Below are 56,167 nucleotides of genomic sequence, written 5' to 3' on the forward strand. Positions count from 1 at the left end.
GTAAAGCCGATAGAGGCCGCCACATCGTCACTTTCGGCGCCGATGACGGGGGCAACCGCGGCAATGGCCGAGTTTCCGCAGATCGAATTTCCGCAGGCGACGAGCAAGGCCATGCGCGCGGGCAAATGAAGCAGGCGTCCGACCACGAAGCTTGCGGCAATGGCCAGCACCACTACCGCCGCGATGCCGAGCAGCAGGGCCGGTCCTGCCGCCAGGATCGTCGCGGCACTCACGGAAACGCCGAGCAGGACCACTGCCGCCTCCAGCAGGAACCGCGCGCTGAAGGCGATCCCCGCCTGCCAGCGCGGATCCGGCGTCCAGATGGAGCGCAAGCCCGTGCCGATCACGATCGCCAGCACGAGCGCCTCCAGCCAGGCTTCCCCCAGAAGCGCCTGCTCGGCGCGTTGGCAGAGGTAAGCCGCGCCAGTGACGGCCAGGCAAAGCGCAAGGCCGGGGATCAGGCGGATCGCTCGGGTGCGCAGGGTCGGTGTCACGGCTGTCTCCTTGGGTCAGGAAACAGATGCTCTGCGAAGACCGATCATACTAATGGCGAGTTCTTGTCATTCCAATCTGCCGGAGAGATCGATCGCGCGCCCTGGATTGGCGGTTCTGGCGGCCTAACGCTTGCGCGAGACGTTTAAGCTCGCCGGCGTCTCCATCGGTATGATCGCTTCCATCGATCAATCAGGGCTGCTCGCCGATCAGATGATCCAGTCGGGCTGCGCTTCGTGGTCGCGGATGATGTCGAGCAAGGCGTCGGCCGCCTTGCTGCGATAGCGCTCCTTCTGCCGCAGCCCGAAGAAAGGCCGACGGGGCAGGTGAAACGGCAGGGCATGAAGGGAGCGGGCCGCCAGCGCGGTATCGACGACCAGCTTGGAGAGGACGCCGTAACCCGCGCCGGTCAGAACGGCGGCGAGGACCGCTTCGTTCGACGGCAGCGTCAGCACCACGTCGAGCGCGCCGGGATCGAGACCGCGATCGCGGACCGCCGCTTCGAACGTCGAGCGGGTGCCCGAGCCTTCCTCGCGCATGACCCAGGGCGCTTTCGCAAGCCAGTCGTTGGTGACCGCCTCTACCGGCTCCCGGCCGACCATGACCATCTGGTCGGCGCCGATCGGCCAGCGTGCCAGCGCCGGATCGTCGACGGCGCCTTCGATGAAGCCCAGTTCGGCATCGCCCAGATGGACGGCGCGGGCGCTCGACTCGGTATTGGCGATGGCGACCGACAGCGCGATCCCCGGATAGCGGCGCTTGAATGCGGCAAGGCGCGCGGGCAGCCAGTAGCCGGCGATGGTCTGGCTGGCGACGAGGCGCAGTGTCCCGCGCTTGAGGCCGCCATATTCCGCCAGGGCCAGTTCGGCGCTGGCGGCACGGGCGACGACGGCGCGGGCTTCGTCCAGGAACATCCGGCCGGCGTCGGTAAGCTCGATCCCGCGTCCGACGCGGTTGAACAGCTTCACGTCGTGGCGGATTTCCAGCGCTGCAATCGCGCCGCTTGCGGCCGACTGGGTGACGTTGAGCGCCCTGGCCGCCCGAGTGACATGCTCCCGTTCGGCGACCGCGATGAAGATGCGCAGCTGTTCAAGCGTCATCCAGGCGATGTGCCCCGCGCCTTCGCCGTTGGCAAGGCGCGGGTGCAGGAAGGTGTTCGATATTCGGCGCGGCGGGGGATCGCTCCCCCGCCCGGTGTTCGCCAATGGCGATACTCAGTGATCAGGCGCTCGGTGATTATGGGCGCTCAATGATTGTGACGGGGCGTCTTTTCGGCGATGCGGCGGTATTTGACGGCCATCTCCATCACCGCGCCGTCGGCCATCTGTCCGGTCTTTTCGCGGAACAGTTCCTCCCACGGCGTATGGCTCTCGGGGATCGGCGGCGGCCCCTCGGCCTTGCGGGCGGCGATCTCGGCCTCGTCCACCAGGGCGTTGCAGGTGCCGGCGCGAATGTCGATGCGGATGGTGTCCCCGGTGCGCAGCCACGACAGCCCGCCCCCGGCGGCGCTCTCGGGCGAGCAGTTGAGGATCGAGGGGCTGTCCGAAGTGCCCGACTGGCGGCCGTCGCCCAGGGTCGGCAGCCACTGCACGCCCAGCTTGATCAGGGCATCTGGCGGCTGCATGTTGACGACTTCTGCCGAGCCGGGCCAGCCTTGCGGACCGGCGCCGCGCATGACGAGAATGCAGTCCGCATCGATCTGCAGCGCGGGATCGTTGATGCGGTGGTGGTAGTCCTCGCCCCCTTCGAATACGATTGCCCGCGCCTCGAACGCGCCTTCCGAGCCGGGGCGGGAGAGGTAGCGGTCGTGGAACTCGGCGCTGATCACCGAAGTCTTCATGATGCCGAAGTCGAACAGGTTGCCCGAAAGCACCAGGAAGCCGGCCTTTTCGCGCAAGGGCGAGGCGAAGGGCCGGATGACCTCGCGGTCTCGCGCTTCGCGGCCCTGGAGATTGTCGGCCAGGGTTTCGCCGGTCACGGTCAGGCACTGGTCGGCGAGGACGCCGGCCTGCTGCAGTTCCCACATGATCGCAGGGACGCCGCCGGCACGGTGGAACCGTTCGCCCAGGAAACGTCCGGCGGGCTGCATGTCGAGGATCAGCGGCAGGTCGTAGCCATGTTCGGTCCAGTCGGCCGCGGTCAATTCGACGTCGGCATGGCGGGCCATCGCCATGATGTGCGGCTGCGCATTGCTCGATCCGCCGATGGCGCTGACCACGCGGATGGCGTTGAGGAAGCTGTCGCGCGTCAGGATCCGCGAGGGGCGCAAGTCCTCGTGCGCCATTTCGACGATGCGGCGTCCGGTTTCATAGGCGTATTGCCCGCGTTCGCGATAGGGCGCCGGGATGGCCGCGCAGCCCGGCAGCGAGAGGCCGAGCGCCTCGGCGACGGCGTTCATCGTAGAGGCCGTGCCCATGGTGTTGCAGTGCCCGGCCGAAGGTGCGCTGTCGCAGGCACGCTGGAGGAATTCCTCCTCGTCGATATCGCCCGCCGCCAGCTTGCGGCGGCTGCGCCAGATGACGGTGCCGGAACCGACGAGATCGCCTTCGTGCCACCCGTCCAGCATCGGCCCGCCGGACAGGACGATGGCGGGAATGTCCACCGTGGAAGCGGCCATGACTTGCGAAGGCGTGGTCTTGTCGCAGCCGGTGGTCAGGACCACGGCGTCGATCGGATAGCCGTAGAGGATCTCCACCAGCCCCATGTAGGCCAGGTTGCGGTCAAGCGCGGCGGTCGGGCGGCGGCAATTCTCGAATATGGGATGGACGGGGAACTCCATCGCGATCCCGCCCGCATCGCGAATGCCGTCGCGCACTCGCTTCGCGAGGTCCAGGTGGATGCGGTTGCAGGGCGACAGGTCGCTGCCCGATTGCGCAATGCCGATGATCGGGCGGCCGGAGCGCAGTTCGGCGGGGGTGATGCCGTAGTTCATGAAGCGCTCGAGATAGAGAGCCACCATGTCCGACCGCGCAGGATCGGCGAACCAGTCCTGCGAGCGGAAACGGCGTTCGGGAATAGCGGTCATGGTCTTCATCCTCTCTCGGCACTGCCGCTGGACACCTAGCACATCCTGGCGGCCCCAATGCAAGGGCCCCGGCGACCGCGGGGCAAGAATGGACGATGACTTGCGGATGGCGGGCCTGCCGGGCCGCGTCGTTACGCGGCGGTCGAAGGCGTGGCCGCGCCGATGATGAGGCCGTCGCCGATCCATTTGCCCAGAAGGGCGGCGGCGCGGGCCATGCCGGGTTCCTCGCCCAGCGCCTCGACCAGCGACGCGCAGAGCGCCGTGAAATCCTGCCCCGCGGCGCAGAGGGCGATGGCCTGCTCTTCTACGGCATCGATGGTGCGAAAGGTGGGGGCGAAGTCCTGCCGCCACACCAGCAGCGCGGCGGCTTCCGGCAAGCGCGCGGCTGCGGGCGGCGTTTCGCCGGCAGCCAGAGCCGACCAGATCGCGGCCGCATTCGTCGTGGCGGGAAGGATCTGCAGGCTGGGCGCGAAGTGGAGGACGGCAGTGTCCCAGTCTACCGCCGCGAGATCGGTCAGCGGCATCGGCACGGCATCGGGCGCCGTGAACGCGCGGGACAGCGCCCATTCCAGCGCCGCCAGTTCGGACACTTCCGCATCACCGGGATAGAGCCGGGCCAGCGTCTCGGCAAAGCCGGCGGGATAGACGTCCAGCGTCCAGGCATGCGGAGGCACCGCGTCGATATGAGCGATGGAAGCAGCGAGAAACGCTTCGTCGCCCAGCCAGGCATGGGTGTGTCCCAGCGTTTCGGCCAGGCAGGTGACCAGCTGCGTGCGATAGTTGTTCTGATAGACCGACAGGCCGGGCCGGGCGGTCGGGCCGATGCGGCGCGCCGCATCCTCGGAAGCTTCGACCAGCCATCCGCGAAAATCGCCCTGAAGTGCCGCGAGGTTCATGCCGCCGCCTTTCGCCGGGCCGCCGTGCCAATGCGGCGCGCCGTCCCCAGTTCGGCCAGCAGTTCGTCCAGCGGGGGGATGGCGTCGTCCCGCTCGATCATCGTCGCCACCGGGCCGAGGCGGCTCATGGCATGTTCGTAAAGGGTCCAGACCGGGGTCGGGACGGGGCGGTCATGCGTGTCGATCAGCATGTCCTCGCCCTGGCTGTGCCCCGCGAGATGGACCTGGCGCACCCGTGCGGCAGGGATGCCGTCCAGATAGGCGATCGGATCGAAGCCGTGGTTCACGGCGCTGACGTGGATATTGTTGACGTCCAGCAGCAGGTGGCAGCCGGTGCGCTGGCACATGGCATCGATGAAGGCCCATTCACTCATCGTCGATCCGTCGAAGGCGACGTAGCTGGAGGGGTTCTCCACCAGCATCGCGCGGCCCAGCACATCCTGCGCCAGGCCGATGTTCGCGCAGACCACGTCGAGCGCTTCGGCGGTATAGGGCAGGGGGAGCAGGTCGTGGGAATTGAAGCCTTCGAAACGCGACCAGCTGAGGTGGTCGGACACGAACAGCGGCTCGATCTCGTCGACGAGTGCCTTCAGCCTTTCGAGATAGGCGCGGTCGWGGCCGTCGGCCGAGCCGATCGACATCGAAACGCCGTGCAGCGCCACCGGGTGGCGTTCCCGCACGCGCCGCAGGATGTCGCGCGGGCGGCCGCCATCGACCATGAAGTTTTCCGAGATCACTTCCACGAAATCGACGTCGATCTCGGTTTCAAGAAAGTCGCGGTAATGCTCCCTGCGAAGGCCGAGGCCATAGCCGGAGAAAGTCGGGACGGGTGCGTTCATGGTCATGCTCGCGGCAGGTTGGCGGGGGGGGGGGGGGAAGGCGGGCCCGGGCGGAACCGAAACCGCCCGGGCCCTCCTGCACCTTACTTGGCCTCGGTGGTGCGGCCGCCGGCAGCGGCGCAGGCCTTGGCGGTCATTTCCTTGAAGCCGTGGCCCTTGCACACGTTCATGCCCTTGCAGTCGTTCTGGGCGGTCTTGCAGTCCGAAGTGCCCTTGCAGCTGTTGACGCCATAGCAGTGGATGGCTTCGGCCTTCGCGTCCTGGGCGCTCGCGGGCACGGCATTGGCAGCGGCGCCGAGAGCGAGCAGGGCGGCCGTGGCGGCGAAAGTGATGCTGGTGGACTTGGCGTTCATGGATCGATCTCCCGATGGGTAGTGCCGGTTTGGCCCTTCCAGTTCGGCGCGGAGCGGGCCGGGGTTACAGCGCCGACAATTTCTTTTTACCAGCGCAGCACGCGAGGCCCCAGCAGGGCCCCGGCGCCCGCCGCCAGCGCGATGCCCAGCGTATACCACGTCAGCACGAAGATCGCCGAGACTTCCGGGCAGTGCAGGCAATAGAGGGTCGCCGCGCAGGACCCTGCGGCAAGCCCCGCCGCCGCCCCCGCCGCACGCAGCCGCGTGGGCGCCAGTCGGCGGAACGACCAGAGCAGACCGACGAAGATCGGCGCGGCTAGCATCAGCACCAGCGAAGAGCAGACCTTCCAGCTATGCCCCAGCCACATCGCCAGCCATTCCGCCTGCGGGACATGGGCCATCTCTACCACGCCGATAACGGCGAGCAGGCAGACCGGTACGGGCAGCAGCCATAGCCAGCGCGATGCGGACCTGCCCGGCCGCGCCAGCCGGGCGACCAGGATCAGCGCGCAGACCGCCAGCGAGAGCGTGTAGAGCCACTTCACCCAGAACGAATAGCCGCGCATCGCCAGACCCAGATCGGGCCGGATGCCCAGGCCGATGGCGATCAGGATGGCGGTGGCCGCGCCGCCCATCAGCAGGCCCAGCGCGATCCGCCGGGCTACCGCGTGGCGGCGCACCGGCTTCACGTCGGCCGAGAGCGTGTCGATGAGAGTCTCGACGTTCATCGCCGCTCTCCCGCGATACGGGCGGCCAGCGCCTTGAGACCCCGGTGGACCGAGACTTTCACGTCCGACGCGCCAAGGCCCGCGCGGTCGGCGGTTTCGGTGATGCTGAGGCCGTCGATCCGGGTGGCGCGGATGGATTCCGCCTGCTTGGGCGGCAGCTCCGCAAGCAGGCGGTCCAGGTCCATGCGGGCATTGCTGGCATCCTCGAAACCTTCGGCAACCAGGATTTCCTCCAATCCCTCGATCGGGCAATTGCGGCGGCGGAGCCGGAAGTGGTCGATCATCTTGTAGCGCGCGACCGCAAAGAGCCATGGGGTGAACAGGCGGTCACGGTCGTAAGTGGCGCGCCGGGTATGCACGGCGATCAGCGTTTCCTGCACGAGGTCCTCGATATCGTCTTCGCCGCCCTGCATGCGGCGGCGATAGAAAGCGCGGAGCAGGGGGACAAGCGCACGCAGCAACGCGGCATGAGACGGCGCGTGGCCATTCAGCCCGCCGATCATCATCGCCCTCAGTTCGTCTTCGCTTGCCTGCATCGATGCTCCTCACCCCCATTCGGGAAAGCGGCCGCAAAGGTTACAGGTCTGTCTAGAATAAATTTCGGCGCCGCGCACTGTAACCTTCGTCGGCATCGGTCCGAACTGGCTTTCATGAAGCGGCCGAATGACCGGCCTGCACGAAAGGTGACTTCCGCCATGAACAAGACCCCCGCCGCGCTCGCCGCCGCCCTTGCCCTGTCCGTCGCCGGCCATGCCGCCGCGGCGCCCGCCGCCCCCATGGAAAAGTGCTACGGCGTCTCGCTCGCCGGAAAGAACGATTGCAAGGCCGGTGCGGGCACCAGCTGCGCCGGCACTTCGAAGACCGATTACCAGGGCAATGCCTGGAAGCTGGTGAAGGCCGGTTCGTGCGAGAAGATCAAGACGCCCAAGGGCCACGGCTCGTTGACGCCCAAGGCCTGAGCCTTTCAGCGAACCCGTTCAGCCCGCATCCGGCCGGTGCTGTGATCGGCCCTGGCCGGATGCGGGCGCTCTTTCACGGAACACCGCGCCATGCCCAAGCTCCAAGCCATTTCCGATCGCGCCGCCGCGCTGGCGGCACGCCTCCTGCCCGAGGATCTGCTCCTGCTGATCGCCCGGCTGGGCATAGCGGCGGTCTTCTTCCAGTCCGGCCGCACCAAGGTGGAGGGCATCCTTACCATCACCCCCGGCACCTTCGAGCTGTTCCGCAGCGAATATGCGCTGCCGCTCGTATCGCCCGAATTCGCGGCCAGGGCGGCGGCCTATTCCGAACATGTCTTCCCGATCCGGCTGGTGCTGGGGCTGTGCACCCGGCCGGCCGCAGCTGCCCTGCTGGGCATGACCGCCGTCATCGAGATTTTCGTCTATCCCGATGCCTGGCCGACGCATCTCAGTTGGGCTGCGATCCTGCTGCCGCTCATCGCGCGCGGCGGCGGAGCATGGTCGCTCGATGCGCTGATCGGAAACATGCCGGGGGCGGGGCGGACGGTCAGTGCGCCGACATCGAGAAGGGCCTGAGCCCGCGACCTGAGCCCCAGGCCTTGTCGGGCCGGGCCTGCATCACGAAGCGAAGCGTGCCGCCGCCGCGTATTTCGGCATCGGAGATCCATGCGCGGTCGAGCGGGCGTCCGTTCAGTTCCACTTTGCCGACATAGGGATTGGCGTCGGAGAAGTTGTCGGTCTCGATGGTGAAGGTCTTGCCGCGGGGCAGCGTGATGGCGGCGTGGCGCACAAAGGGGCGGCCGATCACATACTGGTTGGATCCGGGCGTCACCGGATAGAAGCCAAGTCCCGTGAAGACCAGCCAGGCCGACATCTGGCCCAGGTCGTCGTTGCCGGACAGGCCGTCCGGCGTGGGCTTGTACTGGCTGTCGACGATCTGCTTCAACCGCTCCTGCGTGCGCCACGGCGCGCCGGCATGGGCGTAGAGGTAGGCGACGTGATGGCTCGGCTCGTTGCCGTGGATATATTGACCGATCAGGCCGGAAATGTTCTCGGCATGGCTATAGTCGAGTTTCGAATTGTCGAAGTCGAACATGGCGTCCAGCCGGGCGATGACCTTGCCGTCGCCGCCGAGCATGCGGAACAGCCCGGCCTGGTCCTGCGGCACGAACCAGCTATATTGCCAGGCGTTGCCCTCGGTATAGTCCGAACCGTAGTTGATCGCGGTGGGATCGAACGGCGTGCGGAAAGTGCCGTCGCTCTTGCGGGCGCGCAGCCAGCCGCTCTTCGCGTCGAAGGAATTGCGCCAGTATCCGGCGCGCTTTGCGAACCGCGCGGCCTGGTCCTTGCGGCCCATGGCCTGCGCCATGCGGGCGATCGTCCAGTCGTCGTAAGCGTATTCGACCGTCTTCGATGCCGCCTCGGGTTCCTTGTCGATCGGCACGTAGCCGCGCTGGATATATTCGGCCAGGCCGCCGTAGGGCGCATAGTCGGCGCTGGCGACCATCGCGTCGAGCGCCCTGGCCGCATCGAACCCGCCGAGGCCCTTGAGATAGGCATCGGCGATCACCGGCGCGGCATGATAGCCGATCATTGTCCAGGTTTCGCGCCCGGCGAATTGCCACACCGGCAGGATGCCCCAGGGACTGTGCTCGCGGCTGGCGACCAGCGAATTGACGATGTCGGACGTGGTCCTTTCCGGCTGTACCAGGGTCAGCAGCGGGTGCTCGGCGCGGAAAGTGTCCCAAAGCGAAAAGGTCGAGCGGAACGTGAAATCGCGTGCGATGTGGACCTGATCGTCAGGACCGCGATAGCGCCCGTCAGTGTCGCTCCATACGCTGGGTGCGAGCAGGCTGTGATAGAGCGCGGTATAGAGACTGGTCCGCATCTTCGGCGGTGCGTCCATGCTGAGCCGGGCCAGGGCTTCGCGCCACTGCCCCTCGGTGCGGCGGCGCACGGTATCGAAATCGGCGCCCTCGGCATCGAGATTGGCGATGGCGCCTTGCTCGTCCACCCCGGACAGCGCGACGCGCACTTCCAGCGGCCCGTCCAGCGAGCCGAAGTCCAGCCGGGCCTCCAGCGCCTTGCCCAGCTTCTCGGCCACGCCGTCCGCGCTCCGACCCGGCAGGGCCTGCGGTGCGCGGAAGCCCTTGTAGGGAACGTGCTCGTCACGGTCGATGAAGGCGTGGTCTTTCAACGGCGCGGAAAAGCGCATCGCGAAGAACAGCTTGCGGCCCGGCGCCCAGCCGCGCGTCTCGCGAAAGCCGGTGATCGTGCCGTCCTCGTGCACGTGCAGGCCCGACCACAGGATCTTGCCGGGATAATCGTAGAGGCTGCTGCGCAAGTCGATCACCAGGTGCGCGTCCGTTCCCTTGGGGAAAGCATAGCGATGGATGCCGACGCGGGTCCCGGCGGTCAGTTCCGCACGCACGCCGCTGTCGGCCAGGGTCACGGCATAGTAGCCCGCGCTGGCCACTTCGGTCCCGTGCGAGAAGCGCTGGCGATAGCCGGAACCGGGCCGGTCGGCGCTGCCGGGGTCGAGCTTCACGGCGCTGGCCGGGCCGATGGCGGGCATCACCAGCAGGTCGCCCAGGTCCGAGTGCCCGGCTCCTGAAAAGTGCGTGTGGCTGAAGCCCTGGATCGTGCTGTCGTGATAGCTGTAGCCGGCGGCATGGGCGTAGCAATCGCGTATCTGGCAGGTCGCGTCGGTATCGGGCGAGAGCTGCACCATGCCGAACGGCGCGCTGGCGCCCGGGAAGGTATGTCCTTCGGGGCCGGTGCCGATCATCGGGTCCACCCAGCGCAGCACGTCGTCGTCCGGCGCCGCGGCCAGCGGTTGCACGAGAAGGGCGCTGGTCAGCAGGGCGACCGAAAGGAGAAGTCTCATCGCCGCATGATAAGCCGAGCCATGACGGCTGTTCAACCGCGCGGCGAACCTTCCTGGACGGATTGCGAGGCGGTTCTGCTCATCGGCGGCGGTTCAGCAGGCAGGCGACCGCGCCGGTGGCCGCGATCGGCCCCATCCAGTCCACCCACTGATCGAGCTTCGGCCATACCCGCAGGTCCATCGGCGCCCACCACGGCATATTCGCCCTCAGCCCATGTCCGTAGACTTCGATCCAGCGATACTCCGCCTGCGCCACCTCACGCCCCAGGAAATAGGCCGAGGCCGCCAGGGCCCCGCTCCACCAGTTTCCGGTAAGAAACCGAAACAGGCCCTGGATCGCCAGGGCCGCGAGGGTGTGTTCGAGAAGGCTCATCCGAGCCGTCTAGACCGATCGGACGGCCTGCGCATACCGTTCTTGAGCGAAACAGCCGAGGCCGCAGGATGCACATGGCGCCAGTCTGGATCTATCCATGATCTCCCGGCCTTGGCCTTTGGTGGAATGCCGGTATAGCTTTCGAACCGGCAGCGGCCCAGGCTATGTGCCGTCTTCTCCTGCCATGCCGCCGGCCCGAGTGATCCGCAGACGCGTTAACGAAAAGCGAAACAACCCATAAGGAGTTCGACTTATGCTCGTGCTGGCCTTTCTGATCGGGATCGTTGCGGGCCTGCGGTCGATGACCGCTCCGGCCGCAGCCGCTTTCGCGGCGCGTTTCGGCGGCCTGCATGTGGCCGATACGCCGCTCGCGTTCATGGGCTACGCTTTCACGCCCTGGATCCTCGGCGTCCTGGCTCTCGGCGAACTCGTCACCGACAAGCTTCCCTCAACGCCCAGCCGCAAGGTGCCGGTGCAGTTCGGGGGCCGTATCCTGACCGGCGGGCTATCCGGGGCGACCATCGGCGCCGGCAGCGGTAGTCTGATCGCCGGGCTTCTGCTGGGCGCGCTCGGTGCCCTCGTCGGCACGCTTGGCGGCGCGGCGGCGCGCGGGGCGCTGGCAAGGGCCTTCGGAAGCGACCGCCCGGCGGCCCTTCTGGAAGATGTCGTGGCAATCGCGGCGGCCGTCATGATCGTGAGCCAGGCATGACCGAGCATTTCGACGCCATCATCGTCGGCGCCGGTCAGGCCGGTCCCGCGCTGGCGGGGCGCTTGACGGCTGCCGGAATGACCGTCGCGCTCATCGAGCGCCGCCATGTCGGGGGAACCTGCGTCAACACCGGCTGCAGACCCACCAAGACGATGGTGGCCAGTGCCTATGCCGCCCACCTCGCCCGCCGCGGTGCCGATTTCGGCGTGAGCAGCGGTGCGGTCTCGGTCGATATGGCCAAAGTGGCGGAGCGGGCACGCCGGATCATCCTCGATGCCCGTCACGGCAACGAGGATTGGCTTCAGGGCATGCCGGGGCTTGAGCTGGTTCGCGGCCATGCGGCCTTCCTCGGCCCGGGGCTCATGGCGGTGGGTGAGCGCCGTCTGTCGGCGCCCCGGATTTTCCTCAATGTCGGCGGCCGTCCGGCTATCCCCGATCTGCCGGGCGTCAAGGATGTCGCCTTCCTGACCAATGCCGATCTGATCGCGATCGACAATCTGCCCCAGCATCTCGTGGTCATCGGCGGCAGCTACATCGGCCTGGAATTCGCGCAAATGTTCCGCCGCTTCGGCAGCCGGGTCAGCGTGGTGGAAATGGGACCCCGCCTGATCGCCCGGGAGGACGAGGACGTTTCCGAGGAAATCCGCGGTATCCTTGAAGCCGAAGGTATCGAGGTGCGCACTTCGGCCACTTGCATCAGCCTGGCGCCGCACGAAACGGGCGTCTCCGTTGGGGTGGACTGCCAGACCGGCGCGCCGTCGATCCAGGGCAGCCATGTCCTGCTGGCCACCGGGCGGCGACCCAACACCGACGACCTCGGCCTCGACAAGGCGGGGATCGCCACCGACGCCCGCGGTTACATCACGGTCGACGATCAGCTCGCCACTACATGCGAAGGCGTCTGGGCCCTCGGCGACTGTAACGGCAAGGGGGCTTTCACTCACACCGCGTGGAACGATTACGAGATCGTCGCTGCCAATCTGCTCGACGGCGAGGCGCGCCGCGTCAGTGCGCGGATCCCTGGCTATGCGCTTTACATCGATCCGCCACTCGGCCGTGTCGGCATGACCGAGAGCCAGGCCCGCGCCAGCGGCCGATCGTTGCTCGTGGCCAAGCGTCCGATGTCCCGGGTCGGCCGCGCGGTGGAGAAGGCGGAAACGCTGGGCTTCATGAAGCTCGTCGCCGATGCCGAAACGCGTGAAATCCTCGGCGCCGCCATTTTGGGCACGTCGGGCGACGAGGCGATCAGCGGCGTGCTCGACCTGATGAACGCAGGCGCAACCATCGATACGCTGCGCTGGGCCGTGCCCATTCATCCCACGGTAGCCGAATTGCTCCCCACCCTTGCCCTGGACGCGAAGCCGGACGGCGGCGCGTCATGATCGCCAGGGCGCCGGCATGGGGGAAGGCCCTGGGGCGGGCAGGGGCGCGGAAGGACGGCTCCTGACGGAACCGTCCTTCCCATTCGATCAGGCTGGAGACCTGGGGCGGCCCCGGATCACAGGCTTGCGCGCAGAGATGCGGTGAAGGCCCGCGGCGAACCGTAGCGCGCGCTGCCGATGAACAGGCCCGAATAGTAGGTCTTGTCGAACAGGTTATCGAGATGCACCGCCAGCGACAGCCGCTGCGAGAAGCGATAGCTTGCCAGAAGATCGACAATCGCGAAGCTGCCTTGCGTATAGATCTCGCCGTTGGGGCCTTCGCCGTCTGTCGTCGTCTTGCCCTGCCACGTCAGGTTGCCGCCCAGCGTCAAGCCGTCGAGGTCGCCGGGCAGGCGATATGTCGTGAACATCTTGAAGCTGTTCTTCGCGACTTGCGGCAGCTGGCGCACGCCGTCGCGATCCTTCGCCCGGGCGTTGGCGAAACCGCCCGCCACGYGCCAGCCGGGCAGCACCTCGCCAGTGACTTCCAGTTCGAAGCCCTTTGACTTCATGCCCGACACCGCGTGATAGGCCGTGCTGCCGTCCGGCGCGAAAATGCCGGCGCCGTCGGCCAGGGCATAATTGTCCTGCTTCATGCGGAAGACCGCCGCACTGGCGCTCAGCTTGCCGTCGAGGAAATCGGCCTTGAGACCGGCCTCGTAAGTATTGCCTTCAAGCGGCGCGATGATGTCTCCGTCCACCGTGCGCTTGGTCTGCGGTTCGAACACGCTGGCGTAGCTGACATAGGCGGAGATGGTCTTCGTGAAGTCCAGCACGATACCCGCATAAGGCGTGAAGACGGCTTTCTCGTGCGTGCCGGGCGTCCAGATCCGGGCTGCGCCTTCGTCCTGCGAATAGCTGTCCTGCTTCCACCATGTCAGGCGTCCGCCGGCGATGATGGAGAGCGGCGCAATCGGCTTCAGCCGCGCCACGCCTGCCGCGCTGGTGGTCCGAACGCGATTGCCGCCAAGGGCGCCCGTCGCCGTCAGGTCGGGCTTGGGGTAGCTTCCGGTCTCGAAGAACTCGTAGGCGTTGATGGAGGAGTTCATGTATTCCGGGCCGTCCCACCAGCCGGGGTAGAGCGTCTGGTCGTCGTCGAACTCGGCGTGGCTCAGGTTCAGGGCGATATGCTGTTCCTGGCCGAGTACTTCGAAGCTGCCGCGCAAATTGGCATAGACGGCGTCCAGCGTCAGGTCCGATGCCCAGCGCGTGGAATAGAGCGTGCCGCCAAGGCCGGTATCCTTGTCGATCGACGAGCCGAAGAAGTACCCGATCGTCTCGTCGTAGGAGCCGGACTTGTGCTCGGCGCTGACCTGCAGATGCCAGTCGCTGCTGAAATCATGGGCCAAGGATGCGAAGAGATTGACGCTCTTGCGGTGGAAGTCCGACCAGTCCGTGCCGCCATTGGTCGACCGCGCGAAATGCGTCTTGGTGCCATCGGTGAAGTAGAGCGGGACCCCGCCGCGCGAGGCGGCTTCGTTGCGGAAGTTCTGGTATTCCACGCCGGCGGTAAGGAGCGTGTTGGGGGTGAGGTCCGCTTCCACCACGCCGTAGAGCGCCTGGCGCTTGACGTGTTCGCGGTCGATGAAAGTGTCGTTTTCCTGCAGGGCTCCGGCCACGCGGGCCCGCACTTTCCCGTCGGACGTCAGCGCTCCGCCAACGTCGCCCTCGACCCGGTACATGTCCCAGGAGCCGACCGTTGCGGCGGCGGTGGCGCGGGTGGTCGTGCCGGGGCGCTTGCGGACCATGTTGATCGCCGCGGAGGGCTGGCCGGTGCCGGTCATCATGCCTGCCGAACCGCGGATGACCTCTATCCGGTCGTAGGCGATCATGTCGGCCGTGTCTTCGGTGAAGCCATAGATATTGATGGGCCGGGCCACCCCGTCGACGAGGTAGTTCTGCACCGCGAAGCCGCGCGCGGTGTAGTTGGTGCCGTCCGTTCCCAAGGCGCTGGAGCGGTTGGACTGGATGCCGACGATCTGCTCCATCACTTCGGAGATGTCGTAAAGGCCCTGTTCTTCCATGCGGGCGCTGTCGAGAACCGTCACCGACTGCGGCGTCTCGCGAGAGGACAGGCTGAGACCGGTCGTTTCCGTGGCCCCGGTGACGACGATGGCGTCAGGTTCGGGATCTTCCGCAGTGTCTTCCGCACGGGCGGCGGTGGCGGTCAGCAGACCTATCACCAGCATGGATGGAACGGAATAACGGGCGCGGATCGTGCTTCGAACGGACATCTTTTAGCCTCCCCTGGCTATGGCTCAGGCGGGAAGCTCCCTGCCTCCCCATCTGCGGGCGGCGGACTAATGCGAATGAGTTGCAGATGCAATATCAGCTAAGCATTTATTTTGTAAGGGACAGGAAACCGTTGCGAAACGAAGAGGGTCGGCTTGTCGCCGGCTTTGCCGGGAATTGACGGACGCGCCGCTTGACTGGGACCGGTGTGACGACGTCAGCCTTCCGCGCCGGACTCGATCGTCAGGTAATCGACCAGCGCCGGAACCTCGCGCGTTGCCGGGCCTTCGAAAAAGCGGCGGAAGTCCGGGCTGTCCGAGTGCCGCAGATTGACCTCCATCGTGATCGCGCGGTTGCTACGGGCGTGCTTCACCAGCCCGGCGGCCGGGTGCACCGTCGCTGAAGTCCCGATGGCGATGAACAGGTTTGCGCGAGCCGACAGCTCTTCGCTGCGCTGCCGGTGATAGGGGGCTTCTCCGAAGAGGACGACGTCCGGTCGCAGCGCCGGTTCGTCGCAGGCCGGGCAATCTTCGCGAACGGCGAGACTGCCGGACCAGGGGAAGCTGCGGTGGCAGCTTTCGCACCGCGCCGCGTCCAATTCGCCGTGCATGTGCAGGACCTGCCGGCTTCCCGCACGCTCGTGGAGATTGTCGATGTTCTGCGTGATGAGCGTGAATTCACCCCGGTTCTCGCGCTGCCAGTGGCGTTCGAGGCGGGCGAGGGCGAGGTGGGCAGCATTGGGTTCCACTTGCGCCAGCTGGGCCCTTCTGGCGTCGTAGAGATCATGCGCTTTGTATCGGTCCGCCGCAAAGCCCTCGGCCGAACAAAGCGCTTCAAGTGCGCGATCGTCCCAGCGCGGGGTGGAGCTTCGAAACGTGGCAATGCCGCTCTCGGCGGAAATCCCGGCTCCCGTGAGGATGACGATGTTGGTCAAGCTGTCCCGCGCTGGTTTCGAGGTTCAGGTCGCTATCCGATCTGCCGCACGTCAGACGTGTGCGACTTCGACCGTCAGGTGTTGCAGCTCGTGAACCGGCACCAGCCGGCGACGGATTTCGGCGGCGTCGATGCCCGGCCTGGCCGCCACGCTGACGATCGCCGAGTGGGCTTCGGGGCCGACCTTCCAGACGTGGAGGTCGGTGATCTGCGCGTCGCCGGGCGTCTCGATCAGTTCCCGTGCTTCCTCTGCGACGTGATCGTCGGTCCGGTCGAGCAGGATCGTCGCCGTGTCGCGCATCAGCGACCACGACCATCGTGCGATCACGACCGCGCCGACGATGCCCATGACGGGGTCCATCCACACCCACCCCAGGTAGCGGCCAGCGAGAAGCGCTGCGATGGCCAGCACTGATGTCAGGGCGTCGGCGAGCACATGGACATAAGCCGAGCGCAAGTTGTTGTCGCCGCCGTGGCCATGATGCCCGTGCCCATGCCCATGCCCATGCCCGTGCTCATGGTGGTGGCCATGCCCGTGATGGTGACCATGATCATGACCGCCGGAAAGAAGGAAGGCGGAGGCGATGTTGACCGCGAGGCCGAGGACCGCGATCCACGTCGCTTCGGCAAATGCCACCGTGATCGGCTCGAACAGGCGCAGGAGCGATTCCGCGCCGATCGCAAAGGCGACAATGCCCAGCACGAGCGCCGAGGCGAAGCCAGCCAGGTCGCCCACTTTGCCGGTGCCGAAGCTGAAGGCGCTGCTGCGCGCGTGGCGCTTCGCGTAAGCATAGGCGGCGGCCGCCACGCCGAGCGCGCCGGCATGCGTGGCCATGTGGAAGCCGTCTGCCAGGAGCGCCATCGATCCGGTTGCGTAGCCGGCGATGATTTCGCCCACCATCATCGCCGCCGTGAGTGCCACCACCCAGCGCGTCCGCCGCGCATTCTCGTCATGCGCAGCGCCCAGGAAGACGTGCTCATGGGTGAGGTGCGTGAAATTGCCCAAGGGGGCGGCCATGGGGGATGCTTGTCCGCTCACTTCGTATACCTCCGGATCACGGTCGCCAGATCCTCCGCGCCCTTGTGACGCTCCTCCTCGGACAGGCCCGGCGCCGCGACATGCGCTTCGAGATGATCGACGATGACTTCGTCCAACAGGCCGTTCACGGCCCCGCGCACCGCAGCGACGACGTGGAGGACTTCGCTGCAGTCGGCGTCCCCGGCGATCGCCCGTTCCACCGCCGCAATCTGCCCGGCGATTCGCTTGACCCGTGCCAGCAGTGCGTCGCGGTTTTCGCTGATGTGAGCCATTTCTTCCTCAGGTTTCCACTTTGGCCACCGGAATCGTCGATCCGGTCATGGCGAGCCTAATAGCCTAGGGGGGTATGGTATACAAGCCCTCGGACCCGCTCCTGCGCTCGGCACGTCCGGTGGCCTTATCGGGCAAGAGGCCGAACCGGCTGCATTTCCCCGTCGCACCGGGCCGGACACTATGTTAGCTGTGCGGACTGAAAGGCGTTCATGACCTACAGCCACGCTCCCTCGCCGCAGTCCACGAATTCGCAGTCTTTTCTGATCGAGGCCAGCGAGCGCCTGGCGACGGCCCGGTCCATGGCCGCGGTTGTCGACATCCTGCGCGATACGGCGCGGAGTGCCGTGGGGGCCGAAGGGATCGCCGTCGTGCTGAAGGACGGTGATCTATGCCACTATGTGGCGGAGGACGCCGCTGCGCCTTTGTGGAGCGGCAACAGGTTCGATGCGAAGCTCTGTATCTCCGGCTGGGCGATGCAGCACGTCGAGACGGTGTCGATTGCCGATGTCCGCAACGATCCGCGCATTCCGCAGGCAGCTTATGCGCCGACGTTCGTTCGCAGCCTTGCGATAGCACCGATCGGCCGGCCCGAAGCCATCGCGGCGCTCGGCGCCTATTGGTCGAAACCGGAGCCGCCGGACGCGGCCAGCGTGGCGCGCCTGGAAAGCCTTGCCGCGCTGGCCGGGATTGCGGTCGAGAACGCGCGGCTGCTCGATCGCAACCGGGAAGACGCCCGCCTCAAGGCCATCATGCTGGCGGCGGGGCGAATGGGAACCTGGTCGTTCGACGTCGTTTCGGGCACGCTCGATGCTTCCGAAACCTGCCGCAAGAATTTCGGCCGCGATCCCGCCCTGCCATTCACGTACGAGGACCTCCATGCCTCGATCCACCCTGACGACAGCGCCTGGGTCAATGCCGCCATCGGCACGAGCCTGAAGACGGGCTGCGATTACGATGTCGAATACCGGGTCCTGACGCAGTCCGGCGAGACCCGCTGGATCGGCGTCCGGGGGCAGCCCGCGTTCCGGCCGGACGGCTCTCCCATCGGCCTGTCCGGCGTGTCGATCGACATCACCGAGCGCAAGCGCATGGAAGAAGCGCTGAAGACTTCGGCCGCCACGCTGGAGCACCTTGTCGAGGAGCGCACGCGGGAACTCGTCCGGACGCAGGAAGCCCTTCGCCAGTCGCAGAAACTGGAAGCGATGGGGCAACTGACCGGCGGCGTCGCGCATGACTTCAACAATCTGCTGACGCCGATCATCGGCAGCCTCGACATGCTGCATCGCCGGAAAGTCGGCGGCGAGCGCGAGCAGCGCCTGATCAATGGCGCCTTGCAGTCGGCGGACAAGGCCAGAACCCTCGTCCAACGCCTGCTGGCCTTCGCCCGGCGCCAGCCGTTGAAGCCCGAGCCGGTGGACATGACCGCGCTGATCATCGGGATGTCCGAGCTGATCGGCACGACGATGGGCCCGCAGATCCAGCTAAGGCTCGATCTGGCTGCGGATCTGCCGATGGCGAACGCCGATCCCCATCAGGTCGAGATGGCCTTGCTGAACCTGTCGGTCAACGCGCGCGATGCGATGCCCCAGGGCGGCGGGCTGGTCATCACCGCGCAGCTTTGCGATTCCGCGCAATCCGTGGCCGCGGGCATGGACGGCGCTGCCTATGTGGTGATCCGCGTCTCGGATTCGGGTCATGGCATGGACGAAGAGACCCAGCAGCGCGCGATCGAGCCGTTCTTCTCCACCAAGGGCGTAGGACAGGGAACCGGGCTGGGCCTGTCCATGGCGCATGGATTGGCGCGGCAACTGGGAGGCGCCCTCACGATCGACAGCGCGCTCGGCACCGGCACGACGATCGCGCTCTGGTTTCCGGCGACCTCGGCGCCGCAAGCGCCTCTCGATGCGGTGCCCGTGCGGCAGGTCCGCGCTGCCGGCGTTGCGCTTCTCGTCGACGATGAGGACCTGGTCCGGGCGAGCACGGCCGATATGCTCGTCGATCTCGGTTTCGAGGTCGTCGAGGCCGGTTCCGGGGCCGAAGCCCTGGCGCTCGTGCAAACGGACGCGCGGATATGCGTCATGGTGACCGATCACCTGATGCCGGCGATGACCGGCGTCGAACTGGCAAGAGCATGCCTGGCACTCAGGCCCCTGATGCCGGTGCTGATTACCTCCGGCTACTCCGATGCGGTGGGCCTTGCATCGGATCTGCCGCGGCTGGAAAAGCCTTTCCGGCAGGCCGAACTCTCCGAAGCGCTGGAAAAGATCATGCCGGCCATCGAAGCCGAACCGATCGCCTTCACCCTGATCGAGCCTCCCCCGGCCGAGTGATGGTTCGGTTCCTCGGGCGGCTCGGCAGGGCGCTCCGGTCCGCGCACCATGCTGCACCTACCCGCTTTCATCGATGGCGGCGCGAAGGGTGTCTTCGACACGCTGACTGTCGGATTGCGCGACGTTGAAGCGGAGATAGGGCGCGGCCGACTGGGACACGCTGAAGACGTTCCCCGGCGCCAGCACCACGCCCTTGCTCAGGCATCGGTTTGCAATATCCGCCGAATCCAGCCCGTCTGGAAGCCGGCACCAGAGATAGAAGCCGCCTCGCGGCATGGTCCAGGGCGTGATCCCAAGCCTGTCCAGCCGCGTCGCCGTCCGGTCCATGGACACGGCCAGCCGCTGGCGAAGCTCGCTCATGTGCTTGCGATAGCTGCCGCCGGCCAGCACACTGGCAATCAGTTCCGTCGCCACGGGGCTGGGGCCGCCAAAACTCGTCGCGACCTGAAGGTCGATCAACCGCTCGATCCAGTCCGCCCGCGCCGCAATGTAGCCGCAGCGGACCGACCCTGACAGCGTCTTGGAGAAGCTGCCAATTCGAATGACGCGGTCGAAACCGTCCAGCACGGCCAGCCTCGCCGAGGCAGAGGGCTCGAAATCGGTGAAGATGTCATCCTCGACCACGATCAGATCGTGCGCGGCCGCCGCGCTCAGAAGCCGGTGCGCCGTCTGCGGCGACATGGTCGCCCCGGTCGGGTTATGGAGGGTTGAATTGGTGATGTAGAGGCGGGGCTTGTACGCCTTCAGCGCGGCCTCGAACGCGGCCGTATCGGGGCCTGTATGGGTGTAGGGAACCCCCACCAGCTCGACCCGATGTGCGCGCAGCAAAGCCTGGAAATTGAAGTAGCCGGGGTCGTCCACCAGCACGGTGTCGCCCGGCCGCAGCAGAAAGCGGCAGATCAGGTCGATGGCCTGCGTTCCCGAGCCGGTAAGCAGCAGTTGATCGGCGCCCGCTTCGATCCCCTCATCGGCGAAGCGGCCGAGAAGCAGCCGTCGAAGCGCCAGCGATCCTCGCGTGCCGCCATAGTCCGTCAGAATGGAGGCCTGCCCGCGGGCGAGGCTGCGCAGCCCCTTGCGCAAGGCCTCGTTCGGCATCCAGTCGGCGGGGAGCCATCCGCAACCGGGCTTTGCCATGGTGTCATCGGCGTCCAGCGATTGCCGCGATACCCAGAAAGGATCGACGGCGCGATCGCGGCGCGGCCCGAGTTCGCCGATGGCGAGCGGCGGCATGTTCGATCCGGTGACGTAGAAGCCGGACCCCCGCTTTGCCCGGATCACGCCTTCGGCGGCGAGACGGTCGTATGCCTCCACGACCGTCGAAGGCGAAACGCCCATGGTGTCGGCAAAGCTGCGCACCGAAGGCAGGCGGTCGCCCGGGCCGAGCACCCGGCTCGCTATCCGTGTTCGAATGGCGTCCATCAGCCCTCGGGTGCGTGATCCTGCAAGCTGTCGTTCGATCGTATCGGACATTTGTATGGGCACCTTCAGGCATACAATTATGCCATTTTGTAAGGTTCTGTTCCTGTTTGAGCCAGCGAATTCGTTCTACCCGGATCGCGAAAGCGAGGGATCTATGGAACGCAGTACCGCCGGTTGGGGCAGTGGCCTTCTGGGCGTTATCATCTTCAGCGGTTCGCTGCCGGCCACGCGCGTGGCCGTATCGGATATGAGCCCCCTGTTCGTGACATCGGCGCGCGCGGTCATCGCCGCGCTGCTGGGCGCGTTCTTCCTGGTCGTCCTTCGTCAAAGCAGGCCCGCGCGGGAGGACGTGCCATCTCTCGCCATCGTCGCGACCGGCGTGGTCGCCGGCTTTCCGCTGCTGACGGGCCTGGCTCTCCAGCACATAACCGCGGCGCATTCCGTCGTCTTCGTCGGCATGTTGCCGCTTTCGACGGCGATCTTCGGCGTCCTGCGCGGCGGCGAACGGCCCAAGCCCGCCTTCTGGCTATTCTCCACGATGGGCGGGGCGGCGATAGCCGGTTTCGCGCTTCGCAGCGGTGGAGGCGGGTCCGGAACCGGTGACTTGCTGATGGTGGCCGCGATCGTGCTGTGCGGCCTGGGGTATGCGGAAGGGGCAAGGCTGGCGCGGCGGCTGGGCGGCTGGCAGGTCATCAGTTGGGCGCTGCTGATCGCGCTGCCGATCATGGCTCTCGTCGCTGTCGCGGCAAGACCGGCCAGTTGGTCCGGGATCGGCTTCAGCGCCTGGCTCGGCTTCGGCTATGTCGCTGTCTTCTCCATGATGCTGGGCTTCGTATTCTGGTATCGCGGGCTGGCGCTGGGCGGAATTGCTGGCGTCGGCCAACTTCAACTGCTCCAACCGTTCCTGGGCCTGGTCCTTGCAGGCGTGGTGCTGGGTGAGACGGTGGGCTGGCCCATGATTGCCTCCGCCGCGTTCGTCATTCTCTGTGTAGCCGGCGCAAAGCGGTTCGCCTGATTTCGATCGGGCTCTGGCCGGAGGGCCGTGACCTTGGCGATGCGAGCAGCGTCCCGGCTTGAACCGAACCCGGATTGCTACACAAACAGCGCTGCCTCAGCCGGTCATTGCCCTCCGAAGGGCGCCTCTCACTTGGCCGGGGGGCACTTCACGCGCGTCAAGGTGTAATCCGCGAAAGGCTGCTCGGCCTTCCTGGCTTCAAGCGCGACGATGCGCCAGTGGATGTGATCCGCCTGAACCTCCCAATGGTTCACGAATTGCGCATCCGCATAGGCATAAGTGATGTCGAAGCCGCCGACCTTGCTGGTGCCGGTTCCGGTCGACGTCATGGCGCCCCCGAAGCTGTCGGCCCAATAGCCCGTGATGTCGTCCCTGCTGCCGGGCAGCACCATCGTGCCGCCAAAAACGAGATGTGCAGCGTAGCGGTCGGCGGTATCGTCCTTGGCCGTGCTTTCCGTGTCGACGGAGAACATGGCGCCAAGGAGGATCGAGCGTCCCTCCAGCATGGTCTTGACGGGTTTTCCCATGACTTCGCCGGTGCCAGCCCAGCAGCCGGAAAGCGCCGTGACAGAGGGCGGCGCAGCGGGATCTCCAGTTTCGCCCGCCTGGGCAGTGCCTGTGGCGAGCGCCAGAGACGCGCCGATTGCGATCCAAAGTTGATGCACGATTTCCCCCCGACATGCCGATCCGCTGCCTGACCGAGCGCGGCCCATCCTGCAACTGGAAAGACGAATCGTGAGCCGATTCAAGGCGCCGGGAAAAGTCGCCCCCGGCCGGTCGGCATGGCTTCAGGATATCTACACAAGGTAGAGCGCATCCTTCCGCTGCATCAGTTTCAGGCCGAACAGGGCGCCGATCAGTTCGAGCGACTGGCGCGGGTTGTCCAGGCGGAAGCGGCCGCTGAACGTGAGGCTGGCGAATTTCGGATCGGCGATCCGTACGGGCGCGGGGCTGTAGCGGGCCAGGCGCTGGACGGCGAAGCCCAGCGGCATGGCGTCGGCGTCCAGCCAGTCGCTCTGCCAGTCGGGATGCGTGGCGGGATCGAACGAGCCGGTCGAGAAGGAGGCGCCGTGCACAAGGGCCCAGCGGTCGGCGGGCACCACGCGGGCGGCCTGGCCCGCCACGTCAAGGCGCACGCGGCCGGAAAAGACGCGCAGTTCGCTGGCTTCGGCCAGATGATCGACGCTGAAGCTGGTGCCCAGCGCGACCATGCCGGCATGCGGCGTGCGGACTTCGAAGGGCCGCAAGGGATCGTGGCGAACGTCGAAGCGCGCGGCGCCTTGTTCCAGGCGGACATGGCGGCGCCCTTCCGAGAAATCGACCGCCACCCGCGATGCCGCGTCCAGCAGCAGGCCGGACCCGTCGGGCAGTTGGAAGCGCAGCCGCTCGCCTGTGCGGGTGGCAAAGCGCAGGCTGGGGGACGTTTCCGCAGCCTGCTCTCTCGCGAACCAGAGACCAGCGAAGGGCAGGGCGAGGGCACCGGCAAGTCCGGCCGCAATGGCCTGACGTCGGCCGACCAGCGGTCCGCGCCGATCGGAGCGGCCGTGTCGGCGCGTTCCCGCGCCCGAACGCAGTTGCTGCAGCGGCGGCAAGTCCTGGATGGGGCTATCTTCGCCATCAAGCGCATCGATCAATGCGGGATCGCCCAGCAGCCGGCGCATCCGGGCAAAGGCGGCGGCATTCTTCGGCGTTTCTCCCAGCCAGCGCGCCAGTTCACGGCGCTCGTCGGCGGTCAATTCATCGAAGCGGTCAGCCCAGTCGGCGGCGAGTTCGAGCGTGGTCAGTTTGTCATCCATTGTTTTTTTGCCCCTCTCCGGCCGGGTCCAGATCGCCCTCCAAGGCTTGCGTCAGGTCCGCCATGGCGCGCACGAGGTGCTTCTTCACGGCCTCCAGGTTCAGCCCGAGCTCCGAGGCGATCTCCTGCCGGGATTTTCCATCGACATGGCGCAGGCGGAAGACCCTGCGCCGCATCGGGGTCAACCGGGCAAGCGCGGCTTCGAAGCGGGCGAAACGCTCCCGGTAGTCCAGCACCTCGTCCGCCAGCGGCATGTCGCAAACGAGTTCCAGCAGGTCGAGTTCGCCGCCCGGCCGGTTTGCCTGGCCGCTCTTGCGCACATCGGCGAGGATCACCGAATCCGCCACGCGAAAGGCATAGGCCAGCGGATGTTCGATGGCCTGCCGCTGTTCTTGTTCCATCACCCGGACAAGGGTTTCCTGCACAACGTCCTCCACACCGTCGGGATCGCGCATGCGCTTGCGCACATAGCTTTTCAACCGGCCTACCCCGGCCAGCAGCGGGCTGGTGGCATTGCTCATGAACATGCGCGGCATCCCGGTCGAAAGAAGCGCGGCCGAGAAAAACCGCCGCGCTCGAAGTGTAGAGGCATGAGAGTGCCCGGCGGGGACAGGAGCGATTTTTGCGTCATCAGAACGTGCAGCGCATGCCAAGCGAGAAGACCCGGCCTGAGCGGGTCCGCGCCAGCAGGCGTTTGGCCTCCCGGTCGGTATATTGCGTGATCGGCGCGTCAGTGAGGTTGCGGGCCTCGAACATGGCCTGCAGGTTCCCCGTGAGCTTGGCGTGAGCCGCGAAATCCAGCGTCATCGCGCCCTCGATCCATTCGCCGATGTTGCCGTTGTTGCCGATGTCGATGCGATAGGTGCCGCGCCATGCCGCTGCCACGCGGGCGTCCCAGGTCCGGCCGGTGTAGTAGAGCGTGGCATTGCCCGACCAGCGCGAGAGGTCGATCAACGGCAGCTCCATCGCGGTTCCGTCGTAGATCACCTCGCTGTGGCCCGCGGCATATGTCAGGTTGGCCTGGATACCCAGCCGGTCGAAGGGCGCGGGCAGGAAGCGCAAGTCGCGCTGGACCGCCGCTTCGGCGCCGACGATGGAGGCGCCCTGGCCGTTCAGGGGCCGCACCACGTTGTAGAGTGCCGATCCGTCCAGCCCGTCATAGAGGAAGGACAGCGGCAGCCCGGTCTCGGCATAAGCCATGACCGTGGTTTCGGAAGTGATGAAGAACGCCATGCGCTTGTAGAACAGGCCGAGCGAGGCATAGCCATCGTGCCCCATGTAGCGTTCCAGCGAGAGATCCAGCGCAGTCGCCGCGAAAGGCTTGAGTGCGGGGTTGCCTGTCTCGACCGTGCCGCCGAACGGGGTCGAGTTGACCGATGCAGCGGCGCGCACGTCGGCGACGTCGGGCTGGTTCAGGTTGCGGCTGGCGGAAAGGCGCAGGCGCACGTCGGGGGCGAGGTCAAGCCTCGCCTGGAGCGAGGGCAGCCACGCCGAATGGCGGCTGCGCTGCCCTACGGCGATCAGCGTCGTATCGTCGCTCGCTTCGCCCGAGGACAGGGTGTCCATCCGCAAGTACTGAAGGCCGAGTTCTGCCTCCACCGGGACCGTGCCCAGCGCGAAGTCGAACTGACCGAGGGCGAAGACGGCGTAGCCATTCTCGCGCACGCGGTAGGCCGTGCCGGGAAGGTTGGAGGTGGCGGTGAGGTCGCGCGCCTGGCCGAGCGCGGCGAAAGTGGCGTCAAGATCGGCGACGACGTAGCGCGCGAGAGAGCGCGCGTGGATCAGGGCGGTGGCGGCCTGTTCGGCCTCGCCGCGATAATCGGCGGTAACGCGGCGTTCGTAGCCGCTATTGCCGAAAAACCGGTAGCTGCCGCCCATGCGCAGTTCGACATGCGCGCCGAGCCGCCGAACCAGTTCGACCCGGGCCGTTGCATTCTGGTTGAGGATGGCATCCTCGCGCACATCGGCGCGCATGAGGTTCCAGTTCGCCGCTTCGGCAATGTCGAAGCCATAAGCATTTCGCGGATGCGCGCCAGTGGCGACATAGGCGAAATCCTGGCCCGGGGCTTCCAGGAACACCTTGTCGAACACCGGTTCCTCGAAGTCCGATCGGGCATAGCCGGCGCGAACCTCGATGCGGGTCGAAGCGCCGAGCGGGCGCTGCAGGGAAAGCACGGCCTGGTTGAAGTCGGTGTGATCCTCGGTGATCTTGCGCTCGGTCCGCATGTCGATGCCGCTGAAATCCGCTGCGACCATCGTGTTGCCGACGATCTTCACCGAATTGAGCACTTGCGTTCCGTCCACGGTGCCGCTTGTGAGGCCATTGGTGCCGGCCGCCGCCAGCGAATATTCGCCGCGGTGGTTGGACAGGCGCGCGTGGATCAGGTCGAGCGTGACATGCAGGCCATCGTCGCTCTCATGCTCCAGCGATCCGACAAGGTTCAGGCGGTCGAAGCGGTTGGTCCATGTCGAGTAGGTCTGGCCCCGCGACATGTAGACGGGATCGCCGTCGCCGGTCAGTCGCGCCCGGTCTGCGGCGCCGACGCCGGGGCCGATGTTGGCCGTCCCGAAGGCCACGGGCACCCAGTCCCAGTTGCGATAGCCGTATTCGGTCACCGCGTTGCGGCTGTAGGAGGCGGCGAACAGCGCGCCCCAATTGTCGCCCCGGCGAGAGATTTCGGCCGTGATCTGCGGGGTGACGGCGCTATCGTTCCCCGATGTGCGGCCCTGGACCGAAAGCAGGGTTACATCGCCCGGCCGGTCGAACGGCCGCAACGTGTGGAGCGCGACGGTACCGCCGATGCCTCCGGCGTCGAGATCGGCGGACCAGGTCTTGCGCACTTCCACCCCGGAAAACAGCCCGGCATCGAAAACCGAATAGTCGAAGCGCCGCTGGCGGCTGGCGGAGCCGCGATTGTCCATGCCGGAAGCGGTCGTTGCCAGCGCTTCGATCCCGTTCAGCGTGGTGCGGGTGAAGAGCGGGCCCAGCCCGCGCAGCGAGATCTGCCGCCCTTCGCCGTTGTCCCGGCTGATGGCGATGCCCGGCAGGCGCTGCAGGGCATCGGCGGCGTTGTGATCGGGAAAGGCGGCAATGTCCTCCGCGCGCGTCACTTCCAGGGTGGAGCGGGCGGCGCGTTTCACGGCGACGGCCTGGCGCAGGCTTTCGCGGTAGCCGGTGACGACGATCGGTTCTGCGGGAGGTTCCTGCACGACCAGCTGGCCTGGCCCCGGCAGGGGCACGGTGACGGGCAAGGGCGCGGGGGTCACCAGATAGCCGCCCGGCACTTGCCTGACCGTGACGGGCAGCCTGTCGGTCACTTGCCGGATCGCCTCGTCCACCCCGAAGCGCCCCCGCACCGGGTGCGTGGTGCGCAGGTCGGCGGGTACCGAGGTGACGATCTGCACGCCGGAGCGGCGCGAAATCTCCGCCAGGGCGTCGGCAAGGCGCAGCACCGGGACGTGGAGCGAAACTTGTGCTTCGCGCGCCTCGGCGGCCACCGGGACGATGGCAAGCACGAGGCATGAGGCAGCAAGGCGGCGCGACCGGGCACCGGGGAGGAGCGAAGACACGGGGAGCGCCCTTTCGAGGGCGCGCCTAGCGCGGCCAGATGACAGTCATGTGAAATGGATGTGACTGAAAACCGGGAAGCGAGGCCCGATGAAAGCCGGCCCGGACGCGGCGGCGTCCGGGCCGGAAACGACAGGCAGTTCCGGGTGAGCGGCCTGCCTGTCGGGTGGGCTGTTACAAGGATATAGCGATCAGAATTCGAAGCGCACGCCGCCCATGATCGTGGTGCCCGAACGGGTGTTGACGTAGAGCCGCTTGGTGCTGTCCGAGTATTGCCTCTCGTGCTGGTTGGTGAGGTTGATCGCGTCGAGCGTGAGCTGGACGCCCTCCATTACCTTGTAGTGAGCCGAGGCATCGACATAGATCGTCGCGGCATAGCCGGAGAGATCCTGGTCCAGGCCCAGCGTGCTGGTGATCGGCGCCGCGCTGTAGACGTAGCTGCTGCGATAGTTGGCCGATCCGCGAATGTCGAACTTGGTATCCTGGTAGTAGAGCGTGATATTGCCGTTATACTTGCTCAGGCCCTCCAGCGTGGTGTTGGCGCCGCCGGTGTACATCGTCGAATAGTCGTACTTCGAATTGACGTAGGTGAAGTTCATCGCCGTACCGAAGTGGTCGAAGGGCGCGGGCAGGAACGTGAAGTCGGTCTGCGCGGCCAGTTCCAGGCCCCAGAGGTCGGTCTTGCCCAGGTTCACCGGGCGCGCGAACGAGGTGACGACGGTGCTGCCCGTCACGCCCGAGACGAGGTCGGTCGAAAGTCCGGTCTCGCTGTAGGGCACGTCGTTGACGGTCTGGGTGGTGATGAAACCGTCCAGCGTCTTGTAGAACAGCGCCGCGCTGACCGATCCGACTTTGCCGAAGTAATATTCGAGCGAAAGGTCGAGGTCGGTGGACTTGTAGGGCCTCAGCGCCGGGTTGCCGACCGAGACGGACAGTTCGCCGTTGTCACCCACGGAAACGGTGCCATTGACCGCCAGCGAGCCGAGCGAAGGCCGGTTGATGTTGCGCGCGGCGGAGGCGCGGACCACGAGGTTCTTCGTCGCGTCGAAGATCAGGTTCATGGCGGGCAGGAAGCCCTGGTAGCTCGAAGAGACGGCGATCGGGGTATCGGTTCCGCCCACCGTGCCGATGCCCGCGGAAAGGATGTCGGTGTGGTAGTAACGGCCGCCGACATTGCCGCGGAACGGCAGGTTTCCGAGCATGTGGTTCCAGTCATACTGGACATAGCCGGCAGCAGTACGCTCTTCCACCGCAAAGACGCTGTTCCTGGTCGTCAGATAGTCGCTACGATCGATGCCGAGCACGTCGAGCGCCTTGTCGTAATCGACGATCACCCAGTCCTGGCCCTTGTAACCGGTATAGACCTTCGAATAATCGCTGATATCGGCGCTGACGGTGCCGTTTTTGAATGCGGTCAGCAGCGCGTCGTTGTAGGTGCGCTTGTAGCCCGAGTTCTTGAAGCGCCGCCATTCCCCGCCAATCGAGATCTTGTCGTCCGGGGTGATCTCATAGGCCAGCGCGCCCTTGACGTTGTCGAAGGCGGTGTCCTGGAAGCTCTGGTTCATGTCGATTTCGTGCGCGTGGTAATTCGCCGCGTCGCCCGTGTCCCAGCCATAAGTGTTGACCAGCGAATAGTTGCCGCCGCGATAGTCGGAGATCACGTCGCCATAGGCTTCGGTATAGAAGTGGTCGTCCACCGGCATGTCGTAGCTGGAGCGCTCGATGCCGCCCAGGAACGTGGCTTTCAGGCCGGGCACGATCTCGGCATCGCCGCTGAGGACAAGCTGCTTGAAGGTGTTGGTGGTCTTCTGGATGCGCGTTTCCGTGGCCGTCTGGGCGCCGGACACATCGAGGTAGGTCACCTCGTTCTGCTCGTTCCATTCGATGTCGTTGATGGTGGAGTTGGGGTAGGTCACGCCGGCGAAAGTCTGACCACCGCCGAGCCAGGTCGAACCGCCGCCGCCGCGCGAGGCGAGGTGGGTTTCGAAACGGTCGGCCTTGTACTTGCCGTAGAGGCCGTCCAGCGTCAGGTGGACGGTATCGGCCGGGTTCCACTGCGCCGACGCGGTCACGCCAAGGCGGTCCTGCGTGCTGTCCCAGACCGACTGGCGGTTGCCGCGCGCAAAGCGCAGCTCGCCGGAATTGATCTTGTCCTGCTCCTCCTGCGTCAGGGCCGAAATGTCCGAGCCGTTGGCCTTGTTCAGGCGCCAGCGATACGTGTCGACGCCGGTTTCGCGGGTCTGGCGGTGGCTATAGGCGGCCGAGACGAGGATGCCGAAATCGCCCCAGTTCTTGGAGACGAGGCCGGTGAGGCGCGGCTGGAAGTCCTTGGTCAGCGTATTGGTGCCGCCCGAGGCGGAGAAGGCGACCTTGGTGCCCGAATAGTCGAACGGACGCGCGGTATAGAGACCCACGGTGCCGGCCAGCCCGCCTTCGGTCTGCTCGGCCGAGAACGACTTGCGCACATCCACGCGGTTGAAGAGTTCGGCGGCGAAGATGTTGAAGTCGAACGCGCGGTCACGGGTGCCCTGGCCGCGGCTGTCCTGCGGGGAGTCGACGTTGCCCAGCACTTCCATGCCGTTCAGCTGGACGCGGGTGAAGTCCGGTCCCAGGCCGCGCAGGCTGACGCGGCGGCCTTCGCCGGCTTCGCGGTTGATGGCGACGCCCGGCAGGCGCTGGAGCGCTTCGGCGAGGTTGAGGTCAGGGAAAGCGGCGATGTCGTCGGCGACGATCGAGTCCTGGATGATCGTGGCATTGCGCTTCACGTCGCGGGCACCCTGGAGGCTGGCGCGGAAGCCGGTGACGACGATGCTGCCATCGTCCTGCGTGGGAGTGGTCGCCCCCGTTTCAGCCTCCGCCAGCGCGGGCTGCGCCGCGAAGGCGAGAGCTGTCGATACCAGCCAGAGACTGCGCCTGTTCCACATTGTCGTTTCCCTCATCTTCCATTGGTCGAAACCGCGGCCCGGATCGGGTCCGCAATCGAGGGTGAAGAGAGGGATGGGGTGGAGACGGGGACAAAAGAATTTTGTGAAAGTTCAGAGACTATTTATGACATTTCTATGAAATGAATAGAGATTTGATGTTGGCGGGGTGTGGCGGTTAAAAAATAAAATAGATTTTCTGAGTTGCTTAGATAAGTTAGTGGTCATTGCTAGAAACTATTTTGTAAAAATCCGCGTTTCGGCGGAAAAGAGCTTGACGAGAGATGGTTGAGCACTTCTCACTTCACCTGAGTAGATGGCGCCAATAAATGCCGACAGAACTGGCTCTGGGGTGATCGAGGAGCGTCCCCTGCCATCGGCAGATTCTGTCCGCCGAGCATCACACTCCATTGCCCGCTTCTGCGATTGTGTCCGATAGGGGGCCCAGCCTACATAGCGCCGGCGTTGCCGGCCCATGCGGTGCCGGGACTACAGGAAAACGGAGATCGCTCGAATGCTCGCGAAAAGGCTCGCGCTGATGTTCGTCATGTTTGCGCTATTGATGCCCGCCGCGGCCACGCCAGTTCTTGCGCAATCGGAGCCTCTGGCTGCGCTTTCGCAGGACCTTGCGGCGGCAGAGAGCGACATCCGGTCGGTCGACAGGTCGATGGATGCGCGCATGAGCGACAGCGATCAGAAGCTGGCCTGGGCCAAGGTTCTGGCCGCCAAGTCTTCAGCCACCGATACGAGCGCCAAGCTCCAGGAACAGATCACGCTGCTCGATGCCAAGCTCGAAGGGCTGGGGCCGCAGCCGAGCAGCGGAGAGGCCCCTGACATCCAGCGGCAGCGAGCGAGCCTGGCAAAGCAGCGCTCTGCCATCGACTCCGCGATCAAGCGCGGGAACCTGCTCGCCGTCGAGGCGCAGCAGCTTGCCGATGAGATTTCGGAGAGCCAGGCCCAGGAACTGGGCGAAAAGCTGTCTACACGCTCGCCTTCTCCGCTGGCGCCCGGTTTCTGGAGCGCGCTCGCTCACGCCTGGCCGCGTGACAGCAGGCGCGCCGCGATGTTCGTCCAGCAGGGACGGTCCCAGATTGCCTACAGTTTCGATCACGGCACGCCCTGGCTCGCGCTGCTGGGCCTGATCGTGGGATTCCTCATCCTGGTTCCTCTGCGTTCGTTCGTGCGAAGCACCGGGCGAAAGATGCTCACCGAAGGTTTCCCGGCACGCTCGGTCCGCCGCTCGGCCAATGCTTTGTGGCGGGTGCTGGTCGGCACCCTGGCGCCGCTGCTGGCGGGGCTCGCCTTCGTTCAGGGGCTGCGCTGGGCATCCATGGTTCCGCCGAGCTGGAATGCGCTGCTGGGCACTTTCGTTGCCGCAGCGGCGTTTTCTGGCTTCACCATGTCGGTCCTGGGCGCGCTGCTCATGCGCAGTCAGCCCTCATGGAGAATAGCTCGGCTGAGCGACCAGGCCGCTTCTCGGCTGCGGCCCTATACCATCGTGCTCGGGTGTCTTGCCTTCTGCGCGATCATGTCGAACGCGCTCAATCTGACGCTGGGTACGAGCGCGACGGCCACGGCCTGTACCCAGGCCATTCTCGCGCTCTGCCATATCCTCCTGATCGGGGCGAGCCTGGTCACGCTCGGCCGGCTTCGCTCCGCGCAGGCCAGCGAGGGGAGCGGGCAGGTCGCTGCCGGGCTGGGCCTTGTCAATCTGCTGGCCTGGGTGGCAGTTGGGGGCGCTTTCCTGGCCCTGCTCACCGGCTATTTCGGGTTCAGTCTGTTCGTGCTGCAGATGATCGCCTGGGCGGTCGTGCTGGGCGCCGGCGTCTACCTGCTGATGGCGGCGATCGACGATGTCGCCTCGACGGTGTTCGACCGTTCGAGTCCCTTCGGGGATGCGCTGGTTCGCAGCCTGGGCCTGCGCGGCAGTGCGATCGACCAGTTCGGCGTCCTGCTGTCAGGAATCCTGCGCGTCACGGTGGTGATCCTGGCACTCGGGATGCTGCTCTCGCCGTTCGGTGCGGGCAATGTCGACAGCCTGTTCGGGCGCCTTGGCCTTCTTGCGCAAGGTTTCGAAGTCGGCGGCGTCAGCGTTTCGCCCGGTGCGCTGGTGCGCGGAGGGCTGGTCCTGTTCGTCGGGCTGGCGCTTGTCAGGGCCTTCATGCGCTGGCTCGATCACCGATATCTGCCCGCCACGGATCTGGACGGAAGCGGGCGCAATTCGGTCAGCCTCGTCGCGCGCTATGTCGGCGTGGCTCTCGCGGTAATCTGGGGGCTGGCTTCGCTCGGGATCGGTGTCGAGCGCATTGCGATATTGCTTTCGGCGCTCTCGGTCGGGATCGGTTTCGGTCTTCAGGCGATCACGCAGAATTTCGTGTCGGGCCTCATCCTGCTGGCCGAGCGGCCCATAAAGATCGGCGATCTCGTCCGCGTCGGAACCGACGAGGGCGACGTCAAGCGGATCAGCGTCCGGTCGACCGAAATCGAACTGGCCGATCATTCCACCCTGATCGTGCCCAATTCCGAGCTGATCACGAAAACGGTCCTCAACAAGACACTGGCCAGCCCACTGGGCCGTTTGCAGATCCAGTTCTCCGTACCGATCGATGTCGACGCAGACGCAGTTCGCAAGATCGTGCTGGAAACTTACGCGGCCGAGGAAAGCGTGCTCAGCGAGCCCGCACCTTCCGTGTTCATCGATTCCATTGCCGATGGGCGGATATTCTTCAACAGTTTCGCCCACGTAGCCACGCCCCGCGCGGCCTACGGAGCGCGCAGCAATTCGTTCGCCACTCTCCTCCGCCGGTTCCGCCAGGACGGAATCGCGATCGGCACGGTCCCGCAGCGGCTCGAACTGGTAGGGGCTTTGCCCGGTGACAGAGATAGCTGACCGGCGACGGGAGAGGCAAGGCGGACCTTTCTGGCGCCGCGCGATCGGCGCTACCTGCCAGGGCAGGTGATCCGAAAATGCGCTCCGCGCTCCGAAGGGATGAGCTCCAGTTCGCCGCCGTACGCTTGGAGCAACGAACGCGCGATCGGCAGACCCAGTCCAGTGCCGCCCAGTTCGCGCTTGCTGGTGAAGAAAGGCGCGAAGATGCGCAGATGGTCCGCCTCGGGAATGCCCGGCCCGTCATCGACGAGATCGATGTGGACTGCGCCAGGCGCTGGGTGAAGGGCGATATCGAGGCGCCTGGCGCCTGCTTGCCGCGCATTTTCGGCCAGCGTGGTCAGCACGGTTTCCAGGGCATCGCCGTCGATGGAGACATGGGTTTCGTGGTCAGGCAGGTCCACGGCAATTGCGAAGTCTTCGGCCGAGAGTGCATCGGCCACCGCCATCAGCACGGCTCCGGGGCGGACCGCCGCATCGGCGGCACCTATCAGCACATCGGCGCGGGCGAGTTCCATCAACCGGCCGACCAGGCGGGACAGGCGCCGGGCATCGGCGGCCATGTTGGCCAGGAACCGTTCGCTCTCCGCGGATGACATCTGGGCTCCGTGATCCTGCAGCAGCTCGATGGCGCCGGAAATCCCGGCGAGCGGCGTCTTGAATTCGTGGCTCAGCGAGGAGGAGAAATCGCGCAGATAGCGGGAGCGTTTTTCAATCGCGTCTGCCATTTGCTCGAAATCTTCGTAAAGCGCTCGGATCTCGATGACTTGCAGGGTGGGTTGCGGCGCGGATATGCGCGCACCGGAAGCGAGGGCGCGGGTGGCGCGGCTCAATCCTTCGATCGGGCGCACGATGGCGCGGGAAAGCACGGCCGAGAGCATCAACAGCATCGCGAAGATCGCCGCAACGCCCAGGGCGATCTTGCCCCGATCCTCATAGATGCCCAGTGCCAGCGCGCGCGGCGAGCGCGACAGCAGCAGCACAGCCGCGACTTTGCCGTCGATCACGATAGGGCGTGCATGGTGAAGGCGGATGTTCGCGGCGCGGCTCAGCCAGTCGAGCGCATGATGGGCCGGGTGGCCCTCGTTCTCGCGCAGGGTGGTGGTTGGCATACCGGCGAGTGCGGCGCGGACTTCAGGCAGGGCCGCGAGGCTGCCGCCCGCCTCCCGGCCGTTGAGCAGGATGCCTTTCCGATCCAGGATCAGGATGGAGGCGAGAGTGGTGATCTTGGTCTGCTGGAAGGCGGGCATCATTCGCCATGCCAGCGCCATCGCTGCGGGATCGGGCTTGCTCGCGGCGGGTTGGGCATGGGGGCGAGGCGCCAGGATCGGCGAGGAGCGCAAGTCCACTTCCGTCACGCGGTCATGATAGCGCTCTGGCGGGGCGGGCGGCGGGCCCGGGCGCGCGCCGGGCAGGGCGATGGCGCTGCCGACGACTGCGGCGCTGGCGGCAAGCGCGGCGCCTTGGGCGACCAGTTCCGCTTCGGTTCGTCGCACCAGGGCGTTTTCGTAAATCCGCAGGAAGATTGCCCCGAAGCCCGGCAGCGCGGCGACGAACACCATCGTTCCCAGCAGGATGGTGCGCAGACGCAGGATCGGCCAGTGCCGGGCGACGGTGGTCCGGATTTGATCCCAGAGCTTGTCGATCATCCCTGTGCCGTCGCGCCGGTGCAGGTCCCGAGGCGGTAGCCGATCCCCGCGCGGGTCTCGATCAGGTCGCTGCCGCCCGCTTCGGCAAATTTGCGGCGCAAGTTGCGGACATGGCTGTCGATCGTGCGATCGGTGAGCGCGAAGCCCGGGCCGCGGAGGCGGTCGATAATCTGGTCGCGCGAGAAGATGCGGGTGGGCCCGGCCAGCAAGGTGCGCAGGATGGTGAACTCGGTCACGGTAAGGCCGACCTCGTGGCCGTGCCACTGCGCGGTCCAGCTCTCAGGATCGAGACTGAGCAGACCGTGACGCAGCACTGTGACCGTGTCGGCCGGGCTTGCCGAGGATCCGCTCCGCGAGCCGGTGCGGCGAAGGATCGCCATCGATCGGGCCACGACTTCGCGCGGGGAGAACGGCTTCACCACATAGTCGTCGCCGCCCAGTTCGATGCCCAGCACACGGTCGATCTCGTCATCGCGCGAGGACAGGAAGAATATCGGCACCTCGCTCGTGGCGCGTAGGCGGCGGCAGACTTCAAGACCGTCCATCCGCGGCATATTGATGTCAAGGATCACCAGATCGGGGGCGTGGCGTTCGACTTGCGCCAGCGCTTCCTCTCCGTCCCCGGCTTCGAGCGTGCCGAAACCGGCCTTGCCGAAGGCGAAGACGAGCAACTGGCGGATATGGGGATCGTCGTCGACGAGGAGGATCGTGCCGGGCATGGCGGAGATGTTCATGGCCACAGGGCCCCTGTCAATGCGGCGAAGGGGGCTGCGATGGGGATTGCGGCGGTGCAGGCAGCGGTGTCGACGGCCTGGGCGGGGCCGGCGGCAAGGCTGCGGCAGGCTCGGGTATCCGCGAGCCGTCGCATTCACGCGGGCCTTCTCCCATGTCCATCCGTGGCAGGCCCGCGGCGAGGGCATCAGCCTGGGCACGTCGGCTTGCGTGGAGGAGGCCGCCGTTCATCGGATCGCCGCGTTCCACTCGCTTGCGGACGGCGTGCACGCGCATTCGAAATTCGGGCTGAAGCTCACGGCGTCCTTCGAGTTCGAGCAGGGGAAGAAGAGCGGAATCGCCTTGCTGGCCAAGATAGCACAAGTCCAGAACCGCCCCGGCGCCGCCGACCTCGCGGGCGTGACGCACATTCCAGGTTGCCGCTACCGTACCGAAGTCGATGAAGCTGGCTATCGTCAGCATCAGGGCGGTAATCGCGAGATTGACGTTGACCAGCCAGGCCGAACTGCGATCGCGCAGCAGGCGCCAGCAGATCGTGGCAAGGCCGAAAGCAACGAGCACCATCCAGGCCAGCGCCGCGATCCGCAAGCGTGTGAGCGAATAGGCTTCGACATAATCGACCGTGCGCTGGATCGATGAGGCGACGAGGACGATGTTCTGCGCGATCCACAAGGTAACCAGCCATCGGATCATGGGCGAACCGGCGGTCTCGGAACCCGGACGCAGCGCGATCAGCACGAAGAAGGCTGCCAGCACTGCCGTGGCGATCAGCGGGTAGGCACCGCGGTGCGCATAGTCGGCCAGCGTCATGCCTTCGGGCAAGGATGCCATGCCCCACAGATAGGCCGCGTCGAGCAGGTTCTGCACGGCGAAGATCGCGTTGAAGACCACCAGCGAGATCATGATCGACGCAGGCGAGAATCCCGGCAGGCGGGTATCTCCCCGTCCTTCGAACAGAGGGTGGGGGCGTTTCAGCAGGCTGGGACGCAGCAGGCTCCAGAGCATGGCGAAGAACAAAGACCACAAGAGGGCCCGGCAGATCGTGAGGAAACTCGTGTCGATCGCCAGCAGTGCGGAGGCAGCCCGCGCCAGTATGGGATTGGCGGCGCAGAACAGCGCTGCAATAATCGTCCCTCCCAGCAAGGGGATCGTGAGCAGGGAAGCGGCCCGGCGTATGCCGATCCGCTTGCCGTGGCCAGCCCTGCGGACTCGCGCGATGCGCCGCAGGTCGATAAAGGGCCCGAACGGCGTGCGCAGCCCCTGCCACAAAAGACGCTGCGCCCATTGCCAGCCGTCATCGAAGCGGCCAGCCTGCGGCAGCTGGGCCGCCATGCCTGCTGCAAGCCAGAACAGCATCACCGACAGCAGGCTGGCATCCCAGGCCAGAGCGAGCGCGAAAACGGTCGCTGCCATGACTGCCAGCAGAGCCGCGCCGCTCCGCCGCACGGCCGGCCTTCCAACCAGCAGGCCGGCGAGCAGGGCGAGTGCGAGGACGCCGGGCGCTCCGCCGATCGGTCCGCGTTGGTAGAAGAGCCAGTCACCCAGTCCGGCGAAAGCCAGGCCCATCGCCGGCTTCCATCGAAAGCTGGAGCCCAAGCGCGATCTAGCGAGTTGCATTCGTGTATCTCCCTGAAAGACGGGAGTTATCATGAGCGGCCAACTGCGCAGCCGGTAATGGCATGGCGGTCAATTCTTGGCGCAAGGACTGTGCAGAACCCGTGCAGAGCGAGTGATGCTTCCCGGTAATCGGCCGTTATCCGCTATCGTGATGTGTTCGACTTGGATGCAGGGATTGGAACTGCATGTTCACGCCCCTTGTCTGAATGCAGTTCGAGAAACTACCTCGGCTCCACCAGTAAAGTGGAGAACATACATGCGTTTTCGTGCGATCATGTCCATTCCATTGATCTCAGGGCTCATGCTATCGGCCTGTGGCGGCGAGAGGTCCCCGGGAGACGGGGGATACGAAAATGTGACGGCAAGCAACGGTGGCACTGAGCGCTATGACGGAAAGACGGTCAGCCCGATCCACCGCGTGGTCAGCGAACCCGTCTCGACCTTTGCCGTCGACGTCGACACGGGCTCCTACACCAATGTCCGGCGCATGTTGATGGGCGGGCAACCCGTACCGGAAGAAGCCGTGCGGACAGAGGAAATGATCAACTACTTCCGGTACGACTATCCACTGGCGACCGATCGCACGGCGCCGTTCAGCGTGACGACGGACGTCACCACCACGCCTTGGGACAGGCGGACCCGGCTTCTGCGTATCGGCCTGCGCGGCTATGACGTGGCACGGTCCGAACGTCCGGCGGCGAACCTGGTCTTCATGGTGGACGTGTCCGGGTCCATGGACGCACCGGACAAGCTGCCGCTGGTGAAGCAGGCGCTGTCGATCCTAGCTGACGGACTGCGGGCGGAGGACAGCATTTCCATCATCACGTATTCGGGCTCGGTGGCGACATTGGTCGATGGCAGCCACGACGCTGCTGCGGTCAAGGCGGCGCTGTCCGGGCTGGAGGCAGGCGGCGGCACGGCCGGAGGCCCGGCGTTGTCGATGGCGTACGACCTTGCGCGGGCGCATCGCATTCCAGGCGGAATCAACCGGATCGTCATGGCGACCGATGGGGACTTCAACCTCGGTTTGTCCGATCAGGCGGGGCTCGAGGCCATGGTCCGGCAGAACCGCGAGGACGGCATCACGCTGACGACGCTTGGCTTCGGCCAGGGCAACTACAACGATGCGATGATGGAAGCGGTCGCCGATCTCGGCAACGGCAACCACGCCTACATCGACAACCTGATGGAGGCGCGCAAGGTGCTGGACGAGGAATTGTCGTCCACGTTGTTCACCATTGCCAAGGACGTAAAGGTGCAAGTCGAATTCAACCCGGCCGTTGTCAGCGAATATCGCCTGATCGGCTATGAGAACCGCGCGCTGCGGGAGGAGGACTTCGTCGATGACAAGGTGGACGCCGGCGAGATCGGAGCAGGGCACCAGGTTACTGCGATCTACGAGATCGTGCCCGCGGGGCAGTTGGGATGGCTGCCTGCCCGAAAATACGCTGCAAACACCGCGACTGCGTCGGCCGCAGCTGCGAATCCTGTTGAGGCTGCAACCGTGCGGCTTCGCTACAAGCTTCCGGAGGAAACGGAAAGCCGGCTTCTCGAAGCGCCAGTCGCTGCCGGCCGCCTTGGCGCCGCAACGGCGCCGGAAGGCGATGCCGCATTCGCCATCGCGGTGGCCGCATTCGGGCAGAAGCTGCGCCGGGACAGCCGGCTGGCAGACTTCGGCTACGCCGATATTGCGCGTCTCGCCGGGCACCCGGCGAATTACTGGCGACAGGAATTCGTGGCGATGACCAATTTGGCGGCACGTTCCGACGGCGAGACGGAGCGGGGCCGCGCCGGGCTTTCCGCCTCAGACCCCAATGGTGCGGGTTATGCGCTTAGGCCATGATCGATCGCGGCGGGCAGGCTGAGGACCACGAGCAGTCCGCCGCCGTCCTGGCGATCTTCGAGCCGGACCGTCCCGCCTGCCAGCTTCATCGCTTTCACCGCGATGGACAGCCCGAGGCCGCTGCCTGCTTCGTTCGCGGTGCCGCGCTCGAAGCGGCGCAGCAGGCGGTCGCGATCGGCCGGGGGCACGCCGCGGCCCCGGTCGCCCACGGTAATGGCAAGGCGATCGGAACTGCGGACGATGGCGATGTCCACTTGTCCGCCGTCCCGCGCATGGACCGTCGCATTGCCGATCACGGCCGAGAGTGCGATCTGCAGCGAGGAGGGGTCGCAGCGCCAGCGCACGATGTGATCGGGCGTGACGGAGAACTCCATCGTTTCCGGCGGCAGATGGATCAGCGTTTCGGCCACGACGTCCGCCACCAGTGCATGGACATCGACCGAGCGGGTGGACACCGCCGTCGCGTTCAGACGGGCGAGGGTGAGCATTCCGTCGATCAGGTCGCCGGCCCGGTCCACTACGGCGAGCAGGCGGTTCGTTTCCTCCTGCTGCGGGGCGGGCACGCTCTTGCGCAGGAGCTGCGCCTGCGCGCGGATCGCCGCCAGCGGCGTACGCAGTTCATGCGCGACATCGTCGGTAAAGGCCTGTTCCAGTTCGTAGGCCTGGTCCAGGCGAACGAACAGCTTGTTCAGCGCGACGATCAGCGGGCCGAGGTCGCGCGACCAGTCGCCGCGCGCCAGCGGCGTCAGGTCCGCCAGTGAGCGGGCGTTCAGCGTGCTTGCCAGCCGCTCGACTTCGGACAGGCTCTTGCGCAGGGTCCACCAGAGCACGAGCATGCTGGCCGCGATCAGCAGCAGGAGCGGCAGGGCCAGCTTGCGCAGTACCGGAACCATCGAGAATTCGCGCATCGTGTCGCGTTCCGCCACCACCACCAGCAGGCGGGGATCGCGGCCAGGCAGTCCGTAACTGCGCCAATGGTCGCCCACGGCGATGAAATCGTGCAGTCCGGGTTGGCGCGGCACGAGGCTGACCGGCGCGCCCCAGCCGGACTGGGCGACCGGCTGGCCCTCCCAGAAGACCGCAAACATGCACCAGTCGTAGGAGGCGTGAAAGGCCTTGCGCTCCTCGTCCGACAGCAGAGGATCATCGTCGAGTTTCTGCGGTTCCCGTGCCTGATCCTGCGCCTGATCCTGGCCTTGATTTTGCCCGCGGGCGGCGAGCACGCCTGCGGTCAGCTCGTCCTGCATCATCATGTAGAGCAGGCGCGAGGCGTTCACCAGCTGCGCATCGGAAGCGCGGCCGATCTCCCGGTTGGTGACGGAATAGAGGATCGCGCCCATGCCCAGGCCCGTCAGCGCCAGCAGGATCAGCACGCGGCGATAGAGCCGGCTGGAAAGCGACGAGCGCTTCATGCGTGCGGCCCGCCCACCATGTAGCCGAGCCCGCGCGCGGTGCGGATGAAGTCGCGCCCGAACTTGCGGCGCAGCGCGGATATGGCGACTTCGACGGTGTTCGATTCCACCCAGTGCTCCTGGTCGTAGAGTTCGCCTTCGAGGTCGGCCTTGGAGACGAAGCGCCGGGCGCGCCGCATCAGCAGGGCGAGCACGCGAAATTCCTTGGCGGTCAGCGCCACCACCTCGCCCTCCAGCGAGGCGACGTGGCCGGAGAAATCCAGCGTCACTTCGCCCACGCTCACGCTGTCGGCCGAGCGGCCGTCCTTGCGCCGAAGCTGCGAGCGGATGCGCGCGGCCAGTTCCTCTAGGTCCACGGGCTTGACCACATAGTCGTCGGCGCCGGCGTCCAGCCCGGCCACGCGCTGGCGAGTACGGTCGAAGGCGGTCACGACGATGACCGGCGTTGCATTGCCCTCTGCGCGGAGCTGGCGCAGCACCTCCAGTCCGCCCATGCGCGGCATGCCCAGATCCAGCAGGATCACATCGTAGGCGTTCACGCTGGCCGCTTCGAGGACGTCGTCGCCCCGCGCGAAGAGATCGACCACATAGCCGTCCAGCTCCAGCGCGCGCTTCATCGCCGGGCCGAGGTCGGCATCGTCTTCGGCAACCAGCAGACGGGGCAAGGGCCAGGCTCCCAGAGCAAGTGAGCGGCACGGATCCGCCGCGGCAAGCCTTTCGCCTATGCCAGCTTTCGGGAGCCGTCAAACGGGCGAAATATCTTTTTCGCGCCATCAGCCTCGCATCAGCTTCGGGGTCTAGGGCCTGTGGATCGACCTGAATTCAGGCGGCGCTTTTGCAGGAACCCCCCTCCGCCACACCCGGCAAAGACCGGCAGGCGGAGCCATCACGGCCCATTCGAATATGACCATCCACCAGTCTCCGCGCGATCTCGCATCCGGGATCGTAACCCGTCCCTCCCATGGCCCGGCTTTTCCGGTCTCGCGGCGGAAGGCCCGAAACCCCCTCGCACCCTGTGTGGCGCTGATCGGCCTGGACGGGTCGGGAAAGTCCACCCTGGCCAGCGATCTCGTTTCGCTGCTCGACCGCCGCTCGCCCACCCGCTCGATCTACCTCGGGCTCGGCACCGGCGATCTCGGGCGCCGGATCGGCGGCATCCCCGTGATCGGCCGACTGGCGGAGCGCTTCCTGACCGGCAAGGCGAAGAAGGCGCATGACGGCAAGGCGCATGACAGCAAGGCGGGGCCGGAGCGGGAGAAGCGCCTGCCCGGCCTGGCGACGGCGCTGGCGATGTTCGGCTTTTCGCTGGCGCGCAGGCGGCGTTTCCGCAAGGTGCTCGATTTCCGCCGGCACGGTGTGCAGGTCATAACCGACCGCTATCCGCAGGCCGAAGTGCCCGGCAGCTTCGATGGCCCCGGCCTGTCCTGGATGCGCAAGGGTTCGGCGCTGGTCCAGCGCCTGGCCTCGCGCGAGCTCGCGCTTTACGCCGAGATGGCCGCCTATCGCCCGACACTGGTGATCCGGCTCAACGTCGATGTCGACACGGCACTGGCGCGCAAGTCCGATCACCAGCGCGACATGCTGGAGAAGAAGCTCGCAGTGGTGCCCACCTTGCGCTTCGGCGGGGCGCAGATCGTCGACGTCGATGCCACCCGCCCTTACCGCGAAGTGCTCGAAAGCGTGCTGGCCGTGCTGCGCCGCCATGGCCTCGAGGCCTGAAGTTTCGCGTTCCGGTCTTCCCCTGCGGCAACACGATCGAGCCGCTGCCCCATCGATTTTCAGGTTTCCAGATGATCCGTAATTCCCTTCCTCCCCTCATCGCCGTCGTCGGTTGCGACGGTTCCGGCAAGTCGGCCGTCACCGAGGCGCTGCGCCTCTGGATGAACGCGCGCCAGCCCACGCGGATCTGCCATCTCGGCAAGCAGTCCGGCAATATCGGCCGCCGCATCGCGCGCCTGCCGCTACTGGGCGGGAAGCTCGACAAGTCGATCCACGCCAAGGCGCAGAAGGCCCAGACCGACAAGGGGCCGGGCGTCCTGGCGGCTATGGTGATCTACATGTTCTCGATGCGGCGCGTGCGCCGGTTCGGGCGCATGATGAAGCTGTGGGAAGGGGGCCATGCGATCATCGCCGACCGCTTCCCCCAACTGGGCGTGCCGGGGCCGATGGATGGCCTCGGCCTGGCCGGTGCGGGCGGGGGCGGGGGCGGGGGCGGTCTCGTGGGCTGGCTGGCACGCTCGGAGCGTCGCCGTTACGCGGCGATGGTGGTCAATGCGCCCGATCTGGTGCTGCGGCTCAACGTCTCGCTGGAGGTGGCCCTGGCGCGCAAGACCGATCACCGCGCTTCCTCGCTGGCGCGCAAGGTGGCCGACGTACCGCGACTCACTTTCGAGGGCGCGCCCATCGTCGAGATCGATGCGGATCTGCCGCTCGAACAGGTGCTGGCGCAGGCCAGGGCCGCGATCGAGCGCCGCCTGGCGGAGATCGAAGCGCGGGACCTTGCCTCCGACAGGAAGGCGGCGTGATGAAGTCTCTCTCCATGAAGCACTGGTTTGCCGACGGGGTGTTCCGCACGATCGTGCGCAATGCCTCCTACCTCGGATCGAGCAAGCTGGTCGGTGCGCTGCTGGGCCTCATCGCGCTGGCCTGCGCCGGGCGCGGACTGACGCCGGCCCTGTTCGGCACCCTGGTCATCATCCACTCCTATGCCAATGGCGTCGGCGCGCTGGTCAAGTTCCAGACCTGGCAGTTCATCGTGCGCTATGGCACCCCGGCACTCGGGCGCGGTGACCTTGGCGAATTTCGCGACGTCACCGGCTTCGCTTTCGGGTTGGACCTTGCCAGCGGACTGGTGGGCCTGGCGGGGGGACTCGTCCTGCTGCCGTTCCTGGCCGCCTGGTTCGGTATTCCCGCCGAAGACGTGCAGCTCGCGATGCTCTACTGCACGCTGATCCCGACGATGACGGCGGCAACGCCGACCGGCATCCTGCGCGTGCTGGACCGGTTCGACCAGATCGCCGTGCAGCAGATGGTCACCCCGGCACTGCGCGCGCTGGGCGGCGTGATCTCCTATTTCGGCGGCTTCGGTTTCGCCGGCTTCGTCATCACCTGGTATCTGGCCGACCTGCTGGGCGACTTGTGCCTCTGGGCGATGTCGGTGCAGGAACTGCGCCGCAAGGGCATTCGCGGCGCGCTGCGTCCCGGCCTGGCGGGACCGGGGCGGCGGCTGTCGGGCGCGTGGGACTTCGTGTGGACCACCAATTTTGCCCATTCGATCTGGGCGGCCTGGGGCCCGGTGAGCAACCTGATCGTCGGCGCCTTGCTCGGGCCGACCAGCGCGGGCCTGTTCAAGATCGCGGCGACCTTCTTTGATTCCGCCAGCAAGCCGGCGGATCTCATGTCGCGCAGCTTCTATCCGGAGATCATGCGCCTCGACCCTGCGACCCGCCATCCCTGGCAGCTTGCCATCCGCAGCGCGCTGATTTCCGGCGGGATCGGCTTCGTGATCCTGCTGGCGGTGATCCTGGGCGGCGAACCCGTGATCGGGCTGGTGTTCGGCAAGCGTTATGTCGAAGCCTATGACCTGCTTCAGCTCATGACCGCCTCGCTGATCGTGACGATGGCCAGCTTCCCGCTGGAATCGCTGCTCTACATGGCAGGACGCCAGCGTTCGGCGCTGGTGGCCGAAGGCGCGGCGGCGGCGGGCTATGCGGTGCTGCTTTTCGTACTGATCCATATGTTCGGCATCACGGGCGCCGGGCTGGCCTATGTCGCGGGGGTATGCCTCAAGGCACTGTTCATGTTCATGCCCACGCTCTGGGCCTATCGGGCACGCGGGACGCTTTCGCATATCATGGCGCAGGAGGCGCACGCATGAGCAGGCATTTCCCGCAGGAAACGCTTGGCGCGCTGTTCGACGCCATCGAGATAGACGACGTGGTGGACCCGGTGGTCAGGCTGCCCGATCCGATCACGGTCGAATGCTCGCAGGAGGAGATGGCCCGCTGCCTGGACCTGTGCCGCCAGTTTTGGCGGGAACGGGCAAGTCAGGCGGAGATGCGCGCGCTTGTCGGCACGCTCCTGCTGACCGGCGACCTGCCGCAGGACGCCCGCGCGCGCTACAAGCATATCCGCGCGGCCTACAAGCAGCTGCGCTTCGCCCTGGTGCTCTATGGCCGCCCGCACAAGGCGCCGCTGCTGTTCCGCGCGACGGTGGCGATCATGGGGCATCTGCAGGACGCGTTCCGCAACCGCCGGCGCGCGGCGATCCTCGGTTTCGCGCTCATGCTCCGCGTGCTGCTGGCCCGGCCGGCCTGGGCGGCGGTGCGGCGCGAGGTGGGCAAGGTACGACTGGACGATGCGCAGGGCTTCCTCGCCTTCCGCAAGGCGGAGTTTCGCAAGCTGAGGGGCTGGCTGAGAGACGGGGCGCTGACCGGGCACCGCTTCCACATGATCCGCAAGGTCGTCAGCCGCCAGGTCTCGTTCTACGACACCTTGCGGACGCTGGAACCCGACGAGCACGCTTATCGCATGTCGCGCTTCCTCAGCGCCATCAACGGGCTGATGGGCAGCATGCACGACGATCTCGTGGAACAGGCCGGCAAAGGGCACCGCGACTACCACCGCGACGATGTCCCCATGCCGGAAGACATTCTGGTCCGCCTGCAGGCCCTGACATCGGCCTATCCGGCATGATGGGCCGTCAGGATCGGCACCGGCATCGGCATCGGGCGCGGAGCGGCCCCGCCGTCACCCCGGCAGCCTAACGCCATCCTTTCTCGATCGCTGCCCGTTCCTGGGCGGCATCGAGAGGATCGCCGCGCATCATGTCCTGTGCGGCGGCGAGCATGTCGCCCTGCACCGAACCGGCCTGCCGGTAATCGCTCGATGGCCCGCCGCCGCCCGCCATGGTGCGTTCGAGCAGCCAGGTGCCGTCTCGCCGGCAGGCGATGCCCGAAGTGGCCGTGCCTGCGAACACGCGGCAATAGTCGCCGCCCTGCCGCCTGAAACTGGCGAGCATGCGGAGGCCGTCGACATCGCCTGCGGATGCCAGCTGACGATCCAGCGTTCGCGCCAGCGAACCCGAAGCGGCCAGCCCCGCGCGCGTCTGGGTGACCGGGCCTTCGCGGTGCAACTGGCTGCCGAGCATCAACCCGAGCACCAGCGAGGCGGCGATGGCGAAGGCCATGCGGCGATCCGCGAAAATCGGCACGTTCGGGCGCCTGGCTGCGCGATCGCGCGCCTTTTCGGCTTCCTTGCGCCGGGTACGGGCCGCAGCAAGATCGACGACTTCGGCGGGTGAGGGGGCGGCTGCGGGGGCGGGAGCGGGGGCGACCTTGTCGGTCGTGGCCTGTCCGGCATCCGCGGCGGCGGCGCGGGCGATGAGGTCCGTCAGCGCAAGGGGTACCGGCTCCTGCGCAACCGGATCGAGGCGGCCGCGCAGCGCGGCGCGCAGGCCGCGCTCTGCCTCCAGCCGCCGGGCGAGGACGGGATCCGCAGCGATTGCGGCTTCCACGCGCGCGGCCTCTTCGCCGGACAATTCACCATCGGCCAGGGCCATGAGCTCTTCGGGGGTCACGCTCATGCGGTTTCTCCAAGTTCCTTCAAAAGCGCCTCGCGGCCGCGGCCGAGGCGGGAGGTCAGGGTGCCCTGCGGAATGCCGATGATCTCGGCCGCTTCCTTGTAGGCAAAGCCCTCGACCAGGACGAGCACCACGGCTTCGCGCTGGTCGGCGGGGAGGCGCGCCAGTGCCCGGTCGACATTGCCAAGCTCGACGCGGTTTTCCGCATCGCGGTCTCCTGCCATGCCCACGTTCGCGCCCTCGTCCTCGTGCACGAACGTCCGTGCGCGGCGGCTGCGCGATCTCGTCTCGTCAATCCACTGGTTGCGCATGATCCGGTACACCCAGGCATCGAGCCGCGTGCCTTCCTGCCACTGGCTGCGGGCCACCAGAGCGCGTTCGACGGTGGACTGGCACAAGTCGTCGGCATCCGCCGCGTTCTGTGTCAGGCCACGCGCGAAGCGGCGCAGGCGGGGCAGCAATTCCGTCAGTTGGTCGCAGAAGTCGTGCGTTCTCATCGAAATATCGTTTCCGTGAGGATGAAACGTCCCGATGGCACCGTTTCATCCTTGAGCGCCACCGATTTTTGCTGTGGGAACGAGGAATGGGTCGAAGGTCTGAAATGCGTGCGGGGCTGGCCGCGCTGATACTGGCCGCGCTGGCGGCCCCCGCCGCCGCGCAACTGGGATTGCCGGGCGGGCTGGACCCCCTCGGCACGATCGATCGCACGCGGTCGACCGTTTCGGGCGCTGCCGAAAATGTCGTCGACCGTTCGGTTTCGGGGCTCTCCACGATTGCCGGCAATGCCGGCCAACTGGCGCAGGACCGGCTCGGGCGGCTGCGCGATTTCGTTGCGGCCCGGCGCGGCAGCGTCGACTGGGACGAACGCCACGAACCGGCCCGCGCCGGCGAACTGCTGCTGCTCGATCCCAATGCGGACAGCCTCGCACGGGCCGCGGAGAAGGGCTTCGCGCTGATCGAACAAGCCGGGATCGCGGACCTCGGCATCGCCTATGCCCGCCTTTCCACCCCGAAAGGCGAGCCGCTGGCCCGGGCCATTGCCGACTTGCGCCGCATCCTGCCGGGCCGGGAGATCACGGCAGACCATTTGCACTTTCCCTCAGGCGCTGCCTCGGGAAAGAGCGGTGCAAGCGCGGCGGCAACCGCGCTGCCCAAGGGCGGCACGGTGGGCGTGATCGATGGCGGGATCGCCGGATCGGACCGACTGGCCGCGCAAGGCGCCTTTGCGGCCGGGGCACCGAAAGCGAGCGACCATGCCTCGGCCATCGCCTCCTTGCTCAAGGGGGCGGGCACGACACGGATATACGGCGCGGATGTCTACGGCACCGATCCTGCGGGCGGCAATGCCCTGGCGATCGCGCGCGCCCTCGGCTGGATGGCGGCGCAGCGGGTGCCGGTGGTCTCGATCAGCCTGGTCGGGCCTGCCAATCCGCTGCTGGCCCGCGCGGTGGCGGCGGCGCGGGCCAGAGGCATCGTTGTGGTCGCGGCCGTGGGCAATGACGGCGCGGCGGCGCCCCCGGCCTTTCCCGCCTCCTATCTCGGCGTCGTCGCGGTCACGGGGGTCGATGGGCGCGGGCGCGTGCTGATCGAGGCGGGCAGGGCCGCGCATCTCGACTATGCGGCGCCCGGCGCTGACATGACCGCGCTGGTGCCGGGCAAAGGGCGCATCGGTCTGCGCGGCACCTCATTTGCAGCGCCGCTTGCCGCCGCCCGGATGGCCGCGCGAATGGGCCCGGGCCGCGACGTCGCGGCGGTCTTGCGGGCGACCAACACCGAAGCCCTGGCCCCTTCGCGGCGGACCGGCCGCGGTGTGCTCTGCATGGTCTGCCGGACCGGCGGCTGATCGCGCTTTCGGTTTTTTCGGCATGCCGAGGGATGAAACCGGCAAGGCCATCCGTTTCTCTCCCAGACCCTTCGCCAAGCGTTTCGGCGCGGCGGCGGACAGGACGAGAAGAGGAAAGGAACCGGAACGATGAAGATCATCCCTGTGAACAAGACGCGCGGCGTGAAGACTCTCTCCAAGGCCAATCTCGGCGCGGCGCTGGCGGCTGTCGCCATCGCCATGGCTCCCGGTGCAGCGCAGGCCCAGCTTCTCGGCGGTGGCGGCGGCCTCGGCGGCAGTCTGGGCGGGGCGCTGGGCGGTTCCTTCGGGGGCAGCATCGGTTCTGTCGGCAATTCGATCGAAGGCATGGGCAGTGGCGCCGGCGACATGAGCGTCACGCGCAGTGCCCGTTCGGCGACCGGATCGGCTTCGGGAAGCGGCCGTGGCAGCGCCAGCGCCAGCAAGAAGGTCACGGCGCCCGCTGTGTCCGCGCCCGACACCTCCGGCGCCAGCGAGGCCGTTTCCAACGCACGCGGCTCGACCAGCGGACTTGCCGGATCGGCCGTTTCGGGCGTGACATCGCGGGCCGGATCGGCCCCCGACACGCTTGGTTCGCTCGCCGGCAACACGGCGGCTTCGGGCAGCGGTGCCCTCTCCGGTGCGGCGAGCCATTCCGCGTCTGGAACCGGCGCGAGCGGCTCCGCGACGGGTAATGGCGCATCGAGCAGCAACCTGACCGCCCCGGCACTGCCCGATGCCACCGGTACAGCCAGCGGCGCCGCCTCCCGCCTTGCAGGGACAGCCGGATCGGCCCGCGACATGACAGCCAGCCGCGCATCGGACGCAGCTTCTTCGGCGCAGAACACGGCTTCGACTGCGAATGCGCAAGGCTCCGGCACTGGCGACGGCACGGTTTCGGCCGGAAAGCACAATGCCTCGGCCGCGGGCGCTGCTTCGGGCTCGGGTTCGGCCAGCGGCGGCTCCGTCAGCCTGGGCGCCTCGGCAAACGGGAACTGAACCGGAAACCCCAGAAGCGAAAGCAGGAAACCGTCCTGTCAGAACAGGACGGAGGAAACGAAACCCGCGAAAGCTCACCACGGCTTCCGCGGGTTTCGATGTCGCTGCGCAGGCCTCGCCCGATGCTGACCGATGAGGCCACCAAGGCTACAGACTTTCCGCGCAGGGTGCGCTGGCAGGTGGGTTTAACGATATGGAAATCTGCCACCAGCAAGTAATGGTGTGACGCGATTCCGCGCCGATGCTTTTGAAACGATTTTATGGGGCCAGACCTTCGATGACTCCCACCATGGCTGTTAACGACCTGGCGAGCGCTGCGGCGCCGGGGATGGAAGTCGATCCGGCGGTCTACAAGACCCTGCTGGAATCGACATTGGCCATTCCATGGAAGATCGACTGGGCGACGATGCGCTTCGCATATATCGGCCCGCAGATCGAACCGCTGCTTGGCTGGTCGCAGGAAAGCTGGATCTCGGTAGAGGACTGGGCCTCCCGTATCCATCCGGACGACCGCGAACATGTGGTCAATTTCTGCGTCTCGCAGTCGGTCGCAGGCAAGGACCACGAAGCGGACTACCGGGCGTTGACCAAGGATGACGGCTATGTCTGGATCCGCGACGTCGTGCATGTGGTGCGCGGCGAAGGCGGGGAGGTCGATAGCCTGGTCGGCTTCATGTTCGATATCAGCGAGCGGAAACGCATCGAGCACGAACTCATCAAGATGCAGAAGAAGCTCGAGGCGCTCTCGTTCGAGGATGGCCTGACCGGAACGTCCAACCGGCGCCATTATGACGAGCGGCTCAAGGCGGAGTGGAAAGGCGCCCAGACCGGCCAGCATCCGCTTTCGCTGATCCTGCTCGATATCGACCACTTCAAGGATTACAACGACTTCTACGGCCACATCCAGGGCGACGAATGCCTGGTCAGAATAGCGAACGCGCTGAAGGAGATCGGAATCCGTCCTCGCGACGTGGTCGCTCGATGCGGGGGCGAGGAGTTCGTCCTCCTGCTGCCGGAAACGAACGAAGCTGCCGCGGCCGTGCTGGCAGAGCGTTGCCGCGCGGCGATCGAAGGCCTGCATATCCGGCACGAACGGTCCAGCTGCAGCGCATTCGTGACCGCGAGCGTCGGCGTCGGGACGGTCATTCCGCCTTTCGACAGTGATGCGCTCCATTTCTGCGATGCCGTGGACAAGTTGCTCTATGCGGCCAAGCAGGAAGGTCGCAATCGGGTCAGATCGACAGTCTCGGCATAATTGCGGCTGCCGTCGGACGTGATGATCCGGGGGTGGATCCACTGCGGGCATTGGCTCGGGGACGGTCATCCGGCATCGTCGTTGAGGACGCGTTCGAACACGCCCATATTGAAGGCGAGGTAGATGGCATGCCTTCGGTTGCTCGCCTTGAGCTTCAGGCAGGCATTTCTTAAGTGAAACCGCACCGTCGTGTGGCTTATCCCCAATGACCTGGCGATCACGGCATCGGTTTCACCTTCCGCGCTGAGCAACAGGATCTCGAATTCTCTGGAAGAAAGGAGCGGTTTCTCGTCATGGGAATTCGCATCCATCTGGAGTGCTCCGGCGGGCATGGCCTAGTGTCGCGCAAAACCATTCGGTGCTGATCGGGTAGCCGAATGGCCAGGCGGGGGATTCTCAGGGCGCCGCATATCCCGCGTCGACGTGAAGGGCATCGCCGTGTCCATGCCGATCTCCATGTTCAATCCGTTCGTTGGCTCCGGAAGGCATAGACGGGATCGTCCTTGCCCCGACAGCCGTGGAGATCGAGCGCCGCATACATTCCGCCCGTCATGTCGCGCGTGCTGGGTTCGCTGCGCGCCCAATCGAGTACGAACGTACGGTCGGCTATGGCCCAGCGCCCGTCGCGGCGTTCGAAACGGTCGACATAGCGGCCGCCCGTGAGGGTATCCGTCTTCTCGTCGCCGCGGCTGGTGGACACGGCGATCACGTAGGTTTCCCCGACTGCCCCGTCGCCTTCCACCTCGATCCACTGATTGGCGATCGAATGGAAGGTCTGCTCGTAAGCACTCTCGACCAGCCTGCAGATCTCGGAGGCGAAGTCGCGGCCATTGCCGTTGAACACACCGCTGACGACGGAGGCATCCTCATGGAACACTTCCGACAGCAAATGCGGGTCCGCGCGGTCCACGCCGCGGCAGTAGGCCATGGTCACATCCGCGATCTGCTGTCGAGAGATCACTGCATCGATCGTCTGTTCGCTGTGTGTCATCGGCTTTGATCCTTTTGTCCTGTTCCTTGCATAAGCCTGGGCAAGCAGCGCGATGCCGGCGTCGGCGGCCCCATGCCCGCCTGTCGGCAACTGGCTGCCGAGCGAGCCCACGCCCGGCAGAGGCAATCCCCCGTCCCAGTTGAGGCTGGTGTCCAGCACGTAATTGCGCTGCGTCAGGCGCCAATGGCCGGAGCGTTTCTCGTGCCGGTCGAGGTAACGACCGCAGATCAGGTGCTGCGTGGCCGGTCCCTGCGCGCCGGCGCTCGATGCATAGGCCATGACATAGCTTTCGGAGATTGCCCGCTCGCCGTCCGTCTCGGTCCACATCTGGCCGGTTCGGTGCAGGGTGACCGGGCCGGCTTTCTGGGCCTCTGAAAGAATGGCCACGAATTCGGATGCCCCGCCGGTGAAGAAGCGGTAGTCCACGAATGCATCGTCATGATAGCAACTTGCCAGCAGGTCCGCGTCCGCACGGTCCACGCCCCGGCTGTGACGGGCGAGCACGTTTGCGATGTCCTGGCGATCGGCCAGCCAGCCAATGTCCCGGGCGCCGGTCATCGCAGGGTCTCCCCATTGTCGATGACGATATGAGTGCCCGTGATCTGGCGTGATTCCTCCGAAGCCAGGAACAGCACGAGGTTGGCAACGTCATCGGGACGCCCTTGGCCATGGGCATGGACCTGATCGAGCCCGGCGTCGTCCTGCGGCAATTGATCGAGCGCCTGCCGGGTCATCGGCGTATCGTGGGCGCCGGGCGCGACGGCGTTGACGCGGATGCCGTAGCCCATGTCCTGGCAGTGTACCGCGACGCTGCGGGTCAGGGCGATGATACCTGCCTTGGCCGCGCTATAGGCCGGGATCGCGGCAATGCCCTTGAGCGCGGCGACTGACGCGACATTCACGATCGAACCGCCCCAGGGTCCGTCGGCCCTCTTGGTCATGTGCGGCAGCGCGGACTTGCAGCCCAGGAAGCAGCCCTCGACCATGACCTGCATCTGAAGCCGGAAGGTCTCCAGCTCGCATTCCTCGACATTGCCGAAACGGACCAGCCCGGCATTGTTGACCAGCACGTCGAGCCGGCCGAAACGGGCCATCGTCTTCGCCACGACGTTGCGCCATTGGTCCTCCTCGCGGACGTCGTGCTGAAGGAACATGGCGCCCGGTATCGAGGCGGCGACCGTGCGGCCGCGATCGACCTGGACGTCCGTGATGACGACACTGGCGCCCTCTGCCGCCAGGAGCCGTGCATCGGCCTCGCCAAGGCCGGAAGCGCCTCCGGTAACGAGCGCGACTTTGCCTGCTACGCGGTTCATCCTGCTCTCCTTCCCATGCGCATGTCAGAAATCGAAGCTGACCGAGCCGCCCCACTGGCGCGGCGGGGCATAGCCGGCCAGCCCGGCATAGCCCGGACTGTCGTAGACGGTCGAAAGATAGCGGGAATCCAGCAGGTTGGTCGCCCATAGCCCGATGGACCAGACGCCGCCGCGCGGCTTGTAGGTCAAGGAGGCGTCGACAAGGTGGGTGGGCTGGATTTTCGAGCGCGGGGTGTCGAGGATCGCGGTGTAATACTTGGAACTGGTGTAGGTATAGCTGACGTCGCTGACCAGATCGGCATCGTCGCCCAGCGGGATCACGAAGTTCGCGCCGAAGCTGGCGTTCCACTTGGGCGCGTTCTGAAGCCGGTAGCCTTCCAGGTCGAGCGTCTCCCCGCTGAGGGGATCGCCATAGAGGAAGGTCTTGTACTTCGCGTCGAGATAGGCGAGCGAGGCGCGCAGGGTCATGCCGTCTACCGGGGCCGCGGTGGTTTCCAGTTCGAAACCCTTGATTTCGGACTTGCCGGCATTGAGGATGCGGTTTCCCTGGGTATTGGTGTCGGTGTCGAAGTAGATCTGCGCCACCTGCATGTCGCGATAATTGGTGTAGAACGCCGCAAGGTTCACGCGCAGGCGGTGATCCAGGAAGTCGGCCTTCACGCCGGCTTCGAAAGTATCGACTTTCTCGGGATCGTACGGATTCTCGCCGTCGGCGGGCACCCCGACGCGTGCGGTGAAGCCGCCCGACTTGAAGCCGCGCGCCCAACTGGCATAGAGCAGGGTGTCGTCGGCGATTTCATAGTCGGCGCCCAGCTTCCAGCCGACATTGTCCCAGCCTTTGCTGCCGCCCACGGTGAAGCTGTCGATGACGGTATTGCCCTCGCCGGTGTAGTTCGATCCTGCGGCCGCGCCGATGCTGGTGATGAGGCTGGGGGCCGATTCCGTCCGCTCGTGCGTGTAGCGGATGCCTGCCTGAAGCTTGAGCCGGTCGGTCACTTCCCAATAGGCCTGCGCGAAGCCGGAAACGGAGTAGTTGTCCTGATCCTGCAAGTTGGTCTGGAGCAAGCCCGGCGCCGCGAATTGCAGGCGGTAGGCCTGGATGTGATCGTAGTGGTCCTTGAGGTAGAAGCCGCCCACCAGCACGTTCAGCCTGTCCGAGAGTTCCAGATTGGTGCGCAGCTCCTGGCTGAATTGCCAGCCCACGGTTCGGCGGTACGTATCGTTGAGGAACAGGGGGGTACCGTCCTGATCGGTATATTCGCGGAGCTTGAAGCGCTTGTATCCGGTTATCGCGGTCCAGTCGCCCAGGCCGGTGTTGCGCCAGTTCATCGTCAGCGTGCCCGAATAAGTGTCCATGTTGGACTGATCGGGAACGGAGTTGTTGGCGCCGTAATATTTGTCTGGCGCTACGCACATGCCGTTCGTGGCGCAGGGGCTGACGTACATTCCCTCGGTGCCGGGGGCGACATAGAGCACTTCGCCGGGCCGCGCGCCGTTGATGACGATGGGCGATCCATTGCGGGCATTGACGTATTCGCCCTGAAGCGTCGCATCGAAATTGGCGCTGGGCGTGAAGCGCAGGTAGGCCCGCACTGCGTCGAGGTTCTTGCGCCCGAGGTCCGATCCGTCGACCACGTTCTTCACCCAGCCCTTGCGCTGGGTATGAATGCCCGCGACCTTGAGCGAGAGCACGTCATCGACCAGCGGCGCTTCGATGGAGCCGGTGAGGTCCATGCGGTTGTAATTGCCGTAGACCGCCTTGACGTGACCACCGAATTTGCCCGTGGGCTGGGCGGTGACCACGTTGATGACGCCGCCGGTGGTATTGGCGCCGAACAGCGTGCCCTGGGGGCCGCGCAGCACTTCGATGCGGTCCACGTCGTAAAGGTCGAGCAGCGCGCCCATCGAGAAGAACTGCGGGACACCGTCGACCACGATCGACACCGTATTGCCGGCGTAAGGGTCGGGTTCGATAACGCCGATGCCGCGCACGGTGAAGACGGCGCTCTGCGGGGTATTGGCGAAGTTGTCGATCTGGACGTTGGGAATCTGGCCCTGAAGCGCCTGAAGCGAAATGCCCTGGGTGCTGGCCAGGGCTTCGCCGCCCACCGCCGTGATCGAGATCGGCACGTCCTGCAGGTTCTCGGCCTTCTTCTGCGCCGTGACGACGATCTCCTGGATGCCCACCGGCATCCTGCTTTCGGGCTGGCGGGTCTCGGTCGGGGCGAGTTGCCCATCATCCTGGGCGCTATTCTGGGCGCTATTCTGGGCGAGGGCCGCCTGCGGCAGGATCATCGCCCCGGCAGCAAGAGCGAGGGGTGAGCTTGCATTGAGCCAGTTCTTCATCTTCCTACTCCCAACTGTTCTGTTTTTTATGGTTAGAGGTCGTTTCCCCGAACATGGCGGGCCAGCCGCCGAAGGTGGCGGCGGAACGCCGGGATCGGCTTGCAGCAAGATGCGTCGCTCATGGTTGGCGGTCCCCGGTGCCGGGACCGGAGCGCCTTCAGCGGCGGCCTTCGAGGTAGTCGTTCAGCACTTCATGGAAGAAGCGCACCCGGGTTTCCTGCGCGGCCAGATAGGCGTCCTGGTACCCGCGGGAGTGCATCCCCCGTTGCTGGCCTTCCGCCAGGAGCATGTCCTGGTAGACGATCTGGTCCCTGATCTCTGGTACGCCGCGGCCATTGTCGAAGGCGCGGCGCTGCATCTCCGCCTCGCGCAGGGGCTGGGGACCGGCCATGACCGATTCCACCACGCTCTGCCCCGCAACGGGGAAGGCCATGCACCACAAGTCGAACGTGCATTTGTTCGGATCGGTCGGATGCGGTTCGGTCCGGAAGAACACCAGATTGTCCGGCAGGAAGCTGATCGTGACATTGGGGAAGATCACCGTGTGCGGGCTGTCGGTGATCTCCTCGTCGTCCATGTTCTCGTAGTGGACGTAGCCGCGCTCCTTCCAGAGCCGCTTTTTCGCGGCCTTGAGATCGAGCCAGCCCTGCATCGCCTTGGTTTCGAAATCGGGATAGGACTGCGGATCGATGTCCCAGGCCTGCAGGATCGCATCGAAGGGATGGTCCACACCCTCAGGCAGGCGGTCCGAGAGGGAAGGGCGCATGGGCTGGACGGTGCGGCCATGGCCCCCCGGCCACATCTCGTGCCGAGCGGTATCGACATCCTGGTCGATCCATGGCGGCACTTGCGGATGGGCGGTACGGGTGTGGTAGCTTTCCGAGAAGTTGTCGGTGGCGAACTTCCAGTTGGTGTCGAGGTCGATCTTCATCCAGAACACGCGGACGGCGGTGTCCATCGGATAATGGCGATAGAGTTCCGGCATCGGTGCCAGAAAATCCAGAAGTTCCGGGGTCTCTTCGTCCATCGTGTACCACACGAAGCCGCCCCAGGTGGCGCAGCGCAGTTCCTTCAGCTTGAGCTTGCCGCAGGGATTGCCCTGGGGAAAATCCTCCGGGTCCTGTGCCTTTGCCAGCACGCCGTCCTTGCCCCAGACCCACCCGTGATAGGGGCACTGGAAGGATTCCTGGGAGCTTGAATTCCAGACCAGGCGTTGCCCGCGGTGACCGCAGGTGTTGTAGAACGCCTTGATCGCGCCGTCCTCCTGGAGAACGCAGAACACGGATTCGTTCATGAAGTCATGGACGATGTAGTCGCCGGGTTCCTCCAGTTCGGCAGTGCGGCCAGCGACATGCCAGATGCGGGTCCACATGTGGTCCCATTCGCGCTGCATGAAGGCGGGGGAGGTGTAGCGATCGCCCGTGATCGGATCGCCCCTGAGGTTCGCAGCGTCGCGCCCATCCAGCGCGGACGCAAGGGTGCCTTGCCTTCCCAT

47 protein-coding genes (1 of these 47 only partly in view) are annotated in these 56,167 nt (G+C 66.1%); 15 read left to right on the plus strand and 32 right to left on the minus strand.

Translation table 11 applies throughout. From position 1 onward, the window contains the following. From AB4Z00_RS12105 to AB4Z00_RS12140, 8 genes are all read right to left on the minus strand, one after another. Positions 1-494, minus strand: partial view of a YeiH family protein gene (locus tag AB4Z00_RS12105; protein ID WP_442046124.1) — the 5' end (the start) only. The gene continues 574 nt to the left of window position 1, outside the view; the window shows 494 of its 1,068 coding nt (coding positions 1-494); its start codon is at positions 492-494; its stop codon lies off the left edge, out of view. A gap of 207 nt (positions 495-701) precedes the next feature. Beyond that, positions 702-1,592 (minus strand): LysR family transcriptional regulator, encoded by an 891-nt coding sequence (locus tag AB4Z00_RS12110; RefSeq protein WP_442046215.1) that lies wholly within the window; start codon positions 1,590-1,592, stop codon positions 702-704. A 146-nt stretch (positions 1,593-1,738) separates the two neighbouring features. Beyond that, positions 1,739-3,517 (minus strand): IlvD/Edd family dehydratase, encoded by a 1,779-nt coding sequence (locus AB4Z00_RS12115; protein WP_132266755.1) that lies wholly within the window; start codon positions 3,515-3,517, stop codon positions 1,739-1,741. A gap of 131 nt (positions 3,518-3,648) precedes the next feature. Next, a complete protein-coding gene (locus AB4Z00_RS12120; RefSeq protein WP_442046125.1) occupies positions 3,649-4,413 on the minus strand; it encodes an HvfC/BufC family peptide modification chaperone in 765 nt (254 codons plus the stop codon). Further along, complete coding sequence (gene bufB, locus AB4Z00_RS12125; RefSeq protein WP_442046126.1) at positions 4,410-5,252, minus strand: MNIO family bufferin maturase; 843 nt, start codon at positions 5,250-5,252, stop codon at positions 4,410-4,412. The genes AB4Z00_RS12120 and bufB overlap by 4 nt, the downstream gene beginning before the upstream one ends. An 83-nt stretch (positions 5,253-5,335) precedes the next feature. Beyond that, positions 5,336-5,605 carry a BufA2 family periplasmic bufferin-type metallophore gene (gene bufA2 / locus AB4Z00_RS12130; RefSeq protein ID WP_132266749.1) on the minus strand — a complete coding sequence of 90 codons (270 nt, stop codon included), beginning with the start codon at positions 5,603-5,605 and terminating at the stop codon, positions 5,336-5,338. An 86-nt stretch (positions 5,606-5,691) separates the two neighbouring features. Continuing rightward, entirely contained in the window at positions 5,692-6,333 is a 642-nt protein-coding gene (locus tag AB4Z00_RS12135; protein ID WP_132266746.1) for a DUF1109 domain-containing protein, read from the minus strand. Further along, positions 6,330-6,869, minus strand: coding sequence for a sigma-70 family RNA polymerase sigma factor (locus AB4Z00_RS12140; RefSeq protein ID WP_442046127.1), 540 nt, complete (start codon positions 6,867-6,869; stop codon positions 6,330-6,332). The genes AB4Z00_RS12135 and AB4Z00_RS12140 overlap by 4 nt, the downstream gene beginning before the upstream one ends. Before the next feature lie 159 nt (positions 6,870-7,028). On the opposite strand from AB4Z00_RS12140, the gene AB4Z00_RS12145 reads away from it, so the two are divergent. Together AB4Z00_RS12145 and AB4Z00_RS12150 are read left to right on the plus strand one after the other, a co-directional pair. Further along, a complete protein-coding gene (locus tag AB4Z00_RS12145) occupies positions 7,029-7,292 on the plus strand; it encodes a BufA1 family periplasmic bufferin-type metallophore (RefSeq protein WP_442046128.1) in 264 nt (87 codons plus the stop codon). A 90-nt stretch (positions 7,293-7,382) separates the two neighbouring features. Then, positions 7,383-7,868 carry a DoxX family protein gene (locus AB4Z00_RS12150; protein ID WP_442046129.1) on the plus strand — a complete coding sequence of 162 codons (486 nt, stop codon included), beginning with the start codon at positions 7,383-7,385 and terminating at the stop codon, positions 7,866-7,868. Here the strand turns inward: AB4Z00_RS12150 and AB4Z00_RS12155 are convergent. Both AB4Z00_RS12155 and AB4Z00_RS12160 read right to left on the minus strand, forming a co-directional pair. Next, positions 7,840-10,179, minus strand: coding sequence for a GH92 family glycosyl hydrolase (locus AB4Z00_RS12155; RefSeq protein ID WP_442046130.1), 2,340 nt, complete (start codon positions 10,177-10,179; stop codon positions 7,840-7,842). The two genes, AB4Z00_RS12150 and AB4Z00_RS12155, sit on opposite strands and share 29 nt — an antisense overlap. A gap of 79 nt (positions 10,180-10,258) precedes the next feature. Next, positions 10,259-10,552 (minus strand): hypothetical protein, encoded by a 294-nt coding sequence (locus AB4Z00_RS12160; RefSeq protein ID WP_442046131.1) that lies wholly within the window; start codon positions 10,550-10,552, stop codon positions 10,259-10,261. Between the two features lie 253 nt (positions 10,553-10,805). Here AB4Z00_RS12160 and AB4Z00_RS12165 point away from each other — a divergent pair, with 253 nt between their 5' ends. Then, a complete protein-coding gene (locus tag AB4Z00_RS12165) occupies positions 10,806-11,261 on the plus strand; it encodes a DUF4126 domain-containing protein (RefSeq protein ID WP_442046132.1) in 456 nt (151 codons plus the stop codon). Beyond that, on the plus strand, positions 11,258-12,643 hold the full coding sequence (locus AB4Z00_RS12170; RefSeq protein ID WP_442046133.1) for an FAD-containing oxidoreductase: 1,386 nt from the start codon (positions 11,258-11,260) through the stop codon (positions 12,641-12,643). The genes AB4Z00_RS12165 and AB4Z00_RS12170 overlap by 4 nt, the downstream gene beginning before the upstream one ends. A gap of 116 nt (positions 12,644-12,759) precedes the next feature. On the opposite strand, the gene AB4Z00_RS12175 is transcribed toward AB4Z00_RS12170, so the two are convergent. The 4 genes from AB4Z00_RS12175 to AB4Z00_RS12190 form a co-directional block, all read right to left on the minus strand. Next, complete coding sequence (locus tag AB4Z00_RS12175) at positions 12,760-14,916, minus strand: TonB-dependent siderophore receptor (RefSeq protein WP_442046134.1); 2,157 nt, start codon at positions 14,914-14,916, stop codon at positions 12,760-12,762. Between the two features lie 215 nt (positions 14,917-15,131). Further along, a complete protein-coding gene (locus tag AB4Z00_RS12180) occupies positions 15,132-15,848 on the minus strand; it encodes an NAD-dependent deacylase (protein WP_442046135.1) in 717 nt (238 codons plus the stop codon). A gap of 51 nt (positions 15,849-15,899) precedes the next feature. Continuing rightward, positions 15,900-16,865 (minus strand): CDF family Co(II)/Ni(II) efflux transporter DmeF, encoded by a 966-nt coding sequence (gene dmeF / locus AB4Z00_RS12185; protein WP_442046136.1) that lies wholly within the window; start codon positions 16,863-16,865, stop codon positions 15,900-15,902. A 17-nt stretch (positions 16,866-16,882) separates the two neighbouring features. Next, positions 16,883-17,158 carry a metal/formaldehyde-sensitive transcriptional repressor gene (locus AB4Z00_RS12190; protein WP_134094407.1) on the minus strand — a complete coding sequence of 92 codons (276 nt, stop codon included), beginning with the start codon at positions 17,156-17,158 and terminating at the stop codon, positions 16,883-16,885. A 210-nt stretch (positions 17,159-17,368) separates the two neighbouring features. Between AB4Z00_RS12190 and AB4Z00_RS12195 the strand changes: the two genes are divergently transcribed. Continuing rightward, positions 17,369-19,489, plus strand: coding sequence for an ATP-binding protein (locus AB4Z00_RS12195; protein WP_134094408.1), 2,121 nt, complete (start codon positions 17,369-17,371; stop codon positions 19,487-19,489). A 57-nt stretch (positions 19,490-19,546) separates the two neighbouring features. On the opposite strand, the gene AB4Z00_RS12200 is transcribed toward AB4Z00_RS12195, so the two are convergent. Next, positions 19,547-20,959, minus strand: a complete 1,413-nt coding sequence (locus tag AB4Z00_RS12200; RefSeq protein WP_442046137.1) for an aminotransferase-like domain-containing protein — start codon at positions 20,957-20,959, stop codon at positions 19,547-19,549. Between the two features lie 103 nt (positions 20,960-21,062). Here AB4Z00_RS12200 and AB4Z00_RS12205 point away from each other — a divergent pair, with 103 nt between their 5' ends. Further along, positions 21,063-21,923: a DMT family transporter gene (locus AB4Z00_RS12205; protein WP_442046138.1), complete on the plus strand. Its 861-nt coding sequence runs from the start codon at positions 21,063-21,065 to the stop codon at positions 21,921-21,923. Positions 21,924-22,051: 128 nt separating this feature from the next. Here AB4Z00_RS12205 and AB4Z00_RS12210 read toward each other — a convergent pair whose 3' ends face one another. The 5 genes from AB4Z00_RS12210 to AB4Z00_RS12230 all read right to left on the minus strand — a co-directional run bounded on the left by AB4Z00_RS12210 (position 22,052) and on the right by AB4Z00_RS12230 (position 30,210). Further along, on the minus strand, positions 22,052-22,588 hold the full coding sequence (locus AB4Z00_RS12210; RefSeq protein WP_442046139.1) for a hypothetical protein: 537 nt from the start codon (positions 22,586-22,588) through the stop codon (positions 22,052-22,054). A gap of 132 nt (positions 22,589-22,720) precedes the next feature. Further along, a complete protein-coding gene (locus tag AB4Z00_RS12215; protein WP_442046140.1) occupies positions 22,721-23,719 on the minus strand; it encodes a FecR family protein in 999 nt (332 codons plus the stop codon). Beyond that, a complete protein-coding gene (locus AB4Z00_RS12220; protein ID WP_442046141.1) occupies positions 23,712-24,245 on the minus strand; it encodes an RNA polymerase sigma factor in 534 nt (177 codons plus the stop codon). The genes AB4Z00_RS12215 and AB4Z00_RS12220 overlap by 8 nt, the downstream gene beginning before the upstream one ends. Before the next feature lie 103 nt (positions 24,246-24,348). Continuing rightward, positions 24,349-27,288 carry a TonB-dependent receptor gene (locus tag AB4Z00_RS12225; protein ID WP_442046142.1) on the minus strand — a complete coding sequence of 980 codons (2,940 nt, stop codon included), beginning with the start codon at positions 27,286-27,288 and terminating at the stop codon, positions 24,349-24,351. Positions 27,289-27,477: 189 nt separating this feature from the next. Beyond that, positions 27,478-30,210, minus strand: coding sequence for a TonB-dependent receptor (locus tag AB4Z00_RS12230; RefSeq protein ID WP_442046143.1), 2,733 nt, complete (start codon positions 30,208-30,210; stop codon positions 27,478-27,480). Between the two features lie 511 nt (positions 30,211-30,721). On the opposite strand from AB4Z00_RS12230, the gene AB4Z00_RS12235 reads away from it, so the two are divergent. Further along, on the plus strand, positions 30,722-33,097 hold the full coding sequence (locus AB4Z00_RS12235) for a DUF3772 domain-containing protein (protein WP_442046144.1): 2,376 nt from the start codon (positions 30,722-30,724) through the stop codon (positions 33,095-33,097). A gap of 50 nt (positions 33,098-33,147) precedes the next feature. Here AB4Z00_RS12235 and AB4Z00_RS12240 read toward each other — a convergent pair whose 3' ends face one another. From AB4Z00_RS12240 to AB4Z00_RS12250, 3 genes are read right to left on the minus strand one after another with little or no spacing between them, the layout of a single operon-like run. Further along, a complete protein-coding gene (locus AB4Z00_RS12240; RefSeq protein WP_442046145.1) occupies positions 33,148-34,743 on the minus strand; it encodes a HAMP domain-containing sensor histidine kinase in 1,596 nt (531 codons plus the stop codon). Then, the gene (locus AB4Z00_RS12245) at positions 34,740-35,477 is read right to left on the minus strand and encodes a response regulator transcription factor (protein ID WP_314466948.1); all 738 of its coding nucleotides are present in this window, start codon (positions 35,475-35,477) and stop codon (positions 34,740-34,742) included. The genes AB4Z00_RS12240 and AB4Z00_RS12245 overlap by 4 nt, the downstream gene beginning before the upstream one ends. A 16-nt stretch (positions 35,478-35,493) precedes the next feature. Beyond that, positions 35,494-37,092 carry a DUF4153 domain-containing protein gene (locus AB4Z00_RS12250; RefSeq protein WP_442046146.1) on the minus strand — a complete coding sequence of 533 codons (1,599 nt, stop codon included), beginning with the start codon at positions 37,090-37,092 and terminating at the stop codon, positions 35,494-35,496. A 175-nt stretch (positions 37,093-37,267) separates the two neighbouring features. On the opposite strand from AB4Z00_RS12250, the gene AB4Z00_RS12255 reads away from it, so the two are divergent. Continuing rightward, positions 37,268-38,935, plus strand: coding sequence for a vWA domain-containing protein (locus AB4Z00_RS12255; RefSeq protein WP_442046147.1), 1,668 nt, complete (start codon positions 37,268-37,270; stop codon positions 38,933-38,935). Here the strand turns inward: AB4Z00_RS12255 and AB4Z00_RS12260 are convergent. Beyond that, positions 38,917-40,347: a sensor histidine kinase gene (locus AB4Z00_RS12260; RefSeq protein ID WP_442046148.1), complete on the minus strand. Its 1,431-nt coding sequence runs from the start codon at positions 40,345-40,347 to the stop codon at positions 38,917-38,919. The genes AB4Z00_RS12255 and AB4Z00_RS12260 overlap by 19 nt on opposite strands. Then, positions 40,344-41,012: a response regulator transcription factor gene (locus AB4Z00_RS12265; protein ID WP_207912989.1), complete on the minus strand. Its 669-nt coding sequence runs from the start codon at positions 41,010-41,012 to the stop codon at positions 40,344-40,346. Before AB4Z00_RS12265 ends, AB4Z00_RS12260 begins: the two co-directional genes overlap by 4 nt. A gap of 238 nt (positions 41,013-41,250) precedes the next feature. On the opposite strand from AB4Z00_RS12265, the gene AB4Z00_RS12270 reads away from it, so the two are divergent. The 4 genes from AB4Z00_RS12270 to AB4Z00_RS12285 all read left to right on the plus strand — a co-directional run bounded on the left by AB4Z00_RS12270 (position 41,251) and on the right by AB4Z00_RS12285 (position 45,042). Beyond that, positions 41,251-42,066 (plus strand): hypothetical protein, encoded by an 816-nt coding sequence (locus tag AB4Z00_RS12270; protein ID WP_442046149.1) that lies wholly within the window; start codon positions 41,251-41,253, stop codon positions 42,064-42,066. Positions 42,067-42,137: 71 nt separating this feature from the next. Continuing rightward, positions 42,138-42,872 (plus strand): nucleoside triphosphate hydrolase, encoded by a 735-nt coding sequence (locus AB4Z00_RS12275; RefSeq protein ID WP_442046150.1) that lies wholly within the window; start codon positions 42,138-42,140, stop codon positions 42,870-42,872. Further along, entirely contained in the window at positions 42,872-44,224 is a 1,353-nt protein-coding gene (locus AB4Z00_RS12280; RefSeq protein ID WP_243841028.1) for a lipopolysaccharide biosynthesis protein, read from the plus strand. Before AB4Z00_RS12275 ends, AB4Z00_RS12280 begins: the two co-directional genes overlap by 1 nt. Continuing rightward, on the plus strand, positions 44,221-45,042 hold the full coding sequence (locus tag AB4Z00_RS12285; protein WP_442046151.1) for a hypothetical protein: 822 nt from the start codon (positions 44,221-44,223) through the stop codon (positions 45,040-45,042). The genes AB4Z00_RS12280 and AB4Z00_RS12285 overlap by 4 nt, the downstream gene beginning before the upstream one ends. Before the next feature lie 67 nt (positions 45,043-45,109). Here the strand turns inward: AB4Z00_RS12285 and AB4Z00_RS12290 are convergent, their stop codons facing one another. Together AB4Z00_RS12290 and AB4Z00_RS12295 are read right to left on the minus strand one after the other, a co-directional pair. After that, positions 45,110-45,931 (minus strand): hypothetical protein, encoded by an 822-nt coding sequence (locus AB4Z00_RS12290; RefSeq protein ID WP_442046152.1) that lies wholly within the window; start codon positions 45,929-45,931, stop codon positions 45,110-45,112. Further along, positions 45,928-46,425, minus strand: coding sequence for an RNA polymerase sigma factor (locus AB4Z00_RS12295; RefSeq protein WP_442046153.1), 498 nt, complete (start codon positions 46,423-46,425; stop codon positions 45,928-45,930). Before AB4Z00_RS12295 ends, AB4Z00_RS12290 begins: the two co-directional genes overlap by 4 nt. Positions 46,426-46,511: 86 nt before the next feature. Between AB4Z00_RS12295 and AB4Z00_RS12300 the strand changes: the two genes are divergently transcribed. From AB4Z00_RS12300 to AB4Z00_RS12310, 3 genes are all read left to right on the plus strand, one after another. Further along, positions 46,512-47,771, plus strand: a complete 1,260-nt coding sequence (locus AB4Z00_RS12300) for a S8 family serine peptidase (protein ID WP_442046154.1) — start codon at positions 46,512-46,514, stop codon at positions 47,769-47,771. 129 nt (positions 47,772-47,900) lie between these two features. Beyond that, positions 47,901-48,767 carry a hypothetical protein gene (locus tag AB4Z00_RS12305; protein WP_442046155.1) on the plus strand — a complete coding sequence of 289 codons (867 nt, stop codon included), beginning with the start codon at positions 47,901-47,903 and terminating at the stop codon, positions 48,765-48,767. Between the two features lie 289 nt (positions 48,768-49,056). Continuing rightward, positions 49,057-50,022: a GGDEF domain-containing protein gene (locus tag AB4Z00_RS12310; RefSeq protein WP_243841030.1), complete on the plus strand. Its 966-nt coding sequence runs from the start codon at positions 49,057-49,059 to the stop codon at positions 50,020-50,022. A 65-nt stretch (positions 50,023-50,087) separates the two neighbouring features. On the opposite strand, the gene AB4Z00_RS12315 is transcribed toward AB4Z00_RS12310, so the two are convergent. From AB4Z00_RS12315 to AB4Z00_RS12335, 5 genes are all read right to left on the minus strand, one after another. After that, positions 50,088-50,333, minus strand: a complete 246-nt coding sequence (locus AB4Z00_RS12315; RefSeq protein ID WP_442046156.1) for a LuxR C-terminal-related transcriptional regulator — start codon at positions 50,331-50,333, stop codon at positions 50,088-50,090. Between the two features lie 149 nt (positions 50,334-50,482). After that, the gene (locus tag AB4Z00_RS12320; protein WP_442046157.1) at positions 50,483-51,571 is read right to left on the minus strand and encodes a nuclear transport factor 2 family protein; all 1,089 of its coding nucleotides are present in this window, start codon (positions 51,569-51,571) and stop codon (positions 50,483-50,485) included. Next, positions 51,568-52,326: an SDR family oxidoreductase gene (locus AB4Z00_RS12325; RefSeq protein WP_442046158.1), complete on the minus strand. Its 759-nt coding sequence runs from the start codon at positions 52,324-52,326 to the stop codon at positions 51,568-51,570. The genes AB4Z00_RS12320 and AB4Z00_RS12325 overlap by 4 nt, the downstream gene beginning before the upstream one ends. A 24-nt stretch (positions 52,327-52,350) precedes the next feature. After that, on the minus strand, positions 52,351-54,672 hold the full coding sequence (locus tag AB4Z00_RS12330) for a TonB-dependent receptor (RefSeq protein WP_442046159.1): 2,322 nt from the start codon (positions 54,670-54,672) through the stop codon (positions 52,351-52,353). 157 nt (positions 54,673-54,829) lie between these two features. Further along, on the minus strand, positions 54,830-56,167 hold the full coding sequence (locus tag AB4Z00_RS12335; protein WP_442046160.1) for an aromatic ring-hydroxylating oxygenase subunit alpha: 1,338 nt from the start codon (positions 56,165-56,167) through the stop codon (positions 54,830-54,832).

This window comes from Novosphingobium sp. YAF33, from assembly GCF_052113265.1.
GTDB lineage: Bacteria > Pseudomonadota > Alphaproteobacteria > Sphingomonadales > Sphingomonadaceae > Novosphingobium.

Excerpts from the sequence above, each read along its gene's own strand:
- AB4Z00_RS12160 (WP_442046131.1), bottom strand. The coding sequence starts at position 10,552 with ATGAGCCTTCTCGAACACACCCTCGCGGCCCTGGCGATCCAGGGCCTG.
- AB4Z00_RS12250 (WP_442046146.1), bottom strand. The coding sequence starts at position 37,092 with ATGCAACTCGCTAGATCGCGCTTGGGCTCCAGCTTTCGATGGAAGCCG.
- AB4Z00_RS12260 (WP_442046148.1), bottom strand. The coding sequence starts at position 40,347 with ATGAAGCGCTCGTCGCTTTCCAGCCGGCTCTATCGCCGCGTGCTGATC.
- AB4Z00_RS12325 (WP_442046158.1), bottom strand. The coding sequence starts at position 52,326 with ATGAACCGCGTAGCAGGCAAAGTCGCGCTCGTTACCGGAGGCGCTTCC.
- AB4Z00_RS12330 (WP_442046159.1), bottom strand. The coding sequence starts at position 54,672 with ATGAAGAACTGGCTCAATGCAAGCTCACCCCTCGCTCTTGCTGCCGGG.
- AB4Z00_RS12300 (WP_442046154.1), top strand. The coding sequence starts at position 46,512 with ATGGGTCGAAGGTCTGAAATGCGTGCGGGGCTGGCCGCGCTGATACTG.
- AB4Z00_RS12270 (WP_442046149.1), top strand. The coding sequence starts at position 41,251 with ATGACCATCCACCAGTCTCCGCGCGATCTCGCATCCGGGATCGTAACC.
- AB4Z00_RS12240 (WP_442046145.1), bottom strand. The coding sequence starts at position 34,743 with ATGATCGACAAGCTCTGGGATCAAATCCGGACCACCGTCGCCCGGCAC.
- AB4Z00_RS12205 (WP_442046138.1), top strand. The coding sequence starts at position 21,063 with ATGGAACGCAGTACCGCCGGTTGGGGCAGTGGCCTTCTGGGCGTTATC.
- AB4Z00_RS12165 (WP_442046132.1), top strand. The coding sequence starts at position 10,806 with ATGCTCGTGCTGGCCTTTCTGATCGGGATCGTTGCGGGCCTGCGGTCG.
- AB4Z00_RS12110 (WP_442046215.1), bottom strand. The coding sequence starts at position 1,592 with ATGACGCTTGAACAGCTGCGCATCTTCATCGCGGTCGCCGAACGGGAG.
- AB4Z00_RS12315 (WP_442046156.1), bottom strand. The coding sequence starts at position 50,333 with ATGGATGCGAATTCCCATGACGAGAAACCGCTCCTTTCTTCCAGAGAA.
- AB4Z00_RS12155 (WP_442046130.1), bottom strand. The coding sequence starts at position 10,179 with ATGAGACTTCTCCTTTCGGTCGCCCTGCTGACCAGCGCCCTTCTCGTG.
- AB4Z00_RS12140 (WP_442046127.1), bottom strand. The coding sequence starts at position 6,869 with ATGCAGGCAAGCGAAGACGAACTGAGGGCGATGATGATCGGCGGGCTG.
- AB4Z00_RS12280 (WP_243841028.1), top strand. The coding sequence starts at position 42,872 with ATGAAGTCTCTCTCCATGAAGCACTGGTTTGCCGACGGGGTGTTCCGC.
- AB4Z00_RS12220 (WP_442046141.1), bottom strand. The coding sequence starts at position 24,245 with ATGTTCATGAGCAATGCCACCAGCCCGCTGCTGGCCGGGGTAGGCCGG.
- AB4Z00_RS12335 (WP_442046160.1), bottom strand. The coding sequence starts at position 56,167 with ATGGGAAGGCAAGGCACCCTTGCGTCCGCGCTGGATGGGCGCGACGCT.
- AB4Z00_RS12320 (WP_442046157.1), bottom strand. The coding sequence starts at position 51,571 with ATGACCGGCGCCCGGGACATTGGCTGGCTGGCCGATCGCCAGGACATC.
- AB4Z00_RS12120 (WP_442046125.1), bottom strand. The coding sequence starts at position 4,413 with ATGAACCTCGCGGCACTTCAGGGCGATTTTCGCGGATGGCTGGTCGAA.
- AB4Z00_RS12305 (WP_442046155.1), top strand. The coding sequence starts at position 47,901 with ATGAAGATCATCCCTGTGAACAAGACGCGCGGCGTGAAGACTCTCTCC.
- AB4Z00_RS12235 (WP_442046144.1), top strand. The coding sequence starts at position 30,722 with ATGCTCGCGAAAAGGCTCGCGCTGATGTTCGTCATGTTTGCGCTATTG.
- AB4Z00_RS12145 (WP_442046128.1), top strand. The coding sequence starts at position 7,029 with ATGAACAAGACCCCCGCCGCGCTCGCCGCCGCCCTTGCCCTGTCCGTC.
- AB4Z00_RS12245 (WP_314466948.1), bottom strand. The coding sequence starts at position 35,477 with ATGAACATCTCCGCCATGCCCGGCACGATCCTCCTCGTCGACGACGAT.
- AB4Z00_RS12170 (WP_442046133.1), top strand. The coding sequence starts at position 11,258 with ATGACCGAGCATTTCGACGCCATCATCGTCGGCGCCGGTCAGGCCGGT.
- AB4Z00_RS12285 (WP_442046151.1), top strand. The coding sequence starts at position 44,221 with ATGAGCAGGCATTTCCCGCAGGAAACGCTTGGCGCGCTGTTCGACGCC.
- AB4Z00_RS12310 (WP_243841030.1), top strand. The coding sequence starts at position 49,057 with ATGGCTGTTAACGACCTGGCGAGCGCTGCGGCGCCGGGGATGGAAGTC.
- AB4Z00_RS12150 (WP_442046129.1), top strand. The coding sequence starts at position 7,383 with ATGCCCAAGCTCCAAGCCATTTCCGATCGCGCCGCCGCGCTGGCGGCA.
- AB4Z00_RS12295 (WP_442046153.1), bottom strand. The coding sequence starts at position 46,425 with ATGAGAACGCACGACTTCTGCGACCAACTGACGGAATTGCTGCCCCGC.
- bufA2 (WP_132266749.1), bottom strand. The coding sequence starts at position 5,605 with ATGAACGCCAAGTCCACCAGCATCACTTTCGCCGCCACGGCCGCCCTG.
- AB4Z00_RS12115 (WP_132266755.1), bottom strand. The coding sequence starts at position 3,517 with ATGACCGCTATTCCCGAACGCCGTTTCCGCTCGCAGGACTGGTTCGCC.
- dmeF (WP_442046136.1), bottom strand. The coding sequence starts at position 16,865 with ATGGCCGCCCCCTTGGGCAATTTCACGCACCTCACCCATGAGCACGTC.
- AB4Z00_RS12195 (WP_134094408.1), top strand. The coding sequence starts at position 17,369 with ATGACCTACAGCCACGCTCCCTCGCCGCAGTCCACGAATTCGCAGTCT.
- AB4Z00_RS12290 (WP_442046152.1), bottom strand. The coding sequence starts at position 45,931 with ATGAGCGTGACCCCCGAAGAGCTCATGGCCCTGGCCGATGGTGAATTG.
- AB4Z00_RS12230 (WP_442046143.1), bottom strand. The coding sequence starts at position 30,210 with ATGTGGAACAGGCGCAGTCTCTGGCTGGTATCGACAGCTCTCGCCTTC.
- AB4Z00_RS12275 (WP_442046150.1), top strand. The coding sequence starts at position 42,138 with ATGATCCGTAATTCCCTTCCTCCCCTCATCGCCGTCGTCGGTTGCGAC.
- AB4Z00_RS12135 (WP_132266746.1), bottom strand. The coding sequence starts at position 6,333 with ATGAACGTCGAGACTCTCATCGACACGCTCTCGGCCGACGTGAAGCCG.
- AB4Z00_RS12190 (WP_134094407.1), bottom strand. The coding sequence starts at position 17,158 with ATGGCTCACATCAGCGAAAACCGCGACGCACTGCTGGCACGGGTCAAG.
- AB4Z00_RS12200 (WP_442046137.1), bottom strand. The coding sequence starts at position 20,959 with ATGTCCGATACGATCGAACGACAGCTTGCAGGATCACGCACCCGAGGG.
- AB4Z00_RS12215 (WP_442046140.1), bottom strand. The coding sequence starts at position 23,719 with ATGGATGACAAACTGACCACGCTCGAACTCGCCGCCGACTGGGCTGAC.